The following is a 56,686-nucleotide window of genomic DNA, read 5'->3' as shown; positions in this document are numbered from 1 at the left end:
GGCGTCCTCCCGCAGCTCCTCGGACTCCAGGTCCTCCTGCGACGAGGAGAGCCGGTCGAGCATGCGCCGGAACCGGCCCACCGGCTTGTCGGAACGCGGAACAGCACTCATATCCGAAAGCCTACCGGGGTGCGCCGACAGCGTTTTACCCGCAGTACTAGCGTTCGAACCGATATCCCATACCCGGCTCCGTGACGAAGTGCTTGGGATGCGAGGGGTCCGCCTCCAGCTTCCGTCTCAGCTGGGCCATGTAGACCCGCAGGTAGTTCGCCTCCGTCCCGTAGGACGGCCCCCAGACCTCCTGCAGGAGCTGCTTCTGGCCGACCAGCCGGCCGGTGTTGCGGACCAGCACCTCGAGCAGGTGCCACTCGGTGGGAGTGAGGCGTACGTCTCGGCCGTGCTTCCGGACCTTCTTCGCGGCCAGGTCGACGGTGAACTCGTCGGTCTCCACCAGGACGTCCTCCTCGCCGCCCCCGGTGGGCTCCGCGCGGCGCACGGCGGCCCGGAGGCGGGCCAGCAGCTCGTCCATGCCGAAGGGCTTGGTGACGTAGTCGTCGGCGCCCGCGTCCAGCGCCCCGACCTTCTCGTCGGAGGAGTGCCGGGCGGACAGCACGAGAATCGGCACCCGGGTCCAGCCGCGCAGCTCCTTGATCACCTCGACGCCGTCCATGTCGGGCAGGCCCAGGTCGAGGACGACCACGTCGGGGTGGCGGGTGGCGGCGAGCCGGAGCGCGGTGGCGCCGTCGTGCGCCGCGTCGACCTCGTACTTGCGCGCCTTGAGGTTGATCACGAGGGCGCGCACGATCTGCGGCTCGTCTTCGATGACCAACACTCTGGTCATGTGGCCTGCCTTTCGGGTTCTGCTGCTTCTGCTTCTGCTTCTGCTTCTGCTTCTGCGAAGGGTCTTTCAAGAAGCTCCGCGTGCGCGTCCGCCGCGCGCAGCGTCAGCACCATGGTGAGGCCTCCGCCGGGCGTGTCCTCGGCGTTGAGGGTGCCGTGCATGGCCTCCGCGAAGCCCCGGGCCACCGCGAGCCCGAGTCCCACCCCGGCACCGCGCGGGGCGTCGCCGTAGCGCTGGAAGGGCGCGAAGATGCGCTCCTTGGCCTCGTCCGGGACTCCGGGGCCGCGGTCGACGACCCGTACCTCGACGCGGTCGGCGATGGCGCTGGCGGACACCCGGACGGCATTGCCGGACGGGCTGTACTTGACGGCGTTCTCGACCAGGTTGGCCACCGCCCGCTCCAGGAGCCCCGGATCGACGGCGACCATCGGCAGGGTCTCCGGGACGTCCAGCTCCACGCTTCCGTCGGGCACCCCGCCGAGGGCCATCGGCACCACCTCGTCGACGTCGATCTCCCGGATGATCGCGGTGACCGTGCCGGTCTGGAGGCGGGACATGTCGAGCAGGTTGCCCACGAGATGGTCGAGCCGGTCGGCGCCCTCCTCGATGCCCTCCAGGAGCTCGGCCCGGTCCTCCTCGGACCACGCCACGTCGTCGGACCTGAGCGACGAGACGGCCGCCTTGATGCCGGCCAGGGGCGTCCGCAGATCATGCGATACGGCGGCCAGGAGCGCCGTACGGATGCGATTGCCCTCGGCGAGCGCGCGGGCCCGGTCGGCCTCCTCCTGGAGTCTGCGACGGTCCAGGGCGACGGCGGCCTGGGCGGCGAAGGCGGCCAGCACCCGGCGGTCCTCGGCGGGCAGCACCCGGCCGGTGAGCGCGAGCGCCATGTGGTCCCCCACCGGCATGTCGACGTCGGCGTCCTCGGGCCGCTCCACGGTCGGTCCGAGTCCCGCCCGACCCGCGCAGGTCCACGGCTCGACGTCGCTCACCCGTTCCAGCAGGGCCGCCGACTCCATGCCGAAGGTCTCCCGGACGCGTTCCAGGAGCTCCTCCAGACGGGTCTCGCCGCGCAGCACGTTCCCGGCGAGGAAGGACAGGATCTCCGACTCGGCGCGCAGCCGGGCGGCCTGGTGGGTGCGGCGGGCGGCGAGGTCGACCACGGAGGCCACCGAGATGCCGACGCCCACGAAGATCACGATGGCGACGATGTTCTTCGGGTCGGCGATGGTCCAGCGGTGCAGGGGTGGTGTGTAGAAGTAGTTCAGCAGCAGCGAGCCGACCGCGGCCGAGGCGAGCGCCGGGAACAACCCGCCCAGCAGGGCCGCGGCCACCACGACCGCCAGGAACAGCAGCATGTCGTTGGCGAGGCCCAGGTCGACCGTGGTGAGGAGGATCGTCAGGAACGCCGGGCCCGCCAGGCCGACCAGCCAGCCCCACAGGATCCGGGCCCGCCCGAGCAGCGCGCCCCGCGCGACGGGCAGTCCACGCCCCTTCGCGACCTCGTCGTGGGTGACGATGTGCACGTCCAGGTCGGGCCCGGACTCCCGGGCCACGGTCGCGCCGACACCGGGCCCGAAGACGTACTGCCAGGTCTTGCGGCGCGAGGAGCCGAGGACGACCTGGGTGGCGTTGACGCCTCGCGCGAAGTCGAGCAGCGCGGCCGGTATGTCGTCGCCGACGACATGGTGAAAGGTTCCTCCAAGGTCTTCGACGAGGGTCCTCTGGACGGCGAGTTCCTTGGGCGAGGCGGAGGTCAGCCCGTCGCTGCGGGCTATGCAGACGGCGAGGACCTCGCCGCCGGCGCCCTTCTCGGCCAGCCGCGCGGCCCGCCGGATCAGCGTCCGGCCCTCCGGTCCGCCGGTCAGCCCGACCACGATCCGTTCCCTGGAACCCCAGATCTTCGAGACCCGGTGCTCGCTGCGGTACTGCTTGAGGTACTCGTCGACCCGGTCGGCCACCCACAGCAGCGCGAGCTCCCGCAGGGCGGTGAGGTTGCCGGGCCGGAAGTAGTTCGACAGGGCCGCGTCGACCTTGTCCGGCTGGTAGATGTTGCCGTGTGCCATCCGCCGCCGCAGCGCCTGTGGCGACATATCGACAAGCTCGATCTGTTCGGCGCGCCGCACGAACTCGTCGGGCACCGTCTCCTGCTGCCGCACGCCGGTGATCGCCTCGACGACGTCGCCGAGCGACTCCAGATGCTGGATGTTCACGGTCGAGACCACGTCGATCCCGGCCGCCAGCAGTTCCTCGACGTCCTGCCAGCGCTTGGCGTTGCGCGAGCCCGGAATATTGGTGTGGGCGAGTTCGTCCACCAGGGCGACGGCGGGGGCCCGGCGCAGGACGGCGTCGACGTCCATCTCGGTGAAGACGGCGTCCCGGTACTCCAGCTCCCTGCGCGGGACCTCTTCAACGCCGTGCAGCATCACCTCGGTGCGCGGCCGCCCGTGATGCTCCACGAAGCCCACGGCACAGTCGGTCCCCCGCTCGACCCTGCGGTGCGCCTCGGACAGCATCGCGTACGTCTTGCCGACGCCCGGTGCCGCACCGAGATAGATCCGAAGCCTGCCGCGTCCCATGAGCCCATTGTCTTCCGGTCACTACTGCCTACGCAGCGTCGACCTTACGGCCAACAATCCCGACAAAGGGGGCCGGGCCCGACGCAGGGCCCGCCTTTGACGCAACTCTGACGCGCCCCTCAGGCCAACACCCGGCCGGTACCGGAACCTGCGTCCCTGTCCCTGCCCGTCCGGTAACACCCCCCAAGACCGAGTCCGGCGGTGACCGAGCCACGCGGCCGACACCGGGGGCCGCCATTCACACAACCCCGACGCCACCCTCAGACGAAGGCCCGTACCGGAACCCGCGTCACCGTCCCCGCCCCGTCCAGGAACACCGCCCCAACGCCGCGTCCGGCAGTGACCGAGCCACGCGGCCGACACCGGGGGCCGCCATTCACACAACCCCGACGCCACCCTCAGACGAAGGCCCGTACCGGAACCCGCGTCACCGTCCCTGCCCCGTCCGGGAACACCGCTCCAAGGCCGGGTTCGGTGCGGTGACGAGCCACGAGCGCCCTGGCACAGGCTCACGCCAGCCGCCTGGAGGGCCAGCAGCAGCCAGCTCACCGCCACGGGAGGGTGCGGGAAGGGCAGAACGTGCCGCCAATGCGTCAGCCGGCATCGCGCTCGCCCAGGGCCGCAAGCTCCCGGGCCAGGATGCGCCGCTCGTTCCCGTACAACCGGCGGTGCGTCATGGCAGTCTCGAGCACCCACGGCACCGCGGTGTGGCCCTCGCAGCGCAGGAGCAGTCCCCCCATGCGGGATGGGCCGGCCATAGCTCCTCCACTTGGCGACCGCGTCATCGCCACCCGCCTCGAGAAGCACCCGGGCGGCCGTTCGAGCAGCGCGATCGCCCGGTCGCACGAGGAGAGCAGCGCCCCGGTCGAGACGCCGCATGATCTGCTCGACGCCGTCGGAGCCGACCGCGGCCGGCCAGGTCTCCACGGCGCAACCGGTGCCGTGCACGCCCCTCAGCGCCCCACGATCTGCCCGTCCCCCAGCTCCAGCACCCGGTCCGCCAGGTCCAACAGGGTCGCGTCATGGGTGGCGACCAGCGCGGTGACGTTCTCGCTGCGTACGACGGCTCGCAGCAGCTGCATGACCGCGTGGCCGGTCTCCGCGTCCAGCTGGCCGGTCGGCTCGTCGGCGACGAGGAGCGAGGGGTTGTTGGCGAGGGCGCGGGCGATGGCGACGCGCTGCTGCTGGCCGCCGGAGAGCTCACCGGGGCGCTGCTTCGCGTGCTCCGCGAGGCCGACCAGGGCCAGCAGCAGCTCGACGCGCTCCTCACGCGCGCGTGCGTCCACCCGGCGCAGTCGCATCGGGACGCCGATGTTCTCCGCGGCGGTGAGGATCGGTATGAGCCCGAAGGACTGGAACACGAAGCCGATACGGTCCCGGCGCAGCGCCAGCAGCCCGTCCTCGTCGAGCCCGGCGATGTCGACCCCGTCGAGCTCGACCCGTCCCCGGTCGGGCCGGTCGAGCCCGCCGACGATGTTGAGGAGTGTGGTCTTCCCGGATCCCGAACGGCCCTTGAGGGCGACGAGTTCACCGCGCGGCACCTCGAAGGAGACCCCGCGCAGCGCGTGCACCGCCGCGGCCCCCTCGCCGAACGACCTGTGGATGTCCTCGACCCGCACCATGGTCTCCGTGACGACCTGAGCCATTGCGTTCTCCCCCGTGAAACCGGTAAACCCGCGAACCCCGTGAACTCGTGGAACCGGGCGCCAGTATCACCGTCCGGCGCCCGGCCTTCAACGGTTTCAGCTCGGGTTGTCCCCGTGCGTGAGAGTCTCCCAGGCCACGAAGAGGTTGTTGCTGCCGGCCGGGCGGTTCCGCTCGGTCAGCGCCTGCGTATTAGTCATGCCCATGCCAAGCCTGTTGTGCAGGGCGTTGTACCCCACTTCGGTGACCGGCCCGAGCCCGAGTTTCAGCGACCCGCCGCACAGCCAGCCGGGCACAGCGGTCCCCAGCTCGTACCTGGCCTGGAATCCCAGCGCCTGCCGCAGCCGCTCGCCCACATCCGTGCCGTACAGGTCCTGCCCCTGGATACGGCTCGTCTCGGCGACGTGCGAGATCGCGGAGATGCCGTACCCGGTGTGCGTGAGGTCCCGGCAGGTCTCCTGAGTGAGCCCGGTGACAAAGGTGGACTGCCCCTGCCAGTAATTGACGATCTTGTCCCGGGTGTTCAGGTTCTGGCTGGGCACGGTCTTCGGCAGTTCGCCGTCGGAGTCCAGGTAGACGTAGGCCGCGGCACGGGTGCGGAACTTCGCCATGGCCTTGTCGTACGACGACTTGTCCTCGAGGAAGACGGAGATGCCGACGGCCGCCTCCATCATCGACAGCTCCCAGTTCCCGTTGGAGTTCGAGCCGTTGATGATCTCCGGCAGATAGACGTTGCGGAGCATGGTCGCGAAGCGTCCGGAGTTCGCCCAACTCCCGGTGTACGTGTACTTGATGATCTCGGCCGCCCTGGGCCACGAGGAGCCGGCCCAGCCGGTCTGCAGGGGCGCGTTGCTGTTGGTGTGATCCGTGATCACAGCCGACCAGGCGTCCATGAGCTGGATGGCCTTCTTGGCATACCGCTCGTCCCGGGTGATGTACCAGGCGAGGGCGTCGGTGTAGGCGGCGATCGCGTCCTCGCGCTCGTCGGTGCAGCCATAGTTGGGGTTCGAGTACGACCCGCACTCGACGACCGCCCGCGGCTTGGGCGTGCGGTTCAGATCGGCGTACTTGCTGGCCAGCATCGCGTCGAAGGCACCCTTCCAGGGCTGGGCGCCGGCGCTGACCTTGCTGCGGGCGAAGTCCAACTGCCCTTGGGAGACCGTGACTCCGGGATGGACGAAAGTGGCGGGGGCGGCGTCGGCGGGTCTTGCGAGGACCCCCAGGGCGAACGCGGTGACGACCACCAGCCGTACGGAATGACGCATAGCGGCTCCGTTCTCGTATGTGAACGTTAAGCGCCCCTATGAACATAGGCGTTGGCGGATGACCGTAGGTACAGACCAATACGGCGTCAAGGCCCCGCGCACGGAAAAGGGCCGCACCCCATCACGGGGTACGGCCCTCGACGTCGTACGACTAGCGGACCTCGGTGATCTCCGGTCCGCGCTGCAACTGGCCCATCCCGCCGGAGAAGCGGGAGCCCTCGTCCTGCTGCTGGACACCCTCGGGGACCATCTGGGCGTCGTTCGGCAGCTTCAGGACGATCGGGTCGCGGGGCGCCATCGGGCCCTCGCCGCGGACCACGACCGTGTCCCGGAAGATCTGCTCGAGCAGCCCGGCCGCCTGCGGCTGCACCGCGCCCTGCCCCGAGATCACCCCGCGCAGGAACCAGCGCGGACCGTCCACACCCACGAACCGCACGACCTGGAAGCCGCCCGTGCCGTCCGGCAGCTGCACCGGCACCTGGGCACGCAGCTCCCAGCCCAGCGGACCCTCGACCTCGTCGACGATGCCGCCCTGCTGGGTGATGCCGGAGCCGATCTCCTCGCGCACCTCGCCCCAGATGCCCTCGCGCTTGGGAGCCGCGAAGGCCTGCAGCTGAATAGCGCTGTCGCGCAGTACGACGGTGGCCGCGACGATGGCGTCGCCCGCGACCTCGACCCGCAGCTCCATGCCGTCGACGCCCGGCACGAACAGACCGCCCAGGTCCACGCGACCCTCGGCGGGGTCACGCACCTCGGTGTCGTCCCAGGGCCCGTCGGGGCGCGGCTCCGGCTCCAGCCGTACGCGCTCGCGCTCTACGTCGTCCGCCTCAGTGTCGACGCTGTCGACGACCTGCTCGGCCTCGCCGGCCGCGTCCTCGGCGGCACCCTTCTTCTTGCGACGTCCGAACACGTCACTGTCCTTCCCGGTCGGATACGACCGAAGCGTATCGATTCCCACCCGTTGTGCCGCCCACGGCGGCCTCAGCGCCTGTATCGCCTCCGTCGCCCACGGCGGCGTGACCGCCGGTGGACCCGAAGCCCCCCTCGGCCCGCGCCGAGTCGGGAAGCTCCGCGACCTCCTGGAAGCGGACCCTCTCGACCTGCTGGACGACGAGTTGGGCAATCCGGTCGAAGCGCTCGAACCGCACCGACTCGTGCGGGTCGAGATTCACCACGATCACCTTGATCTCCCCACGGTACCCGGCATCAACCGTCCCCGGGGCATTCACGAGAGCGACACCGCAGCGGGCGGCGAGACCGGATCGAGGGTGCACGAAGGCCGCGTACCCCTCCGGCAGCGCCACAGACACCCCGGTGGGCAGCACGGCCCGTTCTCCTGGCTTCAGTTCACGGCTCTCGGTGGTCCGCAGATCGGCTCCCGCGTCACCGGGGTGCGCGTACGCCGGAAGCGGTACGTCCGGGTCGACACGCCGGATCAGCACGTTCAGGGGGGCACGGCTCACGGGTTCACCTCGAAGGCACGGGCACGCCGGACCTGGTCCGGGTCCTCCATGGCGGCCCGGATCTCCTCCGGGCGGCCGTTGTCGATGAAGTGGTCGACCTTGACCTCGACGAACAGGGCGTCGGCACGGACCGCCACGGGCCCCTCGGGTCCGCCGATCCGGCCGGTCGCGGTCGAGTAGATCTTCCGCCCGGCCACCGCCGTCACCTCGGCCTCCAGATACAGCACCGTGCCCACGGGTACCGGCCGTACGAAGTCGGTCTCCAGACGACCGGTCACGGCGATGGTGCGCAGCAGCCAGTTGAGCGAGCCCAGGGTCTCGTCGAGGGCGGTCGCGAGCACCCCGCCGTGCGCGAGCCCGGGAGCGCCCTGATGGGCGGGGCGCACCGTGAACTCGGCGGTGACCGAGACCCCCTCGCCGGCCCGAGCTTCGAGGTGCAGCCCGTGGGACTGCTCGCCGCCACAGCCGAAACACTGGCCGTAGTGCGCACCGAGCAGCTCACCGGGCGCGGGAGCATCCTGGTGTCGCACAGGTTGCGCCGCGTCGGCGGGAGGCTCGAGAGCCGGGGAAGTACCACTCACAGGCGCAGACCTTACCCGCCCGCCCGTCCCCCACCGCCACCCTGCCTGACGGCGCTTCGCGCCGACTCCCCCTGGCATCGGGCCTGTCAGGACACCGTGCCAAGCTTGGTTCCATGCAGCCCTCCGCCGCCCCGTACGACGAACGTCTCACCGCCCCCCGCTCCTGGTGGCTGATCTCCTTCCTGGTCGGGGTCGCCTTCGCGCTGATCCTGCTTCCCTTCGGGACGCTTCCGCTGCTCGGCGGCCTGGTCGGCGGCACCGCCGTGGCGGCGATCCTCGCGAGCTCCTACGGCTCGCTGCGCATCCGCGTCGTCGGTGACTCCCTCATCGCGGGCGAGGCGAAGATCCCGGTGGCGGCGCTGGGCGAGACGGAGATCCTGGACCCGGAGGAGGCCCGGGCCTGGCGGACCCACAAGGCCGACACCCGCGCCTTCCTGCTGCTGCGCTCCTACATTCCCAGGGCGCTGAAGGTGGAGGTCACCGACCCGGACGACCCGACGCCGTATCTGTATCTGTCGACGCGGGAGCCGGAGCGGCTGGCCGAGGCGCTGAAGGCCGCCCGGACGGCCGCCGCCTAGAACATCCGTGCAGGACTTCACCCCGTCCGTCCGGACGGTGGAGCCGAGCCCGAAGTCTCACGGAAGTCTTACTTCTCCAGCGGAAGCGGATTCGCAGGCGTCTCGAGGGTCGGGAGCTGGGGCAGTTCGTCCCACGGCACCTGCATCTTGCGCAGGTCCTTGCGGATCCGCTCGGCGAGCTTTCTGGTGTCCCTGCGGTTCATGACCGCCCCGACGGCCGCGCCGACCAGGAACGGCATCAGGTTCGGCAGGTCGCGGATCGTCCGCTTCATGATCTGCTGCCGCAGCTGCTGTTTCATCTGGCTGTTGAGCGCGCCGCTCACGGTCGACGGTTTCGTCGCGTCGATTCCGCGCTCCCCCGACCAGGAGTTCAGATACGCGGTGCTGCGCTCCTTGAGGTTCCCGGGCGGCCGTACGCCGTAGACCTCGTGGAGTTCGGCGATCAGCTTCAGCTCGATCGCGGCCACGCCGGTGATCTCGGCGGCCAGTTCGGTCGGCATCGCCGGCGGCACGGGAAGCATCGCCGCCGCTCCGACCCCCGCCCCGACTGTCGCAGTGGCGCTCGCGGCTCCCACGACCAGCTTGTCCGCAAGCTCCTCCGGGCCGAGGCCGGGGAACTGGCGGCGGAGGGTCGCGAGGTCCCGTACGGGGACACGCGGGGCGATCTCGATGATCCGGTCGGCCAGGTACGCCAGGCCCGCCCTGGCCCGGCTGCCGCCCTTGCGGACCCCTTCCCGGGCCCTGTCCCGGACCGCCGCCGCCCGTCGTCTGTCGACGGGCGCGGGCGCCCTGGTCGTATCGGTCGGCGCCGGGAGGCCGGCCCGGTCGGCCACCGGTTCGAGCGAGGCTCCCGTTTCGGAAGAGCCCCGCTCGTCGTCACGCGCGCGGTGAGGGCCGTCGGACGGCCCCTGGTCCGCTCCCCGCCGGAGAGAGCGGCGCTTCCAAGGAGGGGTCGAGCCAGTCATGCCCGACCCGCCCTCAGTCGCAGTCGCGGCAGATCGGCTGGCCGTTCTTCTCCCGGGCCAGCTGGCTGCGGTGGTGCACCAGGAAGCAGCTCATGCAGGTGAACTCGTCCTGCTGCTTGGGCAGTACCCGGACGGCCAGCTCTTCGTTCGAAAGGTCCGCGCCGGGCAGTTCCAGGCCTTCGGCGGCCTCGAACTCGTCGACGTCCACTGCGGAGGTCGACTTGTCGTTCCTACGCGCCTTGAGCTCTTCAAGGCTGTCCGAGTCGACGTCGTCGTCGGTCTTGCGTGGGGTGTCGTAATCCGTAGCCATGTCGCTCTCCCCCTCTGGGTGTCTGCGGTGTCTCCAGCGCACGTAACGCGTGAGAGGCCGGACTTGTGCCCGACCCGAGGCGGAGATTTTGCCTCACATCAAGGTCTGTTACTCAATCGACACCCAACCGGACTCCTCTTGAGTGATCGGGTTGGATGGCGATCGGGACCGTACACGGTCCGAATCCCGCACTTCAAAGGCGTCTCACCGTGTACTTCCCGTGATCAGGACCCCTGAAAACCCGGATTTTCCCGGCTTTCCGACAGGGTGCATGATCACCGAGAGTAGATGGCCGGAAAATCTCCCTTGTGATCGATCACACATGGAGCGGTCCATCAAGTGCCCAGAAAATTCCGCGCAAAGCGAACATCCCTGTGTATCGGTCTCAGTGCGGGGGCCATGGTCTCAGACCGGAAGGGTGACTCGCATCACGAGCCCACCCCCTTCGCGCGGCTGAGCGGTGATGTGGCCGCCGTGCGCCCGCGCCACGGACCGCACGATGGACAGACCGAGCCCGACGCCCTTGTCGCTGCCGGTGCGGTCGGCGCCCCGCAGCCGCTTGAACGGCTCGAAGAGATTGTCGACCTCGTACGCCGGCACGACAGGGCCCGTGTTGGACACCGTGAGCACCGCGTGGCCGTGCTGGACCTCCGTGGTCACCTCGACCCAGCCGTCCTCGGGCACGTTGTAGCGCACGGCGTTCTGCACCAGGTTCAGGGCTATCCGCTCCAGGAGGACGCCGTTGCCCTGGACGACCGCCGTCTTCCGGTCGCCGCGGATCGCCACGCCCTTGGCCTCCGCCTCGCCGTGCACCTGGTCGACCGCCTGCTCGGCGACCTCGGCGAGGTCCACGGGCTTGCGCTCGACGATCTGGTTGTCGCTGCGGGCGAGCAGCAGCAGACCCTCCACAAGCTGTTCACTGCGCTCGTTGGTGGCCAGCAACGTCTTGCCCAGCTGTTGCAGCTCCACAGGTGCCCCCGGATCCGACAGATGCACCTCCAGGAGCGTGCGGTTGATCGCCAACGGGGTTCTCAGCTCGTGCGAGGCGTTGCCGACGAAGCGCTGCTGGGCCGTGAAGGCCCGCTCGAGACGCTCCAGCATGTCGTCGAAGGTGTCGGCCAGTTCCTTGATCTCGTCGTCCGGGCCGTCCAGCTCGATACGGCGGGAGAGGTCCGAGCCCGCCACCGAGCGCGCGGTGCGCAGGATCCGGCCGAGCGGCGACAGGACGCGTCCCGCCATCGCGTAGCCGAAGGCGAAGGCGATGATCGCGAGGCCGAGCAGGGCCAGCAGTGAGCGGCTGAGGAGGTTGTCCAGGGCGTGCTGGCGCTGGTCGTTGACGCACTGGTTCAGCGCGTGGTTGAGCTCGTCCGCGGGCAGCTCACTGCCCGACAGCTTGCAGATGTCGCTGGTCACCCCGCCGGAGACGATCTTGAAGGGCAGGTTGCTTCCCACATTCAACGCGTTCGCGGCGAGCAGGTAGATGATCGACAGCAGCAGAATGCCCGCGATCAGGAACATGCCGCCGTACAGCAGCGTGAGCCTTATGCGGATGGTCGGGCGCAGCCACGGCAGCGGCGGCGCCGGCCGCCTGGGGTCCCAGGTGGGCTTCGGGGGGGCCTGAGGAGGAGCGGGAGTCGAGGCCACGGGTTATCAGATCCGGTAGCCGGAGCCGGGCACGGTGACGATCACTGCGGGTTCACCCAGCTTGCGGCGCAGGGTCATGACGGTCACCCGCACCACATTGGTGAAGGGGTCGGTGTTCTCGTCCCACGCCTTCTCCAGGAGCTGCTCCGCGGAGACGACGGCACCCTCGGAGCGCATCAGCACCTCCAGGACGGCGAACTCCTTGGGGGCGAGCTGGACCTCCTTGCCGTCGCGGAAGACCTCGCGGCGGTTGGGGTCGAGCTTGATCCCGGCGCGCTCCAGGACCGGCGGCAGCGGCACGCTGGTGCGCCGGCCGAGGGCACGCACGCGTGCCGTCAGCTCGCTGAACGCGAACGGCTTGGGCAGATAGTCGTCGGCGCCGATCTCCAGGCCCTCGACACGGTCGCTGACGTCGCCGGACGCCGTGAGCATCAGCACGCGCGTGGGCATGCCGAGTTCGACGATCTTGCGGCAGACGTCGTCGCCGTGGACGAGGGGGAGGTCGCGGTCGAGGACCACCACGTCGTAGTCGTTGACTCCGATGCGTTCCAGGGCGGCCGCACCGTCGTACACGACGTCGACGGCCATGGCCTCCCGGCGCAGTCCGGTGGCCACCGCATCGGCGAGCAGCTGCTCGTCCTCGACGACGAGTACGCGCACGTCGCTTGTCCTTCCTGTGTCCACCCGCGTAGCGCGCTTCGGGCACGCGCGGGCAGGGTGCCGGGTGAGTGTTGGCCTCCATCCTGCCCTTTTCGGCCATAAGTCGGCTGTAAGACGGGTGAGCGGCAACTGAAAGACGGGTGTGAGAGCGGGAATGCGGGATTTTCTCGCGCGGTTGAGGTTTCCGTCGGAAGGAGCGGGGGGAGGACGGCTTTACACCCCGCGATCACGCTCTGCATGTGCCGTACCACCATGCGGCACGCCGCGATCCGCTTCCGCAGAGCGGGCGTGGGTGTCCGGCACCGTCGCCGCCCGGCACGGCAGCGCTGGGCACCTACAGGAGACGTGATCGCCCCTTCCGAACGGCACACCCCCGTGCCACCGACCCACGACCCAGGACGAGGGGGCGCAGCATGGACGCATTCACCGCAGGACTTCTGCAGCGCATAAGGGCGACCGAGACCGATCTGACACGGGCTCGCAACGAGGGCGACGACTTCCTCGTCGAGGTGGAGCAGGGCGAGCTCGACGACCTGCGCCGCCTCGCCGCCGAACACGGTGTGGAGGTCAGCGCCTAGCGTCTGATCGGCTTCGCGGCACGACAGCGGACCCCCGGCGAATCCAGCGCCGGGGGTCCGCTGCGTCGGGGCCCGGACGCGTTCACCTCGTGTTCGTCCGGAGTCGGTCCGTCAGTCGTGCCAGGCGCCGAAGTCCTCCAGGAGCTCCTGGAGGGGCTCGAAGACCCCCGGGGTGCCGGCGACGGTGAGGCCGGGGTTCGGGCGTTCTCCGGGGCGGCCGCCGGTCAGTGCGCCCGCTTCCCGGGCGACGAGGTCGCCCGCCCCGTAGTCCCAGGCGTTCAGGCCTCGCTCGTAGTAGCCGTCCAGGCGGCCTGCGGCGAGGTCGCACAGGTCGACCGCCGCCGAGCCGCCGCGGCGGATGTCGCGGAGCAGGGGGATCAGCTTCCGGGCCACCTCGGCCTGGTGGGTGCGGACCTCGGTGACGTAGTTGAAGCCCGTCGACACCAGGGCCTGGTCCAGGGGCGGCGCCGGGCGGCACGTCAGCCTGCGCTCACCCGCCCACGCTCCCGTGGCCCAGGCGCCCTCGCCTCGGACCGCGTGGTACGTCTCGCCGCGCATCGGCGCCGCGACGACTCCCACGACGGTCTCGCCGTCCTGCTCGGCCGCGATGGAGACGGACCAGGTCGGCAGCCCGTAAAGGTAGTTGACCGTACCGTCGAGGGGGTCGATCACCCAGCGGATCCCGCTCGTGCCCTCGGTGGCGGCGCCCTCCTCACCGAGGAAGCCGTCGTCCGGGCGGTGTTCGGAGATCAGGTCCGTGATCAGCTTCTCCGCCGCGATGTCCATCTCGGTCACCACGTCGATGGGGCTGGACTTGGTCCTGGCGACGGCGAGGTCGGCCGGGCGGCCGTCCCGCAGCAGGGCGCCGGCCCGACGGGCCGCCTCCTGGGCCAGCCGAAGCAGTTCCGCGTGCAGGGGGTCGGTCACGGGGCTCCTCACGCGTACGGGCTGTCGACGCCCGCGGCTGCGGGCTTGGCGGCACGGGCCGGGCAGCAGCCGACCGGACAGACGTTGTGATCGGGCCCGAGCGCACCGACGGCGCAGGGCGCGACCTCCTGCCCGCGCTCCACCTTGGCCCGCTCCAGGACCAGGTCACGGATCGCGGCGGCGAACCGCGGGTCGTCGCCGACGGTCGCCGAGCGGCGCATCGGCAGGCCCAGCTCCTCGGCCTTGGCCTTCGCCTCCGTGTCGAGGTCGTAGAGGACCTCCATGTGGTCGGAGACGAAGCCGATGGGGGCTATCACCATGGCCGGGACGCCGGATCCGTGGCGCTCCTCAAGGTGGTCGCAGATGTCTGGCTCCAGCCACGGGATGTGCGGGGCGCCGGAGCGCGACTGGTAGACGAGCTGCCAGGGGTGGTCGACGCCGGTGCGCTCACGGACGGCGTCCGCGATCAGCCGGGCGACCTCGAGGTGCTGCGCGACGTACGCGCCGCCCTCGCCATGGCCCTCGACCGGGCCGGAGGTGTCCGCGGACGCGTTCGGGATCGAGTGGGTCGAGAAGGCGATGTGGGCACCGTCGCGGACGTCCTCGGGGAGCTCGGCGAGGGACTCGATCACCCCGTCGACCATGGGCTCCAGGAAACCCGGGTGGTTGAAGTAGTGCCGCAGCTTGTCGATCTTCGGCAGCTCCAGGCCCTCGGCCTGAAGAGCCGCCAGCGACTCGGCGACGTTCTCGCGGTACTGGCGGCAGCCCGAGTAGGAGGCGTAGGCACTGGTGGCGAGGACCAGGATGCGGCGGTGGCCGTCGGCGATCATCTCGCGCAGGGTGTCGGTGAGGTAGGGCGCCCAGTTGCGGTTGCCCCAGTAGATCGGCAGGTCCAGGCCGTGGTCCGCGAAGTCCTTGCGCAGGGCGTCCAGCAGGGCACGGTTCTGGTCATTGATGGGGCTGACCCCGCCGAACAGGAAGTAGTGCCGGCCGACTTCCTTCAGGCGTTCCTTGGGGATGCCACGCCCGCGTGTCACGTTCTCCAGGAACGGGACCACGTCGTCGGGGCCCTCGGGGCCTCCGAACGAGAGCAGGAGCAGGGCGTCGTAGGGGGTGGCATCGAGCGCGTCTCGCATGGGTCGATCCTGTCATCCGGTGCTGACAGCCGGGAAACGGCGGGGTGAGCACCCGGGTTCCCGGACCGTCCGACGGGGTGCGTTAGGGTCACCTCACTCGTAAGCTGTATCAGGCATATTCGCGCCTTACCGCTGCCCGAGCCGCTGCTCACCGGCCGACCGGAGAACCCCTGTGTCCAGCCCCTACCGCGCCCTGTTCGCCGCCCCCGGCTCCAAGGGTTTCGCCGCCGCGGGCTTCGTCGGCCGGATGCCGCTGTCGATGATGGGCATCGGCGTGGTCACGATGATCTCCCAGCTCACCGGCAGGTACGGCCTCGCGGGCACGCTGTCGGCCACCATCGCGCTGGCCGCCGCGGCGATCGGCCCGCAGGTCTCCCGGCTGGTGGATCTGCACGGCCAGCGACGGGTGCTGCGCCCGGCGACGCTCGTCGCGCTGGTGGCGTCCGCCGGGATGCTGCTCGCCGCGCACTTCCGCTGGCCGGACTGGGTGCTGTTCATGTGCGCCGTCGGCATCGGCTCGGTGCCGAGTCTCGGCGCGATGATCCGCGCACGGTGGGCGGCCCTGTACCGCGGCACCCCGCAGCTGCACACCGCGTACTCCTTCGAGTCCGTCGTCGACGAGGTCTGCTTCATCTTCGGGCCGATCATCTCCATCGGGCTGTCCACGGCCTGGTTCCCGGAGGCGGGCCCGCTGCTCGCCGCCTGCTTCCTGGCGGTCGGCGTCTTCTGGCTGACCGCGCAGCGGGCCACCGAACCGGCCCCGCACCCACGCGAGCACGACGGTGGCCGTACGGCACTGCGCGCGCCGGGCCTGCAGGTCCTGGTGGCCACCTTCGTGGCGACCGGGGCGATCTTCGGGGCGGTGGACGTGGTCACCGTGGCCTTCGCCGACGAGCAGGGCCACAAGGGCGCCGCGAGCCTCGTGCTCGCCCTCTACGCGGCGGGGTCCTGCGTCGCGGGGCTCGTGTTCGGGCTGCTGCACTTCGGGGGACGGCCCGAACCTCGCTGGCTGCTGGGCATATGCGCCATGGCCGTGAGTATGATCCCCCTCCTACTGGTCGGAAACTTGCCGTTTCTGGCCGTGGCGTTGTTCGTTTCGGGCCTGTCCATCGCTCCCACGATGATCACGACGATGTCCCTGATCGAGCAGCACGTACCACGCGCGCAACTGACCGAGGGGATGACCTGGATCAGTACCGGGCTCGCGGTCGGGGTCGCGCTCGGCTCCTCCGTAGCCGGCTGGGTGATCGACGCGGCCGGTGCGCGCGCCGGGTACGGGGTTCCGGCGGTGTCCGGGGCCGTCGCGGTCGCGGTCGGTTTCCTGGGGTACCGCCGGCTCAGCAGGCCGGCTCCACGTCGGGGAGGCAGCGTTGAGCACGGCAGCGAGCGCGAAGAACGGCACGTGGCGTAACTGGGGCGGCAACGTGGCCGCGCGTCCCACCCGGGAGGTCACGCCCGCCTCGGTCGACGAGCTGGCGGCTGCCGTGCGGAAGGCCGCCGAGGACGGTCTCAAGGTGAAGGCCGTCGGCACCGGCCACTCCTTCACGTCGATCGCCGCGACAGACGGTGTGTTGATCCGCCCTCAACTGTTGACCGGCATCCGCAACATTGACCGGGACGCCATGACCGTCACGGTGGAGGCCGGTACGCCGCTCAAGAGGCTCAACATGGCTCTCGCGCGCGAGGGCCTGTCCCTCACCAACATGGGCGACATCATGGAACAGACGGTCTCCGGGGCCACCAGTACCGGCACCCACGGCACGGGCCGCGAGTCGGGCTCGATCGCCGCCCAGATCAGGGGACTTGAGCTGGTCACGGCCGACGGCTCGGTCCTCAGCTGCTCCGAGAAGGAGAATCCCGAGGTCTTCGCGGCCGCCCGGATCGGCCTGGGCGCGCTCGGCGTCGTCACCGCGATCACGTTCGCCGTCGAACCGGTCTTCCTGCTCACGGCACGCGAGGAGCCCATGAGCTTCGACAAGGTCACCAGCGCCTTCGACGAACTCTGGGCCGAGAACGAACACTTCGAGTTCTACTGGTTCCCGCACACCGGCAACACCAACACCAAGCGCAACAACCGCAGCGCGGGCCCCGAGAAGCCGGTGCCGCAGCTCCAGGGCTGGATCGAGGACGAGTTCCTCTCCAACGGCGTGTTCCAGGTGGCCCAGTGGGTCGGCCGCGCGGTGCCGGGCACGATCCCCTCGATCGCACGGATCTCCAGCAAGGCGTTGTCCGCGCGGACCTACACCGACATCCCGTACAAGGTCTTCACATCGCCCCGCCGGGTGCGGTTCGTGGAGATGGAGTACGCCGTCCCGCGCGAGGCCGTCGTCGGGACACTGCGCGAACTGAGGACGATGATCGAGCGCTCCGGGCTGAAGGTCAGCTTCCCCGTGGAGGTGCGCACCGCGCCCGCCGACGACATCACGCTGTCCACCGCCTCGGGACGCGACAGCGCGTACATCGCGGTCCACATGGTCAAGGGGACGCCGTACCAGGCGTACTTCACGGCCGCCGAGCGGATCTTCACGGCGCACGAGGGGCGTCCGCACTGGGGCAAGGTGCACACGCGCGACGCGGAGTACTTCGCCGGGATCTACCCGCGCTTCGGCGAGTTCACCGCGCTCCGGGACCGGCTCGACCCCGACCGTCGCTTCCAGAACGACTACTTGCGGCGGGTGTTGGGGGCGTAGCGGGACGGTCGGGGGACGTACATGGGAAGCCAATAGTTCCGTTTCGGGTGATTCCGTGAAGTACGCCACGTCCAAGATCCCGACAACCGCCCAACGGACGGCCGGGCGCCGTTTCTTGAACGAAGTTGAGTGGCGCGCCAATCCACGCAGGTGGCCCAAATGGAGTACTGTTGCGAGCCCTGGGTACGGTCTCCCGCCAGGGCGTCCGTGGTCTTCAAGGGGCGCCGGGAGGGGGCTAGTTGCACAGGGTGACGGAGTTGGTCACTCAGCGTTGCGAATAAGTAACCGTGCCATAACGGCGATCCAGGGCCTGTGCCCGACACGCCGGGCAACTCGGCAAGGTTGTGGCAGGCTGCACCCGGGCAGGTCACACTCGACTAGCGGAAGCAGCGACGCACGTGACGTCGGCAGGCACCACCCGGGAGGTCCCCATGCCCGAACTGCGTGTCGTGGCCGTCTCCAATGACGGCACACGGCTGGTGCTGAAGGCTGCCGACTCAACGGAGTACACGCTTCCGATCGACGAGCGGCTGCGCGCAGCGGTGCGCGGCGACCGTCCGCGCCTCGGCCAGATCGAGATCGAGGTCGAAAGCCATCTCCGTCCCCGCGACATCCAGGCGCGTATACGCGCGGGTGCCACCGCGGAAGAGGTAGCCCAGCTCGCAGGTATCCCCGTAGACCGTGTACGGCGCTTCGAGGGCCCTGTGCTCGCCGAGCGCGCCTTCATGGCCGAACGAGCCCGCAAGACTCCGGTCCGCAGGCCCGGCGAGAACGCCGGACCGCAGCTCGGCGAGGCCGTCCAGGAGCGGCTGTTGCTGCGCGGCGCCGAGAAGGACACCGTCCAGTGGGACTCGTGGCGCCGTGACGACGGCACCTGGGAGGTTCTGCTGGTCTACTGCGTCGCGGGCGAACCCCACTCGGCGAGCTGGACCTACGACCCGCCCCGGCGGCTCGTCCAGGCCGTGGACGAGGAGGCACGCTCGCTGATCGGCGAGTCCGAGGACCTCGGCGCGCCGGAGCCCAGCTTTCCGTTCGTGCCGCGTATCGCACGGCTGCCGCGCGACCGGCCGCTGGACCGCGCCCTCGACCGGCCGAGTCTCCCCCCGGCCGAACCCGTCGAGGAGACCGTCGCTGAACGGGACTCGCTGACCAGCCTGTTGGAGGCCGTACCGAGTTTCCGGGGCGACATGGTCGTACCGGAGCGGCCGTCCGAGCCGGCGACCGCCGAGGAAACGCCCGATCCGGAGCCCGAGGTGGAGGAGCCGCCCGCTCCCGCTGCCTCGGCCGGTTCCGCCTACGCGGACGTCCTCATGCCGCGTTCGGTGGCCAGCCACCGCGACCGCCTCATCGGCGCGACCGACCGCCAGGCCGAGGCGGACGGCGTCCGTCCGGGGCGCAGAGCGGCCGTCCCGAGCTGGGACGAGATCGTGTTCGGGACGCGGAGGAAGAAGCAGGAGTAGTCGGTCGTACGAGGAAGAGGGCCGCGCTCACGGAGTGCGGCCCTCTCTCGGTCCGGACAGGGTCGGGTTACTGGGGATCCGGTCCCACGGCGACCGGGCGCTCCGGGTCCGAGGACCACTCCGACCAGGAACCGACGTACAGCGCCGCCGGGATGCCCGCGACCGCCAGGGCCAGGACCTCGTGGGCACCGGAGACGCCCGAGCCGCAGTAGACACCGACCTCGGTGTCGTCGTCGGCACCGAGGGCCTTGAAGCGGGCGTTCAGCTCCTCCGCGGGCAGGAAGCGGCCGTCCGGGCCGACGTTGTCCGTGGTGGGCGCGGACAGGGCGCCGGGGATGTGGCCGCCGACGCGGTCGATCGGCTCCACCTCACCGCGGTACCGCTCCCCCGCGCGCGCGTCCAGCAGCACCCCCGCGCGGGCCAGCGCCGCGGCCGCGTCGGCATCGAGGAGACCGGCCGCCGCGGGCACCGGCTCGAAGTCGCCCTCGGCACGAGCCGGACCCGGCACGGAGGACTGCAGCGGCCCCTGCCAGGACGGCAACCCGCCGTCGAGGACTCGCACGTCCGGGTGACCCGTCCAGCGCAGCAGCCACCACGCGCGGGCGGCCGCCCAGCCCTGTCCGCCGTCGTACACGACCACCGGCGTGCCCGCGGAGACACCCGCCCGGCGCATCGCGGCGCCGAACTCGGCGAGGTCGGGCAGCGGGTGCCGCCCGCCGGTGCCGGCCGGGCCGGCCAACTCCCGGTCCAGGTCAACGTAGACCGCGCCCGGGATGTGCCCGGCCGCGTACTCGGCCCGGCCGTCGAAGGGCGGCTCACCGGCCGCCTTGGCCACGCTCAGCTGCCAGCGGACGTCGAGCAGGACGGGCGGGTTCGGGCCCGCCAGGTCGCTCGCGAGTTCGGATGCGGAGATGATGGCGTTCATGGCCACCATCCTTGCGCACGGGGTGGCCGCGTCGCCCAGGTCCGGCTACTGTGCTCCGCCGGACAGGCCCGGTCACGAGGCGTACGGGACCGGGCACATGCTGTACAGCCGATCGACACGCGTCGGCCACCGCGTGGCAACGGTCAGGCGCCGCGGCAGGCACCCTCCTGGCACTGGAGGCCTCGCGGCGGCGTGCCCGGAGCGCGCGGCACCGCGGGTGGTGCGAGCATCGGCACGGAGGTCCGGACCGCGGACACGACACGGCCACCGCGAGGGGCCGAGGAGAGAGTGACGATGACCGAGGTAAGGGGGTCGGCCGCCCCGCCCGCTCGGCACACGCCCGGTACGCCCTGCTGGGTGAGTCTGATGGTGCACGGGATGGCCGCGACGCGGGAGTTCTACGGATCGCTGTTCGGCTGGGAGTTCGTGCCGGGCCCGCAGCACCTCGGGCCCTATGTCCGGGCCCTCCTGGATGGCCAGGAGGTCGCCGGGATCGGCCAGCTGCCGCCCGACCGCCATCTTCCGGTGGCCTGGACGCCCTACCTCTCCTCGGACGACATCGATCTGACGGCCGAAACGGTACGGCTGTGCGGCGGCACGGTGGGAGTGGGACCGCTGGACGCCGGGGACGCCGGGCGGCTGGTGATCGGCTCCGACCCCGCCGGCGCCGTCTTCGGGGTGTGGCAGGCGGCGGCGCACCTCGGCACGTCCGTCGCGGGCGTACCGGGCACTCCCGCCTGGCACGAGCTGCTCACCTTCGAGACGGTGAGCGTCGCCAAGTTCTACGAGACGGTCTTCGGCTACGAGGAGGAGCCGGTGGTCTCCGCCGACTTCGACTACGTCACCCTCCACGCCGGCGGCCGCCCGGTCGCCGGCCTCCACGGCGTCGGCCACACCCTTCCCCGCGACCGTGGGCCGCACTGGATGACCTACTTCGAGGTGGCCGACGCGACCGCTGCCACCCGCCTCCTCACCGACCTGGGCGGCCACGTCCTGCGCCCACCGCACGACAGCCCGCACGGCCGCGTGGCCTCAGTGGCGGATCCGGAGGGCGCGCGGTTCGCGCTGATCGAGAACCCGCGCTGAGACAGGAGTTGCCGACGGCGGGGCGGGGCGTACGCGCGGTCGTGGAAGCACGGCGCCGAGGCCCCTGTGCTGTGAGGGGTTGCGCAGACCCGCCCCGAGGACGTCAGGTCAGAAGCGCGCGCCGGTCGACGGGACCGGCAGCACGTCCGGGGACAGCGCGGCCGCACGCGCCGTCCCCGCGGTCATACGGCGGCTGTGGTGCCGGCGGCACAGGACCTCGTAACCGATGTCGTCGGCCTGGTTGACGTCCCCGACGACGACCTGGGCACCCTCGACGACCATCTCGCCATTGACCGTACGGGCGTTGTGCGTGGCCCGGGCGCCGCACCAGCACAGGGCCTCCACCTGGAGGACCTCGACCCGGTCGGCCAGCTCCACCAGGCGCTGGGAGCCCGGGAACAGCTTGGAGCGGAAGTCGGTCGTGATGCCGAAGGCGTAGACGTCGAGGTCCAGGTCGTCGACCACGCGGGCCAGTTGGTCGATCTGCTCCGGCGTGAGGAACTGCGCCTCGTCCGCGATCACGTAGTCCGCCCGGCCGCCCTGGGAGAGGTGGCCGACGAGGTAGGCGTAGAGGTCCTGGCCGTCCTCGACCTCGACCGCGTCCGTGACCAGCCCGAGCCGCGAGGACAGCTTGCCCTCGCCGGCCCGGTCGTCCCGGGTGAAGATGATGCCCGTCAGGCCACGCGCCGAACGGTTGTGCTCGATCTGGAGAGCCAGTGTGGACTTCCCGCAGTCCATGGTTCCGGAGAAGAACACCAGCTCGGGCATGGGAGGTCGAGCACCTTTCGGTTTCTGCGGTGGATACGGCCGGGTCGGTTTCAGGAGCGTACTTCGAGCAGCGGGACGAGCTGCTCGGCGGGGGTCATCGAACCGTGGTTCCCGACCATCGACGACTCCTTCGGCTCCCGCTCGGAGGCGATGAGGAGCACGTCGTCGCGGGCGGCGGCGACCACGTCGCCGATCCGGTCGTACACCCGCTCGTCGCAGTGGTCCGGCGGCCCGAACCAGCCCGCGGCGATCGCCTCGTCGCGGGAGGCGACCCAGAACTGCTCGCCGAGGACCTCACGCCAGCAGGTCAGGACGTCACCCGCGGCGCCCGGCACCGCGTAGACATGGCGGGCGCGGCCCTCGCCGCCCAACAGGGCGACCCCCGCGCGCAGTTCCCAGTCCTCGTCGAAGTCGATGCGGTGCTGCTCGTCGAAGGGGATGTCGATCATGCCGTGGTCGGCGGTGACGTACAGCGCGCTGTTCGGGGGCAGTTGCTCCGCGAGACGCTGGACCAGACGGTCGACGTACATCAACTGGCCGCGCCAGGTGTCGGAGTCGACGCCGAAGCGGTGGCCCGCGCCGTCGACCTCGGAGTAGTACGTATAGATCAACGAGCGGTCGCCGACGGCGAGTTGCTCGGCCGCGAGGTCCATGCGGTCCTCGCCGGACAGCCGCCCGTGGAACGTGCCGCCGCTGAGCGCGACCTTGGTCAGCGGAGTGTTCTGGAAGGTGGGCGAGGTGACCTGGGCCGCGTGCACCCCGGCCTGCTCGGCGAGTTGGAAGACGGTGGGGTACGGCTGCCAGACCTGCGGCTTGGTCCACGGCTGCCAGCGCAGCTGGTTCATCAGCTCGCCGGTGGCCGGGTTGCGCACGGTGTAGCCGGGCAGGCCGTGGGCCCCCGGCGGGCGGCCGGTGCCGACGGAGGCGAGGGAGGTCGCGGTGGTCGCCGGGTAGCCGGCGGTCAGGGGGCGGCCGGTGCCGCCGCGCGAGCTGGCCAGCAGGGAGGTCATGAAGGGCGCCTCGTCCGGGTGCGCCTTCAGCTGCTCCCAGCCGAGGCCGTCGATCAGGAACACGCAGTTCCGGTCGGCGGGGGTGAGCTCGGAAATAGCGGCGGTCGTGCCCGGTACGTCCATGCCGGCGGCGAGGGTGGGCAGCAGGTCGGCTAGGGAGCCGGTGCCGTACTCGGGGACGGGCGCGGTGTCGAGGGCGAGGGGTTCCGGGTGGTCCCAGGCGGCGGAGTCAGGGGGTGCCGGCGCGGAGCGCCCTCGATCATGGGCGGCGGGGGGAGACGGGTGGGCCATCAGCGGGTGACGTCCGCGGTCGCCTCGGAGATGGCCTGGGCGAAGGCGAGCGCCTGACGCACGGTGTCCGGGCCGTCCCCCGCCTCGCTGACGCGCAGGCTGAGGTCGTCCGCCGTGGAACTGCCGGTGTAGCCGTGGTCCGCCTCGCAGTTGGGGTCGCCGCAGGCGGCGGGCTCCAGGTCGATGCGGGAGACGGCGCCCCAGCCGATGGTCAGCACGACCTCGCGGGGCAGGGTGCCCGGCTGGTACTGCTCCGGGTTGGCGACGACCCGGCTGACCACGACCGACGAGATCCGGCCGAGCTTCACGGACTCCGTGGAGGTGGTGGCGTACGGCGTCGGGGACGTGCTGTCCGCGGCCTGCTCGTCGGTGTGGCTGACGATGAAGCGGTTGCCGGTGAGGACGAGCACGGTCACGTGCCGACGCACCTCGTTCTGGTCGAACGTCGTCTCCTGGTGGACCAGGTACGACCGGATGGGCTCGCCGCCCAGCGCGGACTCCACCGCCTCGGCCACGAGGGCCGGGTAGTAGCCGCTGCGCTCGATCGCCGCTCGCAGCCCCTGGGTCGTCGTACTGGTCTTGGCCATGACGTCCATCCTACGGGGGCGCACTGACTGCGAGGCACCGCTCGCCGCTGCTCAGTACGCGGGAAGTGTCCGCGGGCCGAGGTCGTCGCGGGCGGGCGGCGGCGCGAGCCGCACGGAGGCGCCGAGAACGCTCAGGCCGCGCGGGGCGACGACGACCGGCTCCAGGGTGACCGCGACGACCTCGGGATGGTCGTCGACCAGCCGGGACACCCGCAGCAGGAGTTCCTCCAGTGCCGGTGTGTCGACGGGGGTGGAACCCCGCCAGCCGAAGAGGAGCGGTGCGGTCCGGATCGCGCGGACGAGGGTCGCCGCCTCCCGGTCGGTGACCGGAATCAGCCGGTGCGCGGTGTCGCCGAGCAGCTGCGAGGCGGCCCCTGCGAGTCCGAAGGACAGCACGGCGCCGGCGGCGGGGTCGATGACGGCCCGGATCACCGTGTCCACCCCGCGCGGGGCCATCCCCTGCACCACGGGCCGCAGTTCGTCAGGGGTGCCGAACATCTCGGTCAGCTCGGCGTACGCCCGCCGCAGCTGCTCCTCGTCCGCGAGATCGAGGCGTACGCCGCCGAGGTCGGCGCGGTGGCGCAGGTGCGGGGCGGTGGCCTTGAGGGCGACCGGGTATCCGAGGGTGACAGCGGCCTGGACGGCCGCGTCGGCGGTGCCGGCGGGCAGGGCGCGGTGGACCTGGATGCCGTACATGCCGAGCAGCTCGCAGGTCTCCTCGCTGCCGAGGGTGAGGCCCTGCCCGCGGGTGAGCAGTCCGTCGATCAGGGCGGCGGCGCCCTTCTCGTCGATGGCCGCGTCGATGGACTCGGGCACCTTGCCGGGTTCGGCGGCCTCCCGGCGCCACTGGGCGTACTGCACGGCGTCGGCGAGGGCCCGCACCGCGCGCTCGGCGGCGGGGTAGGCGGGGATGAGGCGCTCGCGGGTCTCGGCGGCGGGCGGCTGCACGGGAGCCGGCGTGGCGCGCAGCCGGTCCAGGGCGCGGAAAGGGTGGTCGGCGCGGATCGTCGGCGGGCCCGAGGCAGCCTGGGGCGCGGTGCTGGCCGCCGCGGACAGGGCCTCCGCGAGGCCGCCGAGCTCGACATGGACCACGAGAACCGGCTTGCCGGGGACCTGCTCCGCCGCGGACCTGAGCGCCTCGGCGAGCGCGGCGTCGCCGGCGGATCCCTCGCCGACCGCCGGGATGGCCGTCACGATCACCGCGTCGTACGCGTCGTCCGCCAACGCGCGCGCGAGAGCCGCGTGGAAGTCCTCCGGCGCGGCCGCCGTGGTGAGGTCCAGCGGGGTCGACGGCTGGAGCCCTTCGGCCACGCACGCGTCGTAGGTGAGCAGGCCGAGCGACTCGGAGTTGCCGAGGATCGCGACCTTGGGGCCGGTGGGCAGCGGCTGGCGGGCGAGCAGCAGGCCGGTGTCCACCAGTTCGGTGATGGTGTCGACCCGGATCACGCCGGCCTGCCTCAGCAGCGCGGAGACCGTGGCGTGCGGCAGGCGCGTCGCGCGGACGGCGTGGCCCTGCGGGGCGGTGCCCGCGCCCTGCACCACGACCAGGGGCTTCGCGGCCGCCGTACGCCTGGCGAGGCGGGTGAACTTGCGAGGGTTGCCGATGGACTCCAGGTACATGAGGACGACGTCGGTGTGCGGGTCGTCGTACCAGTACTGCAGGACGTCGTTGCCGGACACGTCCGCGCGGTTGCCGGAGGAGACGAACGTGGAGACGCCGGTCACGCCGGTGACCCCGGCGCCGCGCCGGTGCAGCCGGGAGAGCAGGGCGATGCCGATGGCGCCGGACTGGGCGAACAGGCCGATCCGGCCGGGGCGGGGCGCCTCGGGGGCCAGCGAGGCGTTCAGCCGGACCTCCGGAGAGGTGTTGATGATCCCGAACGCGTTCGGGCCGATGATCCGCATGCCGTACGCGCGCGCGTGCCGCACGAGTTCACGCTGGCGCTCGCGCCCGTCGGGGCCGCTTTCGGCGTACCCGGCGGAGAGCACCACGAGACCCTGCACGCCGTGTGCCCCGCACTCGGCGACGACCTCGGGGACATGCTCGGCCGGCACCGCGACGACGGCGAGGTCGACGGGGCCGTCGATGTCGCGCACCGAGCGGTGCGCGGGGATGCCGTCGAGCTCCTTCTGCTCGTCGGGGAACGCCTTGTTCACGGCGTACAGGCGGCCGTTGAACCCGTAGTCCCGGATGTTGCCGAGCACGCTGCGGCCCACCCCGCCGGGGGTGCGGCCGACACCGACGACGGCGACCGAGCCGGGGGTGAGCAGCCGCTGCACGGACCGCGACTCCGCGCGCTGCTCGCGCGCGTACTGCACGGCGAGCGAGCGGTCGGTGGGCTCCAGGTCGAACTCCAGGCGTACGACGCCGTCCTCGAAGCTGCGCTTCTGGGTGTACCCGGCGTCGGTGAACACCTTGATCATCTTGACGTTGGCGGGCAGCACCTCGGCGGCGAAGCGCCGGATGCCGCGCTCGCGCGCGACGGCCCCGATGTGTTCGAGGAGGGCGGAGGCCACGCCGCGCCCCTGGTGGGCGTCCTGGACCAGGAAGGCGACCTCGGCCTCGTCCGCGGGGGCGGAGGCGGGCATGCCGTCGGCACCGATGCGGTCGTAGCGTACGGTGGCGATGAACTCGCCGCCGACCGTGGCGGCGAGCCCCACCCGGTCCACAAAGTCGTGGTGAGTGAAGCGGTGGACGTCCTTGGCGGACAGGCGAGGGTAGGGCGCGAAGAAGCGGTAGTACTTCGACTCGTCCGAGACCTGCTCGTAGAAGCTGACCAGGCGATCGGCGTCGTCGACGGTGATGGGCCTGATGCGCGCGGTGCCGCCGTCGCGCAGCACCACGTCGGCCTCCCAGTGGGCGGGGTACTCGTGCCGGTCCGACGCGCTCTGCATGGGCCCCAGAGTACGGCTCGCGTACGACAACGGCGCGAGGCAGTCTGTGGAGAACGCGCGAGAACGCACAAGGATGCACGTCGGGCCGAGGCCGCGGTCCGACCGCTCCCCCCGGAGGGACATCAGGTCCTGTCCGGGGGCGCTTCACGTGTGGGAAACTGGTCTAGACAACCCTGAACACCGAAGGGCAGCATCACATGGCTGAGCGCCGCGTCAACGTCGGCTGGGCCGAGGGCCTTCACGCCCGCCCCGCTTCCATCTTCGTCCGGGCCGCCACGGCCGCAGGTATCCCGGTGACGATCGCCAAGGCCGACGGCAACCCCGTCAACGCGGCCTCCATGCTGGCCGTCCTCGGCCTGGGTGCGCAGGGCGGCGAGGAGATCGTCCTCGCCTCCGACGCCGAGGGCGCGGACGCGGCCCTCGACCGCCTCGCGAAGCTGGTCGCCGAGGGGCTCGAGGAGCTTCCCGAGACCGTCTGAGGGAAGGTGCCTTAAAAAGCATCGAGGGGCTCGTCCGAATTACCGGGCGGGCCCTTCGCATTTCCCTTTCGCGGGCAGCAGAAATACTCCCCCTCGAATTACCCTCTCTTTGTATACGGCGCCCGTGTTAATGCCGCAGACCTGTCACGTTTACAGGATGTTGCGAGGTCCTCACACGGTCCGCGCGATCCTGCCCGGAGGTGAACCGCAGCCGGTGCACCGCGCCGGAGCGCTCGGTGTGCAGCGCCGTGATCGCCCGCGCGCGCTCACCGTCCCCGCGCGCCACCGCGTCCACGATCGCGCCGTGCTCGGCCCAGGACTCCGCGGGGTTGGCCGGCGCGTCCACGACGTACATCCAGGCGATCTTGTGTCGCAGCTGGGTCAGCATCGAGGTCAGCGCGGGACTGCCAGAGGCCTGGGCGAGCGTCTCGTGGAACCAGCCGCCCAGAGAGCGCAGATCCTCGCTGTTGCCCCGCCTGGCCCGCTCCTGGCCCAGCCTGACCAGGCCGCGCAGCACCTTCAGATGGGCCTCGGTGCGGCGCTGGGCGGCCCGGGAGGCGCCGAGCGGCTCGAGGAGCATCCGCATCTCCAGCAGGTCGGCGCCCTCCTGCTCGGTCGGTTCGGCCACGCACGCGCCCGCGTGCCGCCGCGTCACGACGAAGCCCTCGGCCTCCAGCGTGCGCAGGGCCTCCCGGACCGGGACACGGGAGACGCCGTAGCGGCGGGCGAGCAGTTCCTCGGTGAGCCGGCTGCCGCGCTCGTAGACACCGGCGACGATGTCGTCCCGGATCGCCGTGCATACCGAGTGCGCCGGAATACGCATGTCCGACCTCCGTCTTAATCCCCGTGAAACGTCGCCGATTGACGTGTGTTCAGTGACTCTATTGCAATGAGCGGGAATTTCCGACGGCGGACCGGAATCCGGGGATATTTTTTGGACAGCGGGGCCGCGGAAACGACGAAACCCCGGCTCGGGGGAGCCGGGGCCTCGCGGAGATCGCGCGGTGGTTCGTCAGACGTTCACGCCGTGCGAGCGCAGGTACGCGACGGGGTCGATGTCCGAGCCGTACTCGGCGCTGGTGCGCGCCTCGAAGTGCAGGTGCGGGCCGGTGACGTTGCCGGTCGCGCCGGACAGTCCGATCTGCTGGCCCGGGGTGACCGACTGGCCGACCGAGACGCCGATGGACGACAGGTGGCCGTACTGGGTGTACGTGCCGTCAGCCATCCTGATCACGATCTCGTTGCCGTACGACCCGCCCCAGCCGGCCTCCACGACGGTGCCGCGGCCGACCGCGTGCACGGAGGTGCCGCTAGCGGCGTGGAAGTCGACACCGGTGTGGCTGCCGGACGACCACAGGGAGCCGCCGGTCTTGTAGCCGGTCGAGATGTAGGAGCCGGAGATCGGGACGACGAAGCTGTTGAGGCGCTTGCGCTCGGCCGCACGGGCGGCGCGCTCCTTGGCCTCGCGCTCCTCCTTGGCCCGGGCCTCGGCCTTCCTCTTGGCCTCCGCCGCCGCCTTCTTCTGCGCGGCGGCCTGCGCCTGGGCGGCGGCCTGGGCGTCGAGTTGGTCGGCGAGGGAGTCACCGGCGCTGACGACGGGCATGAGGCCGCTCTGCTCGACGGAGTTGTCGGCGGCGAGTGCGGGGGCGGCGATGGTGCCGATGACGCCGGTGGTGGCGAGGGCCGCGACGCCCGCCGCGCGGGCGGTGGTGCGCTTCATGCGGCTGGGACGACGGTGCTTCCCGGTGGCGCAGGTGAACGCCATGTGGTGGCTGGTCCTTTCCTTCCTTCTCGCCTACCGGGTTAGCTGACGGGTTCGGAGCAGGAAGGTCTCCTACGGACTCCCTCGCGGCTCGCGCGGGCGTCCGATTCACCCCAGGGACGTGTGGTGTGGGTCCCCGGCTCCCCTGGCTCGCGCCATGCGGGGACTCGGCGATGACTGTCCGGTGCCGCGGGCGCGGCGCAGTGCCTGACGGACAGCCCAGAGGACGCTAAGCGGGGGCACTTTCAATCCCCAAACGGATCACGGCTTTTGTAGCGCATCCCACAGGGCAGACAGGCAACCTCCTGCCCAATTCGGACATCTGAGGGCCCTGGTGGCGCTTGCGTCACCAGGGCCCCCGAGGTCGGGTTCCTCTACTCGGCCGTCACGACCTTGACTTCGCCGATACCGAGGGCCTCGACGGGCTCCTTGATGGCGGCCGCGTCGCCGACCAGGACCGTCACCAGCCGGTCCACCGGGAAGGCGTTCACGACGGCGGCGGTGGCCTCGACGGTGCCGGTCGCGGCGAGCTGCCGGTACAGGGTCGCCTGGTAGTCGTCCGGCAGGTGTTGCTCGACCTGGTCGGCCAGCGTGCTCGCCACGGCCGCCGCGGTCTCGTACTTGAGCGGCGCCACACCGACGAGGTTCTGTACGGCGACATCGCGCTCGGCGTCGGTGAGGCCGCCTTCGGCAAGCGTGCGCAGCACCTTCCACAGGTCGTCCAGAGCGGGACCGGTGTTCGGGGTGTCGACGGAACCGCTGATGGCGAGCATCGCGGCGCCCGAACCGTCCGGAGCGGACCTGAGGACCTGACCGAACGAGCGCACACCGTAGGTGTAGCCCTTCTCCTCGCGCAGGACGCGGTCCAGGCGGGAGGTGAGGGTGCCGCCGAGGCAGTACGTGCCGAGCACCTGCGCGGGCCACACGCGTGCGTGGCGGTCGGCACCGATGCGGCCGATCAGCAGCTGCGTCTGGACGGCGCCGGGGCGGTCCACGATGACGACCCGGCCGGTGTCGTCGGCGGTCACCGGCGGCACCGGCCGCGGCCGGCCCGTGGAGCCGGTCCAGGAACCGAGGGTGTCGCCGAGCAGGGCGTCCAGGTCGATGCCGGTGAGGTCGCCGACCACCACTGCGGTCGCGGTGGCGGGGCGCACGTGCTTCTCGTAGAAGCCGCGCACGGCCGCGGAGTCGATGTTCTCGACCGTCTCCTCGGTGCCCTGGCGCGGGCGCGACATGCGCGAGTCGGCCGGGAACAGCTCCCTGGAGAGCTCCTTGGCGGCGCGGCGGGACGGGTTGGCCAGCTCGTGCGGGATCTCGTCCAGGCGGTTGCGGACGAGCCGCTCGACCTCGCTGTCCGCGAACGCGGGCGCCCTGAGGGCGTCGGCCAGCAGACCGAGCGCCTTGGCGAGGCGTGAGGCAGGCACTTCGAGGCTGAGGCGGACGCCCGGGTGGTCGGCGTGCGCGTCGAGGGTGGCGCCGCAGCGCTCCAGCTCGGCGGCGAACTCCTCGGCGGAATGCTTGTCCGTGCCCTCGGAGAAGGCGCGCGCCATGATCGTGGCGACGCCGTCCAGGCCGGCAGGCTCGGCGTCCAGGGGTGCGTCCAGGAGCACCTCGACGGCGACGACCTGCTGGCCGGGGCGGTGGCAGCGCAGAAGGGTGAGGCCGTTGTCGAGCGTCCCGCGCTCGGGGGCGGGGAAGGCCCAGACCTTGGGCTCGCCCGCCTGCGGCTGCGGGTGGAATTCCATCGCGGCGAGCTCGGTCACTTGGCCGCCTCCTCGTTCTCGTCGGTGGCTTCCACGGTGGCCGCGGACTCCGGGTCTTCGGCGCCCTCGGCGTCCTCGGCGCTCTGGGCGATCTCGGCCGGGGCGGTGGGCTCGTAGACGAGCACCGCGCGGTTGTCGGGGCGCAGCTTGGCCTTGGCGACCGCCTGGACCTCCTCGGCGCTCACCTCCAGGACGCGCTGTACGGCGGTCAGGGCGAGCTGCGGGTCGCCGAACAGGACGGCGTAGCGGCACAGTTCGTCGGCGCGTCCCGCGACGGTGCCGAGCCGGTCCAGCCACTCGCGCTCCAACTGGGCCTGGGCGCGCTCCATTTCCTCGGCCGTGGGGCCCTCTTCGGCGAACCGGGCGAGCTCCTCGTCGATGGCGGCCTCGATGACCGGTACCTCGACGTCACCGGAGGTCTTCACATCGAGCCAGCCCAGGGAGGGAGCACCGGCCAGGCGCAGCAGGCCGAAGCCGGCCGCGACGGCCGTACGGTCGCGCCGTACGAGCCGGTTGTAGAGGCGGGAGGAGTCGCCGCCGCCCAGGACGGTGAGGGCGAGGTCGGCCGCGTCGCACGCGCGTGTGCCGTCGTGCGGAAGCCGGTAGGCCGCCATCAGCGCGCGTGCCGGGACCTCTTCCTCGACGACCTCGCGCAGCTGCTCGCCGATCGTCTCGGGCAGGGAGCCGTCGCGGGGCGCGGGCTTGCCGTCGTGCGACGGGATGGAGCCGAAGTACTTCTCGATCCAGGCGAGCGTCTGCTCCGGGTCGATGTCGCCGACGACCGACAGAACCGCGTTGCCCGGCGCGTAGTACGTGCGGAAGAACGCACGCGCGTCCTCCAGCGTGGCCGCGTCCAGGTCGGCCATCGAGCCGATCGGGGTGTGGTGGTAGGGGTGGCCCTCCGGGTAGGCGAGGGCGGTGAGCTTCTCGAAGGCCGTGCCGTACGGGACGTTGTCGTAGCGCTGTCGTCGCTCGTTCTTGACGACGTCCCGCTGGTTCTCCATGGACTCGTCGTCGAGGGCGGCGAGCAGGGAGCCCATGCGGTCGGCCTCCAGCCAGAGGGCGAGCTCCAGCTGGTGGGTGGGCATGGTCTCGAAGTAGTTGGTGCGCTCGAAGCTGGTGGTGCCGTTGAGCGAGCCGCCGGCGCCCTGGACGAGCTCGAAGTGACCGTTGCCCTGCACCTGCTTCGAGCCCTGGAACATCAAGTGCTCGAAGAGGTGAGCCAGGCCGGTACGTCCCTTGACCTCATGGCGTGAGCCGACGTCGTACCAGAGGCAGACCGCCGCGACCGGGGTCAGGTGGTCCTCGGAGAGCACCACGCGCAGGCCGTTGGCCAGGCGGTGCTCGGTCGCTGTCAGGCCCCCGGTGCCTGCCTGGTCTGTGGCCGTGTGACCCATGGGCATGTACGTCCCTTCGATCGCGGTCGCGGTCGTGGAAACCGCGGTTGTCCTGCCGGTCCTGCCACTGTATGCAAGCGTGCGGACCCTCGGCGAAGTTCCCGGGGCGCGTACGCCCACAGCGGATCGCGTAGCCTGCGGGCAATCGTGAGGGAGGCGCTGTGCCGGCGCCGGGCCGGGCGCCTGAGCCGGGTCCTGGCCCGGACTGTCAGTGCCGCGGTCCACAATGGTCCGCGTCAGATCCCGTTCACGCTTCAGCAAGAGTGAGCCAAAGGGCCGTGAGCGACCCGTAGGCGAGCGACCAGAAAAGAGGAGCCGGCAGCGATGGCCCGCCGCAGCACGAAGACCCCGCCGCCCGACGACTCGTACGAGGAGCGGATCCTCGACATCGACGTCGTGGACGAGATGAAGGGCTCGTACCTCGAGTACGCGTACTCGGTCATCTACTCCCGCGCGCTCCCCGACGCCCGCGACGGCCTCAAGCCGGTGCACCGGCGCATCGTCTACCAGATGAACGAGATGGGCCTGCGCCCCGACCGCGGCTATGTGAAGTGTGCCCGCGTGGTCGGCGAGGTCATGGGTAAGTTGCACCCGCACGGCGACGCGTCGATCTACGACGCCCTCGTGCGCATGGCCCAGCCCTTCTCGATGAGCGTCCCGCTGGTCGACGGCCACGGCAACTTCGGTTCCCTGGGCAATGACGACCCGCCGGCCGCCATGCGGTACACCGAGTGCCGCGCCGCCGAGGCCGCGAGCCTGATGACGGAGTCCATCGACGAGGACACGGTCGACTTCGCGCCCAACTACGACGGCCAGGAGCAGGAGCCGGGCGCGCTGCCCGCCGCCTTCCCGAACCTGCTGGTGAACGGCTCCTCGGGCATCGCGGTCGGCATGGCCACCAACATGGCGCCGCACAACCTCGCCGAGGTCATCGCGGCGGCCCGCCACCTGATCCGCTACCCCAACGCGGACCTGGACGCCCTGATGCGACACGTCCCGGGCCCCGACCTGCCCACCGGCGGCCGGATCGTGGGGCTCTCCGGCATCCGGGACGCCTACGAGACGGGCCGCGGCACCTTCAAGATCCGCGCGACGGTGTCGGTGGAGACGGTCACGGCCCGCCGCAAGGGCCTCGTCGTCACCGAGCTGCCCTTCACGGTCGGCCCGGAGAAGGTGATCGCCAAGATCAAGGACCTGGTCGGCTCGAAGAAGCTCCAGGGCATCGCCGACGTCAAGGACCTCACCGACCGCGCGCACGGCCTGCGTCTGGTCATCGAGATCAAGAACGGCTTCGTGCCGGAGGCGGTCCTTGAGCAGCTCTACAAGCTGACGCCGATGGAGGAGTCCTTCGGCGTCAACAACGTCGCGCTGGTGGACGGCCAGCCCCTCACGCTCGGCCTCAAGGAGCTCCTTGAGGTCTATCTCGACCACCGCTTCGAAGTGGTGCGCCGCCGCAGCGAGTTCCGGCGCACCAAGCGCCGCGACCGGCTGCACCTGGTCGAGGGCCTGCTCACCGCCCTGGTCGACATCGACGAGGTCATCCGCATCATCCGCTCCAGCGACAACTCCGCGCAGGCGAAGGAGCGCCTGATCGAGCGCTTCTCGCTGAGCGAGATCCAGACGCAGTACATCCTGGACACGCCCCTGCGGCGCCTGACGAGGTTCGACCGCATCGAGCTGGAGTCGGAGAAGGACCGGCTCAACGCCGAGATCGCGGAGCTGACCCGGATCCTGGAGTCGGACGCCGAGCTGCGCAAGCTGGTCTCCGCCGAGCTGGCCGCGGTCGCCAAGAAGTACGGCACCGAGCGGCGTACGGTCCTGCTGGAGGCCGGAGCGACGGCCCCCGTGACCGCCGTACCGCTCCAGGTGGCGGACGACCCGTGCCGGGTACTGCTGTCCTCGACGGGCCTGCTGGCCCGTACGTCGAACGGCGAGCCGTTCCCGCAGGACGCCGACGCCAGGCGCAGCAAGCACGACGTGATCGTCTCGGCGGTACCGGCCACCGCGCGCGGCGAGATCGGCGCGGTCACGTCGTCCGGCCGCCTGCTGCGGCTGAACGTGATCGACCTTCCGCAGCTCCCGGACACCGCGGCGGCCCCCAACCTCGCGGGCGGGGCCCCGCTGTCGGAGTTCCTCTCGCTGGAGGACGACGAGACGCTGGTCTGCCTGACCACGCTCGACGAGTCCTCCCCCGGTCTGGCGCTCGGCACCGAACAGGGCGTCGTCAAGCGCGTGGTCCCCGACTACCCGTCCAACAAGGGCGAGTTGGAGGTCATCACCCTCAAGGAGGGCGACCGGATCGTCGGCGCGATCGAACTGCGCACCGGCGAGGAGGACCTCGTGTTCATCACCGACGACGCCCAGCTCCTCCGCTATCAGGCCTCACAGGTCCGTCCGCAGGGCCGTCCGGCGGGCGGTATGACGGGCATCAAGCTCACCGAGGGCGCGAAGGTCATCTCCTTCACCGCGGTGGATCCGGCGGTGGACGCGGTCGTCTTCACGGTCGCGGGCTCGCGCGGCACGCTCGACGACTCGGTCCAGACGACGGCCAAGCTGACTCCGTTCGACCAGTACCCGCGCAAGGGCCGGGCCACGGGCGGTGTGCGCTGCCAGCGGTTCCTGAAGGGTGAGGACTGCCTGTCCCTGGCCTGGGCGGGCGCCGTCCCGGCCCGCGCCGCGCAGAAGAACGGCACACCGGCCGACCTCCCGGAGATCGACCCGCGCCGCGACGGCTCGGGCGTGTCGCTGGCGAAGACGGTGTCGGTGGTGGCGGGACCGGTCTAGAAGTCGGGGTCCTGCCCGTCGGGATCCTGTACGTAGCGAAGGACGCCCCACATGCCGGCCTCGTCGGCGTGCGGGGCGTCCGCGTCTGCCCTGCACGCCTCCAGCTCCTTGCGCAGGGCGGGAGTGTCGATGCCGGAGCCGATGAGGACGAGCTGGGTGAGGCGGGCGTCACCGGGCGCCCAGGCCTCCGGGTAGAAGCGCAGGAAGCGCCCCACGGCATGGACGGCGTAACGGTTGCGGACGTCGTACGGCCCGAAGTCGACGTAGCCCTTGATCCGGTAGAGGCCCTCGGGCCTGCTGTCGAGGAACGCCATCAGTCGGCGGGGATCGAGGGGTTCGTCGGAGGCGAAGGAGAGGCTGTCGTAGCCGGAGTGCAGATGTCCGGCGTGATCGTCAACGTGGTCGTGGTCGTCATGCAGGTCGTCGAAGGAGAGCTGTCCGATGCGTTCCTCGGCGGGCCGGCAGTCGAAGAGGAACTCGGGGTCGATGCGACCGTAGGTGGCGGGAACGACAGCCGCACGGTCGACAAGTCGACGCACCAGAGCGAGGACGTGTTCGGCGTCGGCCGCCCGGTCGAGCTTGTTGACGACGACGAGGTCGGCGAGAGCGAGATGCCGGTCGATCTCGGGATGCCGGGCGCGAGTGTCGTCGAACTCGGCGGCGTCGACGACCTCGACGAGGCCGCCGTAGACGATTCCGGGTTGCTCGCTGGCGAGCACCATGCGGACGAGTTCCTGCGGCTCGGCGAGTCCGCTGGCCTCCACGACGATCACATCGATGCCGGTGTCGGGATGGGCGAGCCGGGACAGGTACTGGTCGAGTTCGCCGACGTCGACGGCGCAGCACAGGCAGCCGTTCCCGAGGGAGACGGTGGAGTCCCCGAGCGCGCCGGCCACAGCCATGGCGTCGATCTCGATGGCACCGAAGTCGTTGACGATGGCTCCGATACGGCTGCCGCCGCTGCGGTGGAGGAGATGATTGAGGAGGGTGGTCTTGCCGGAACCCAGGAATCCGGCAAGGACGACGACCGGGATCTGCCGGTGGCTCCCGCTCGGCTGACTCAACGTGCGACCTCTTTCGCGCTGCCGCGTGCACCGGACCGCGGACCCGGCGCACGTACGAGGTTTGAATGCCGGACCAGGATACGAGCCGGAATAATCACCGCGAAGTGAACGATTGTTAGCAGCACTTGCGGGGCAGACGTTGGGGAAGGCGCCGGTTCGTGCGACCCTCACTTCCCTCCGTGCGCCTCCTCTCCGCCTCCCCCGCCGATCAGAGCCGCTCGGCACCCTGGGAGACGGCAAGCGCCGCCCACCGCTCGCCGGTCCCCATCAGTCGACCCGCACCCCGACGACCGGCGGACGGCCGCCTGAATCGGGGGTTGACATGGTCACACAGAGCTTTTGGACGCGAGGCCTGCGCACGGCCGCTGCGGTCGGCGTCGGCGCTGTGGCGGGTGCCGCCGCCTCCCTCGCCGCGCAGCAACACACGATGCGATCGCTCCATGCGCGTCTGGACCAACTGGAAGAGGTTGCCCGTTCCCATCAGCACGCCGACCTGGCAAGCCAACAGCACCAGCACTGGGAACTGCTCAGCAAGGCCATAGACGATCCCGAGTTGGCCGAGGTCCTGGATCTCTACGAGGCGCCGGTGTCCGCCAAGCAGCGCCGCCAGTACCTGTTCGCCAACGCCTTGTACACGAACCTGCTCTTCTACTACCGCATCGGCAACCTGTCCAAGGAGGAGTTCTTCAAGCACGTCCGCGGCATCTTCCAGAACCGATCGTCAGGGAGTACTGGTATGCCACCCAGCAGCAGCGGGCGAGCCTTGCGGACACCGACGAGGCGGAACTGGGCAAGCTCGTGGACGATCTGCTCCAGCAACTAGAGGATTCGGACACAGAGGAGTGGTGGGTGGTCGGCGAGCCGCCTGGCGCATAGCGAATCTCTTGAGCCACCCGTCTGTGGAAATCACACCTCCGGCCCATAACGAACAGGTCAAGTATCCCGTTGTCCCAGGCGCCGCTGAGGTTGACTCAGCCGCCGGGGTTGACTCATACGTGATCGCGTACAGCAGCCCCACACCACCGTCGCCCACGTCGCCAGATGACGCGTGCACCCCACAGGGCCGCCTCGCCTCGTACCGCCGTGCGCGTGCTCGTCATTCGTGAGACCAGAGGGAAACCAACAGTGAGTCAGATCATTCGCCGCCTCGGCGCATCGCCACGCGAACGAGGCAGCACCTCCGGCGCGACGTGCCCGGACATCTTCGAGTTGGCCGATGGGAACTTCGCCGTCATCGGCACGGACGCGACCGGCTCTCTGGACTCCCAGCTTCCCGCAGACGCGGCACGGGCCGACTACGAACGCATCGTGGTCATCACGCGCGAGACACTCGTGCGGGCCAAGGCCGACATTCCCGACGCCTAGGCGATGTCATGGCCCAAATCGAGCAGATAACCGCACGTGTCGGTTCGGTTGCCGCCTCGTCACCGCTGCCAGACGGTTGGTGACCGCGATCAGGTCCCACCCCGTCAGGCAAACTCCGGTACCAGTGCGCTGCCGCCACCGCACAGGTCGGCTCCGGAAGGACGACCTGCGACTCACCGTCCTGGGCCGCCGTCCCGGATCCTGCGACGGCATCGGTAGGACCGGCAGCCCACGCTGACCGGTAGCCCGCCAGGTCCGGCACCACTCCCGGTGCCGGACCGTCGCGTTCCTCAGGCCCCCTGTGGCACCGCCACCGGCGCCCCCGGCCCCACATAACGCGCCACCGGCCTGATGATCTTCGAGTCCGCCGCCTGCTCCAGGATGTTGGCGCTCCACCCCACCACCCGCGCCGCTGCGAACGTCGGCGTGAACATCTCGCGGGGCAGGCCGCACAGTTCCATGACCACGCCCGCGTAGAACTCGACGTTGGTGTGCAGCTCCCGCCCCGGCTTGAGCTCGGCCAGGATCGCCTCGACATGGCGTTCCACCTCGACGGCGAAGTCCACACGTGGACCGCCGAACCGCTGGGCGACCTCCCGGAGCATCCGGGAACGCGGATCCTCCGTGCGGTAGATCGCGTGGCCGAAGCCCATGATGCGCTCACCGGAGAGCACACGCTCACGGATCCAGGAGTCGATGCGGTCGGGCGTGCCGATCGCGTCCAGGGTGTCCAGCGCCCGACTGGGCGCACCCCCGTGCAGCGGCCCGGACAACGCCCCTACGGCCCCCACGAGGCACGCGGCCGCATCCGCTCCCGTCGACGCGATGACCCGCGCCGTGAAGGTTGATGCGTTGAAGCCGTGATCAATGGTTGAGATCAAGTACTGCTCGACCGCCCGCGCCCGTTGAGGCTCCGGCTCCGAACCCGTCAACATGTACAGGTAGTTCGCCGCGTACGAGAGATCCTCACGCGGCTCCACCGGCTCCAGCCCCCTGCCCAGCCGGTGCAACGCGGTGAGCAGCGTCGGCACGGCCGCAGCGGCCACGAGGGTGTCCCGCCGCCGCTCGTCCGGGTCGATGTCGTACACCGGCCGGAACCCTTTCGCCGCTCCGAACAGCGACAACGCCGTGCGCATCCCGGCCAGCGGCCCGGACCGCCCACTCGCCGCCGCGATCGCCGGCAGCGCCGCCCGCACCTCGTCGGGCAGTCGCCGCAGTGCCGCGGTCTCGGCGCGGAAGGCCAGGGCTTGTTCGGCGTCCGGCAGTTCGCCGTGGACCAGGAGATGCCAGACGTCCTCGAAGCCGCGGGTCTGCGCGAGTTCGACAGCGGAGTACTGGCGGTAGTGATAGAAGCCCTCGCGTCCCCGGACATCTCCGACCTCGGTGTCGGTGACGACGACTCCGGCGAGTCCTCGCGGTACGTCGACGAGCGTGGTTGACCTGTTGACCGACATGATTCCTCCCTGGACTTGATTCGACTGTCCATGGTTGACTCATTTGCTGTCAATATTGATTGAATCAATACACACCAATCAACCCACCGGGTTGCGGATACGGTGACCTCTTATGCGCGATCAAGACCCCCTCCCCGGCCCCGCCGAACGCCGGCTCAGCACCAAGGAAGCCGCCGAACTGCTGGGCGTGAAGCCCGAGACCGTCTACGCCTACGTGAGCCGAGGCCAGCTCAGCAGCCGACGCGTTCCCGGCGGCCGGGGCAGCACCTTCGACGCCAAGGAGGTGGAGACCCTCTCCCGGCGCAACCGCCGGGAGAGCGGCGCGAGTCCGGGCTCCGGCGGCGAACTGTCCGTGCGCACCCGTATCACCTTCATCGACCGGGACCGCTACTACTTCCGGGGCGTCGACGCCACCGAACTCGCCGCGCGCCACTCCTACGAAGAGATCGCGGAATGGCTGTGGACCGGCCATCTGCGCCCCGGAGTCACCTTCACCGCGCCCGACGCCGCCGTCGAGGTGGCCCGCCGCGCGGTCGACGCGCTGCCCGAACACACAGGCCCCACCGACCGGTTGCGGGTGGCGGCGATCGCCGCCGCGGTCTCGGATCCACTCCGTTTCGACCTGTCCGAAGAAGCCGTGCTCGGCACCGCACGGACCCTCATCCCGACCCTCGTCGCCGCCCTCCCGCCCGTGCTGCGTGACCGCCGCCGCGACGACGGCCCGCTGGCCCACCGGCTGTGGACGCGCCTCAGCGGACGCAAGCCCGACGAGGCGTCCCTGCGCGCCCTGGACACCGCACTGGGTCTGCTCGTCGACCACGACCTCGCCGCCTCGACCCTCGCGGTACGCGTCGCCGCATCGGCCCACGCGCACGCCTACGCGGCCGTCTCCGCCGGACTCGGTGTCCTGGAGGGCCCCTTGCACGGCGCTGCCAGCGGGCTCGCCCACAAGCTGCTGCTCGATGTGCTCGACCGGGGCGACGCGGCCCCCGTCATCGCGGAGGAACTGCGGGCCGGCCGCCGGATCCCGGGCCTCGGTCACCGGCTCTACCCCGGCGAAGACCCACGCGCGCGTGCCCTGTTCGCCCTCCTGGAGGAGATCCCGCGCGCAGAACCCGCACTCCTCGCGGCCCGCGACATCGTGGCCACCACCGCCCGCCACACCCCCCTGCACGCCAACGTGGACCTGGCCCTCGCCGCGCTCACCGCCTCCTCCGGGATGCCCTCCACGGCGGGCGAGACGATCTTCGCCGTCGCCCGCACGGCGGGCTGGATCGCCCACGCACTGGAGGAGTACGGGGAACGCCCCCTGCGCATGCGCCCGAGCGGCACTTATGTGGGCCCGAAGCCGCCCCAACCCCTGCCGGAGCGCTGACAGCGGCACGGCCGGAAGTCGTCACGCATCAAGTCAGGTTAGGCTCACCTCTGTGAGTACCTGCTCAACGGTCTCGCACGACCTCGACGAGCCCGTTTCCGGAACCGCGGCCACCGCGCGGACCTGGCTGCTGTTGGAACAATCCGGTCCCTGGGGCGCCAAGGCGCTCACTTCGAGCCACCTGGACCCCGCGTTGGGGCGTGCCCTGGAGGCCGCGGCGAAGGACACGGGCCTGCGCATCGCGCTCATCCGCCGCCCCGGACGGCACGCCGACAGCGGAACACCCACCACCCGGCAGGTGTACGCCGCCCACACCGTGCCCGGCAACGTGTGGCTGCACAGTGCGACGACCCGCGAGCCGAGGGACCTGCTCGACCTGGACCTCGCCGCGCTCGGCAGGGGCGAGCACGCCACCTTCGACTCCGTGCTCGGTGGGCGGCCCCACACCGGCGATCCCCTCGCGCTTGTCTGCACCAACGGCAAGCGGGACCGCTGCTGCGCGCTCCTCGGCCGCCCGCTGGCCGCGGAACTGGCCGCCTCGGGTGTCGAGGGCGCCTGGGAGGTCACCCATCTGGGTGGTCACCGGTTCTCCCCGACGCTGCTCGTCCTGCCGTACGGCTATGCCTACGGCCGCGCAGAGGCCCATGCCGTCAAGGAAGTCCTCCACAGCGTCCAGGAGGGGCGCATCGTGGTCGAGGGGTGCCGCGGCAGCTCGGCCTGGGAGCGTCCCGGCCAGGCGGCCGAGCTGGCTGTACGCACGGCGGTGCGCGAATACGCGGCGGAGGCGCTGACAGTCGTACGAACGGACGGCGCTGCCCCGCACTGGGAGGTGACCGTCGCACACGCCGACGGCCGCCACTGGCGCGTCCTCGTGACCCAGACCGCGTCCCTGCCGCCCCGGCCGGAGAGCTGCGGTGCGTCGGCGCTCGGCTCACCTGCGCGGATGGACGTCGTGGCGGTGCACGAGCTGAGGACATCGGCAGCGCTGGCGAGCTGACCGGACCAGCGGGCCCGTCCACGCATTGATCAAGAAATCCATGTCCACCCCCTGCGGTGGATGGGACACCTCCACGTACCGTCTTGGGTATGAGCCGCACTCCCCCCGCCCGCCGCCTGCGCCTCGGGCTGCCCCGCCGGGCGTTCTCGCAGGTGCTCCTGATGCAGCTGGCGATCGCCGCGGGAGTCGCGGTGCTCGCGACCGGTCTGTTCCTCGCGCCTCTGAGCAACCAACTCGACGACCAGGCGATGCGCCGGGCGCTCGCCATCGCCCAGACCACGGCCGCCGAGTCGCAGATCGCCGAGCAGGTCACGGACACGCCCCCGCTGCCCACCGGCCCCGTCCAGCGGGAGGCCGAGAGGATCCGCAGGGCGACCGGGGCCGAGTACGTCGTGGTGATGGACTGGCGGGGCGTCCGCTGGTCGCACCCCACTCGCAGCGAGGTCGGCAGGATCGTCTCGACCGACCCGGGCCAGGCCCTGGCGGGCAAGGAGATCATGCAGATCGACAGTGGCACCCTGGGCCGCACCGCCCGCGGCAAGGTGCCCCTGTACGACAGCGAACACAAGATCGTCGGGGCGGTCTCCGTCGGCATCGCCTACGACAGCGTGCGTGCCCGGCTGATCCATGCGATCCCGGGGCTTTTCGCCTACGCCGGCGGGGCCCTCGCCGTCGGCGCGCTGGCGGCCTGGCTGATCTCCCGGAGGGTCCAGCGACAGACTCGTGACCTGGCCTTCTCCGATATCTCCGCCCTCCTCGCCGAGCGCGAGGCCATGCTGCACGGCATCCGGGAAGGCGTCGTCGCCCTGGATCGGACCGGGCGCATCCGCCTGCTCAACGACGAGGCCCGCCGCCTGCTGAGCATCGGGGACGAGGCCGTCGGCCGGCCCCCGGACGAGGCCCTGGGCGGCGGCCGGACCGCCGACGTCCTGGCCGGACGGGTGACGGGCACCGATCTGATCACCGTCCGCGGCCAGCGAGTGCTGGTCGCCAACCGCATGCCCACCGACGACGGCGGTGCCGTCGCCACCCTGCGCGACCGCACCGAACTGGAGCAGCTCGGCCGGGAGCTCGACTCGACCCACGGTCTGATCGACGCCCTGCGCGCCCAGGACCACGAGCACGCCAACCGGATGCACACGCTCCTGGGACTGCTGGAGCTGGAGATGTACGACGACGCCGTGGAGTTCGTCGGAGAGGTCGTCGGCGACCACCGGGCTACCGCGGAGCAGGTCACCGAGAAGATCGAGGATCCGCTGCTCGCGGCACTGCTGGTGGGCAAGGCGACCGTCGCGGCCGAGCGCGGTGTCGCCCTGTGGGTCTCCGACCGGACCCGGCTGCCGGACCGGTTGGTCGATCCGAGCGGGCTGGTCACGATCGTCGGCAACCTCGTGGACAACGCCCTGGACGCCGTCGCCGGGGCTCCCCACGCGCGCGTGGAGGTCGAACTGCGCACAGAGGGCCGTACCGCCGTCCTCAGAGTGCGGGACACCGGGCCCGGAATCCCGGTGGAACAACGGGAACTGGTCTTCACCGAGGGCTGGTCGACCAAGGAGCCCCCGGCGCACCGGGGGCGCGGCCTCGGGCTCTCCCTCGTACGCAAGCTCGCCGAGCGTCAGGGCGGCAGCGCGGCCGTCGCAGAGGCCGACGGCGGAGGCGCGGAGTTCACCGTCGTACTGCCCGAGGCACTGGCCGAGCCGCAACCGGCGCTCACCGCGCCGCCCGCCCAGCAGACCGCCACCGAGGAGGAGTCGTGATGATCGAGGTCCTGGTCGTGGACGACGACACCCGCGTGGCACGCGTCAACGCCGCCTACGTCGAGAAGGTGCCCGGCTTCCACGTGGCCGGCGAGGCGCACAGCGCGGCGGACGCGCTGCGGCAGCTGGAGGCGCTGCCCCACGTCGACCTGGTCCTCATGGACCACTACCTGCCGGACGAGACGGGTCTGGCGGTCGTCCAGGAGATGCGCCGACGCGGCCACCAGACCGACGTGATCATGGTGACAGCGGCGCGGGACGTGACGACCGTGCAGGCGGCGATGCGGCACGGCGCGCTGCAGTACCTGGTCAAGCCGTTCGCCTTCGCGGGTCTCAGGGCCAGGCTGGAGGCGTACGCCGAGCTGCGCCGCACCCTGGACGGCGGAGGCGAGGCGGAACAGGCGGAGGTCGACCGCATCTTCGGCGCGCTGTCCACGCCCGGAGAGCCCGAGCTGCCCAAAGGACATTCCCCCACCACGGTGGAACTCGTCCGCAGATCCCTGATGACCGCCGAGGGGCCGCTGTCGGCCCAGGAGATCGCCGACCGGACGGGGGTGAGCCGGCAGACCGCCCAGCGCTATCTGAAGCTCCTGGAGCGCACGGGACGGGCCAGGCTCACCCTCAAGTACGGGGACGCGGGCCGCCCCGAACACCGTTACGTGTGGGCGACCCGCGCGTGAGGGGGCTCAGCCGGCGTTCTGCGCGGCCTTCTCGACGAACTCCGTCGTGTACGTCTTGTCGAGGTCGACGTCGGCGTTCTGGATGTTGGGGTTGAACGCCTTGAGGACCTTCTCGACGGTCTCGGGACCGTTCTCGGGCATCACGCCGTCCTTGGTGAACATCGGCAGCGTGTTCTTGATTGCCATCGCATACAGCAGTTTGTTGCCCTGCGAGTAGTCGGCGGGCATCTTGTCGGCGATCTGGGTCGCGCTGTGGGTGGACATCCACGTGAGCGTCTTGACGAATGCATTGGCCAACTTCTGGACGGTCTCCTTGTGACCGTTGACCCAGTCCGTCTGCATGTACAGGCTTGACGACGGATACGGTCCGCCGAGTGCCTCGTCCGAGCCCTGGGGCGTGCGCATGTCGAGAAGGATCTTTCCGGCCTTCTTGTCCAGGATCGTCGCGACGGTCGGGTCGGTCGTCATGCCTGCGTCGATCGAGCCCTGCTGGAGCGCCGAGATGAAGGTGGGTCCCGCGCCGACGGCGACGGGCGTGAACTCGCTGACCTTCACGCCGTTCTTGACGGCGAGGTACTTGGTGAGGAAGTCGGTCGAGGAGCCGAGGCCCGTGACGCCGAGCTTCTTGCCCTTGAAGTCCTTGGCCGAGGTGATGTCGCCCGCCGCCTTGTTGGAGACGATCTCCACCTCACCGGGCGCGTGTGAGAACTGCACGACCGACTCCACGTCCTTGCCCTTGACCTGCAGGTCGAGCGTGTGGTCGTAGAAGCCGACGGCCCCCTGGACCTGGCCGGAGACGAGCGCGGTCTCGGCCTGGACGCCGGCGGGCTCGCTCAGCAGCTCCACGTCGAGTCCCTCGGAGTCGAAGTAGCCGAGCCGCTGGGTGAGCATCGCGGGCAGGTAGATGACCTTGTCGAGGCCACCAACCATGATCTTGACCTTGGTCCCCTTGCCGTCGCCCTTGCTGCCGGAGTCGGCCGAGGCCGTGCTGGCGGCGTCGTTCGCACAGGCGGTGAGTGAGGAGAGGGCGAGCAGGCCGGCGGCGGCCAGGGAGGTGTATCTGGCGGTCTTGCGCATGGGGTTCACGTCCTTGTGAGGGGCGGTGCGGGGAAGGGCTGAGCCGGGGATGGGCCGAGCTGAGGATGGGGAGGCTCGCGTGGAAGGCCTCAGCTGTCGGAACTCGCCGGCTTCCAGCGGAAGATGCGGCGCTCGGCGAAGGTGAGCAGACCTTCGGCGAGAAGGGCGACGACGGCGAGGATGACCATCGCGGCGTACACACCGGCCGCGTTGAAGGTGCCCTGGGACTGCGCGACGAGCAGGCCGATGCCCTTGGTCGCGCCGATGTATTCGCCGACGATCGCGCCGATGAGGGCGAAGCCGAAGCTGACGTGCAGACTGGTGAAGATCCACGAGGTCGCGGACGGGATGACGACCTGAAGGGTCACTCTGCGGTCGCTCGCTCCGAGGATGCGGGCGTTGGCGACCAGGTTGCGGTCGACCTCGCGGGCACCCTGGAAGGCGTTGAAGAAGACCGGGAAGAAGACCAGGACGACGGCCGAGGCCACCTTGGAGGCCGGTCCGAGTCCGAACCAGATCACGAAGATGGGTGCAAGGACAATCCGCGGTATTGAGTTGAGCACCTTGATGTATGGACCAAGCATATCGGCAAGCAAGGTGATCCGCCCCAACGCAATACCGAAGACCACACCGGCCACCACGCCGACGACCCAGCCCAGCAGCGCCTCGTACAGCGTGTACCAGATCTGTTCACCCAACGAACCGAGCGCGGTCCCGTGCGTCACCCAGGTCCAGATCTGGTCCCAGATCTTCGAGGGCATGGAGAAGTTGAAGGGATCAATGACCTCGGCCCGGGAGAGCAACTCCCACAGACCGAGAACAGCCACCAGGAGCAGCACACGGGACACGCCGACAACGATCCGGCGTCTGCGGACGGCACGCGCGCGTGAGTGTGCGCGGTCCGTCTTGTTGCCGGGCTCGGTCATGGTCGGCGCGACCTGGGCCTCGGGCATGACGTCAGGCGACATGGGCGGCGCCCCTCTCCCGAGTGATGCGGACCTCGTCGCCGAGGGACTCCCAGATCTCGCGGTAGATCTCGATGAACCGCGGCTCCAGGCGCACCGACTCGACCTTGCGCGGCCGTGGCAGGTCGATGTCGAAGATCTGCTTGACGGTGGCGGGCCCGGCCGTCATCACGACGACCTTGTCGGCCAGGGCGATGGACTCCTCCAGGTCGTGGGTGACGAAGACGACGGAGGCGCCCGTGCCCTCCCACAGTTCGAGGAGTTCGTCGGACATCAGAGCCCGCGTCTGCACGTCGAGCGCGGAGAACGGCTCGTCCATGAGCAGGATCTCGGGGTCGTTGACGAAGGTCGCGGCGAGCGCCACGCGCTTGCGCTGGCCGCCGGAGAGCTGATGCGGGTAGCGGTCCTCGAAGGCCGCGAGCCCGACCCGGGCCAGCCACTCCCGGGCATTCCGCTTGGCCTCCGCCTTGGGCACACCGCGGAAACGGGGGCCTGCCATGACATTGGCCAGGACCGTGCGCCAGGGGAAGGTGGCGTCCTGCTGGAAGACGAAACCGACCTTGTCCCCGACGCCGCGGACCGGCTCCCCGACGACCAGTACCTCGCCCTCGGAGGGCTCCTCCAACCCGCTGACCAGCGTCAACGTGGTCGACTTGCCGCAGCCCGTAGGCCCGACCACCGCCACGAACTCCCCCCGCCCCACGGTGAGATCAAGTCCCCTGACGGCCGTGTGCAGACCCCCCGACGGGGTCCGGAATGTCTTGCTCGCGCCCCGCAGCTCGATGGCGGGGCTGGTGTCTGCGCTCATGGCCGGGGACGGTAGATGTGGCGTGCGCCACGGCAGCAGTCTTCTGGGCACATGCCGTTCTTTTGCTTGCAACGGCCTGTTGTGCTCGTTTTGCGCGCGCTACAACAGCGAAGCCGAAACACGGGCGTGACGCCCGCCAGGCCTTGAGGGAAAGAGGCCCGATGATTGACGTCCTGGTCGTGGACGACGACTTCCGTGTCGCCGAGATCAACGCCAAGTACGTGGGAAAGGTGCCCGGCTTCCGGGTGGCCGCCCGCGCCCACAGCGCTGCCCAGGCGCTGGCCAGCGTGCAGCGCGGGACCATCGATCTCATCCTGCTCGACCACTACCTGCCCGACCAGACCGGCCTCGAACTCGTCCACCGCATGCGGGAACAGGGCCACGGCACCGACGTCATCATGATCACGGCAGCCGGGGACGTGACAACCGTCCAGGCGGCGATGCGCCTTGGCGCCCTCCACTACCTGGTCAAACCTTTCACCTTCGCGGCCCTGCGCACCCGGCTGGACTCGTACGCGGCCCTGCGCCGCACCGTCGACCGGGTCGGCGGCCGCGGCATCGCCGGTCAGGAACAGGTCGACAGGATCTTCAGCGCCCTGCGCACCACCCCGGCTCCGCCGTCCCCGGGCCTGCCCAGCGGCCACTCGGAGCCGACGACGGATCTCATCTGCCGCGTCCTGCACCACGCCGACCACCCACTGTCGGCCCACGAGGTCGCCGCCGAGACGGGCCTGAGCCGCTCCACCGCCCAGCGCTACCTCCGCCATCTCGAACAGGCCGGCCGCCTCCGCCTGACCCTCAGATACGGCGACACGGGGCGGCCGGAGCACCGCTACGCGTGGGTGGCGCCATAGCCGTACGCCACGAAAGGCCTCGACGGCAGAAGTCGTACGAAGACCGATGCCGTACGACGACGAGGGCGCCGCCCGATCACGGGCGCCGCGCCTACACGGCCCCCGCTCCCGTGAGCGACCGCACCTCGGTCTCCGCGTGCTTGGCCTCGTCGGCGACCTCCGCAGAGGTGACCGTGCCGAGCCAGCCCGCGACGAAGCCCAGCGGGATGGAGACCAGACCGGGGTTCTGCAGCGGGAAGTACTGGAAGTCCACGCCGGGGAAGAGCGATTCGGGGCTGCCGGACACCACGGGCGACAGCAGCACCAGGGCCGTGGCCGGCAGGAGTCCGCCGTAGACGGACCACACGGCGCCCCGGGTGGTGAACCCGCGCCAGAACAGCGAGTAGAGCAGCACCGGCAGGTTCGCGGACGCCGCGACGGCGAAGGCGAGGCCCACCAGGAAGGCGACGTTGAGGTCGCGGGCCAGCAGGCCGAGAGCGATCGCGATCACGCCGATCCCGACGGCGGCGGTCCTGGCCACGGCCACCTCGCTGCGCGGCTTGACCCGCCGGCGCCGCAGTGAGGCGTACAGGTCATGGGCGACGGAGGCCGAGGAGGCGAGCGTGATGCCGGCGACGACGGCGAGGATCGTGGCGAAGGCGACGGCGGCGACGATCGCGAACAGAACCGTTCCTCCCGTGGAGCCGGCGCCGCCGCCCAGGTCGAGGGCCAGGAGGGGAACCGCGGTGTTCCCCGCGGCGTTCGATCCCCGTACCGCCTCGGGCCCCACGATCGCCGCGGCACCGAACCCGAGGACGATCGTCATCAGGTAGAAGCCGCCGATGAGCCCGATCGACCAGACCACCGAGCGCCGCGCAGCGCGTGCCGTGGGCACGGTGTAGAAGCGGGACAGGATGTGCGGCAGACCGGCCGTACCGAGCACGAGGGCGAGTCCCAGGCTGATGAAGTCGAGGCGGGCGGTCCAGTCCCCGCCGTACTTCAGACCGGGTGCCAGGAACGACTGACCGTGACCACTGCGCTCCGCCGCCGTGAGCAGGAGCCGGTCGAAGTCGCCGTGGAACCGCACCAGCACGAGCACGGTCAGCGCGATGGTCCCGCACAGCAGCAGGACCGCCTTGACGATCTGGATCCAGGTGGTCGCTCGCATCCCTCCCAGGGACACGTAGATCACCATGAGCGCCCCGACGGCGATGACGGTCCAGGACTGGGCCGCCTCGCTGGTGCCCCCGAGCAGCAGCGCGACCAGGCTGCCCGCGCCCACCATCTGCGCCACCAGGTACAGAACGGACACGGTGACCGAGGAAGTTCCCGCCGCGATCCGCACCGGCCGCTCGCTCATCCGCGCGGCGACCACGTCGGCGAGCGTGAACCGCCCGCAGTTGCGCACCAGTTCGGCAACGAGGAACAGCACCACCAGCCAGGCCACGAGGAAGCCCACCGAATAGAGCATCCCGTCGTACCCGAAGAGTGCGATGAGCCCGGAGATACCGAGGAAGGACGCGGCCGACATGTAGTCGCCCGCGATGGCAAAACCATTCTCCATCGGCGAGAACAACCGCCCACCCGCGTAGAACTCCTCCGCCGAACCGTGCCGGTGGCGGCTCACCCACGTCGTGATTCCGAGCGTGACCGCGACGAACGCGCTGAACAGCAGCAGCGCCAGGGTCTGGTGTTCCCCCGTCACGACGACGCACCGCCCCGTGCCGTGCGCGTCAGTTCCTGGGTGTCCCACCGCAGTTCGAGCGCGGCCCGGTCCCGGCGCAGCCTCGCATGCCGGGCGTAGGCCCAGGTCAGCAGGAAGGTGGTGAGGAACTGCCCGAGTCCCGCGAGCATCGCCACGTTCACCGCACCGGCGACCGGCCGCGCCATCAGTCCCGGCGCGCTTGTCGCTGTCACGACATAGGCCACGTACCACGCGAAGAACCCGATGCCCGCGGGCACCACGAACCTCCGGTACCGGCTGCGCACTTCCTGAAAGGCCGCACTGCGCTGCACTTCGAGGTAGACGTCGGCCGCCGCGGCGTCCCGGCCCTCGCGCTCCGCGCGTGCCGTCGCAACCTGGCCCACGGATGTACCGTCACCGCCCGTCTCGCCCCAGCCGGATGCGAGCGCGTCATACCAGGGATCGTCGTACCGCACCCCGGCGGACGCCTCCGCGCGGGCCACATCGTGGCTGTCGTGGTTCTCGGCCGAACTCTCGGCATCGCCCCCGCTTCCGCGGGGACGAGCGTTGCTTGACTGCATGCCCAAGGATGGACAGAACGGGAAGATCCCTGACTCTTCTTCCCCGCCCTCTTCACCCCATCAGGTGATTCATCCCATCGGTGGCCGTACAAGCCCCTTCGCATAGGCGTAACGCACCGCCTGCGCACGGTCCTTGATCCCGGTCTTGGCGAAGAGGTTGTTGATGTGGGTCTTCACCGTGGCCGTGGAGACATGCAGCTTCCGGGCGATCTCCTGGTTGCTCAGTCCCTCTGCGATCAGCGCCAGCACTTCGACCTCCCGGGCGGTGAGCCCGTCGGGCGCCTCCGCGGCCACCGGCTGGGGCGGCTCGGGGTCCGACAGCCGCTCCAGCAGCCGACGCTGGATGCTCGGCGACAGTCCGGCGTCCCCGGAGAGCACGCTCCGCACGGCCCGCACGATCTCGTCACCTCCCGCATCCTTGGTGAGATAACCGCGCGCCCCCGCCTTGAGCGCGGGAAACAGCGACTCGTCGTCCGCGAAGGTCGTCAGCACCACGACCTGCGTCCCGGGGTGCTCGGCGCGGATTCTCCGGGTTGCCTCCACCCCGTCACAGCGAGGCATGCGCAGGTCCATCAGCACCACGTCCGGGGCGAGTTCCGCGACGAGTTCCACCGCCTGCTCGCCGTCCCCGGCCGCGCCCACCACTTCGATCCCGGGCAGCAGGCCGAGCAGCATGACGATGCCTTCGCGCACCACGGTCTGATCGTCCGCGACCACCACCCGCGCGGGCTTCAGCTCCGCCACCTGCGTCATACCGGCACCTTCAACGTCACCATGAACCCTTCGTCGTCCGGCCCGGCGTCCAGCGAACCGCCCAGCAGTTCGGCGCGCTCCCGCATCCCCAGCAGACCGTACCCGCCTCCGGTGGCGGTGAGTTCACCCGGCGAACCGCCCGAGTCCCGCACGACCAGCGTCACCTGGTCCTCGCCGTACTCCAGCCACACCCGGATCTTGGCTCCCGGCGCGTGCTTGCGGACATTGGTCAGGGCCTCCTGCGCGACCCTGCGCACGGCCTGCGACGCCTCGGCCGGCAACGGTCTGCGCTCACCCGAAATGGTGGCCTCGGCTCCGTCGGCCGTCCCGACGAGCTGGGTCAGGAATTCCTCCAGCGGAGTCATGTCACCTCGCAGAGCCGACAGCGCCTGCCGGGTCTCCGCGAGACCGTCGCGGGCCATGCCCCGGGCCGCCACCACCCTTTCGAGGATCTGGTCCCGGGCCGCGCCGCCCTCGATCAGCAGCCGGGCCGCCTCCAGGTGCACGAGCTGGGCCGAGAGACTGTGGGCCAGCACGTCGTGGATCTCCCGAGCGATACGGGCCCGCTCCGCGAGTGCCGCCGACTCCGCCTCGGCCGCCCGCGCGGCGCGCTCCTGGTTGAGCAGCCGCTGCGCGTTGCCGCGGGCCTCGGCGTCCAACCGCAGGACGTAGCCGGCCAGGGCGAGCCCCGCTGTCGTGGCCAGGGTGGTCAGCCACACGTCGTCGTTGACGGCGGCGTAGAGGGCGAGAGCGACCACGGTCACCGGCAGGGCGGCCGCGATGGGCAGGCGTTCCAGAGCGGTGATGGCGCAGCCGCACCACAGGACGAGGGCGACGACCCTGAAGTCGGCGGCCTGGGCCGCGACCGCGATCGTCAGGAGGACGCCGTAGAGCGCCAGAGAGGGCCAGAGCCGGTGCTCCAGGGTGGTGCGGAAGAGCGCCCAGGCGACGACCGCGGACAGGAGGATTCCCGCCACTGCCCCGAACACGCCCCAGCCCTGTACATGGCTGCTGTTGAAAGCTCCCCAGAGGAGCATGGCGAGTACCAGCGACCGCGTGACCCAGCCGAGCAGGCGCCGAGGACGCGTGGTCGACTCACGCCCGAGCGCCTCCCGGGAGGGCCAGCGGGTCCAGGCGTCGTCCGTCACACGCGTTCCTTCCCCGTGGACCGGAACATGCGCTCACCGTACGCCGGGGCGGGTGCGGCGACAGGGCGCAGGAAGTGCGCACGCCTGACGAGGATCCCGGAGCGCACGAGCAGGGTCGCCGCCAGCGCGAGCAGCAGTGCGGAAGAGTCCTGGTGGACACCGAGCACCGCGCCGAGCGCGAAGAGGCCGACGCGCAGTCCGATACCGACGGCCCAGACGGCCCCGCTCGCCTTGGTGCTCCTGCTCCACACCGTGCCGTCCGGCTCCGTCCATATCCGGCTCGTCCAGGCCCAGCCGGCCCCGATGGCGAGGCCGGTGAACAGCTCGGCGGTGAGCAGGGCGACCGATGCCGTGCGCTGATGGGTGTCCACCAGCCCCGGCTCGCGAAGTGCCACGACGGCGAGGACGGCGGGCAACAGCCACCAGCGCTGCCCGGTGTCGATCCGGCTCGCCCGGAACTGCCGGGCGATCACCACGACCACCGCGACCACGATCAGCAACGCGTCGACGAGCCCGGACATCACAGCCTCCGTGAGCGAGGAAGAGTCTGCCGGCAGCGGACGCCGCCGACACCTTCGAAGCTACGGAAATCCGCAGGTCGGGAGATCGGAGCAGGGGTGGATCACAGGTGGATACCCGCCACCGGGAGCGTCCACCCACGGGTGGAGAGTCCAGGCCACAGCCCTGAGCGCAACCCCCGACCCCACCACCGACCCGAGGATGCCGTGCCGACAGCGGCAGCCTGAAGCATCCGGCGGCGGGACCATTCCACGAGAGTCGCCGATTACTCCACCGCGAAAGCCGCTGGGTGCAGCCGGGGCCGGTTGCAAACCCGGCCCCGGCCCCCAGTCCCAGCCCCGCGACTACGCGTCGATCCGCGACCGATCAAGGGTCGCCGCCGACCCGGAGATGAACTCCTTCCGCGGCGCCACGTCATTGCCCATCAGCAGATCGAAGACCTGCTCCGCGGCCTCCAGGTCGGCGAGGTTGATCCGCCGCAGCGTCCGGTGCCGCGGATCCATCGTCGTCTCGGCCAGCTGGTCGGCGTCCATCTCACCCAGACCCTTGTACCGCTGGATGGAGTCCTTGTACCGGACTCCCTTGCTCTGGAACTCCAGCAGCTTCTCGCGCAGCTCACGGTCCGAGTACGTGTAGACGTACTTGTCCTGCCCCTTTTTCGGCTGGACGAGCTCGATGCGGTGCAGCGGCGGCACCGCGGCGAACACCCGGCCTGCCTCGACCATGGGCCGCATGTAACGCTGGAACAGCGTCAGCAGCAGGCACCGGATGTGAGAGCCGTCGACGTCGGCGTCGGTCATCATGATGATCTTGCCGTAGCGGGCGGCGTCGATGTCGAAGGTCCGGCCCGAGCCTGCTCCTATGACCTGGATGATGGCACCGCACTCCACGTTCTTGAGCATGTCCGTGACGGACGACTTCTGGACGTTGAGGATCTTGCCGCGGATGGGCAGCAGCGCCTGGAACTCGGAGTTCCGGGCCAGCTTCGCCGTGCCGAGGGCGGAGTCACCCTCGACGATGAACAGTTCACTGCGGTCGACGTCGTCGCTTCGGCAGTCGGCAAGCTTGGCGGGCAGCGAGGAGGATTCCAGGGCCGTCTTCCGGCGCTGTGCGTCCTTGTGCTGACGGGCCGCGATACGTGTGCGCGCGGCAGCGACCGCCTTCTCCATGACGACCCGGGCCTGGGCCGCGGCGTCCCGCTTCGTGGACGTCAGGAACGCCTTGAGCTCCTTGGAGATCACGGTGCTCACGATGCGGCGGGCCGCAGACGTGCCGAGGACCTCCTTGGTCTGGCCCTCGAACTGCGGCTCGGCGAGGCGGACGGTGACGACCGCCGTCAGTCCCTCGAGGGCGTCGTCCTTGACGATGTCGTCCTCGGCGACGCGCAGCAGCTTCTTGGCGCGCAGCACCTCGTTCATCGTCTTGGCGACGGCCTGTTCGAAGCCGGCGACATGGGTGCCGCCCTTTGGCGTGGCGATGATGTTGACGAACGACCTCAGGGTCGTGTCGTAGCCGGTCCCCCAACGCATCGCGACATCCACACCGAGCTCTCGGGTGACCTCGGTGGGCGTCATCTGGCCGTGGTCGTCGAGGACCGGGACGGTCTCCTTGAAGGTGCCCTGGCCGGAGAAGCGGAGGACATCGTTGACCGGCTTGTCGGTGGCCAGGTACTCGCAGAACTCGCTGATACCGCCGTCGAAGCGGAAGGACTCCTCGCCCTTGCTGCCGCCCTCACCGAGGCCGTACTCGTCGCGGACGACGATGGTCAGGCCCGGCACCAGGAACGCGGTCTGACGAGCGCGCTGGTGGAGGTTCTCCAGGGAGAGCTTGGCGTCCTTGAGGAAGATCTGCCGGTCGGCCCAGTACCGCACGCGCGTGCCGGTCCGGGTCTTTGGGATCCTCTTGGTCTTGCGCAGGCCGCTCGCGGCCTCGAACTTGGCCTCGGCGCCGTTCGCCGCGAAGGCACCTGGCACACCCCGTCGGAAGCTGATCGCGTGGGTGTGGCCACCACGGTCCACCTCGACGTCCAGCCGCGCGGACAGGGCGTTCACCACGGAGGCGCCCACTCCGTGCAGACCGCCGGAGGCGGCGTACGAACCGCCGCCGAACTTGCCGCCGGCGTGCAGCTTGGTCATGACGACCTCTACACCGGACAAGCCCGTCTTGGGCTCGACGTCGACAGGGATGCCCCGGCCGTTGTCCCGGACCTCCACAGAGGCGTCGTCGTGGAGGATCACCTCGATGTGGTCGCAGTACCCGCCCAGGGCTTCGTCGACGGAGTTGTCGATGATCTCCCACAGACAGTGCATCAGGCCACGACTGTCGGTCGAGCCGATGTACATACCTGGGCGCTTGCGTACGGCCTCGAGCCCCTCGAGGACGAGCAGGTGCCGCGCGGTGTAGTTGGAACCGTCCCGGTCTGCTCCTGCCAGCAGAGCTGTGGACGGCACGGACGTTTCGGCGGTCACGCGGTTCGCTCCTCGCTGAATTTCAGTTGGGGCCCTTCTGGGTAAGGGCGCGGCATCGGTCGCCGCCATGAGAGTACCGAGGCCTGGTAGAGCCGTTGTAACGCCACCCTCGTGTGGAAACACAGAGTAGTCCAGGATCGCATACCTGTTCGATCCCTCGATGGGGTGAAGTACATATCACGTTCCCTTACAGGCATGAACCATTTAGGCTCCGGGCACGTCCTCATGAACAACCGGCAACCCAGCCGGGGGGACCGACCTTGACCGACAGCGCGAAACCGTAAGACACACAGACACGCAATACGGCACATTCGCCGCCAAACCGGCAGCAGCCGGCCGCCCGGAAAATTTCTCTCTGGGTGAAGCCCCGAGCGGGAACGTTTTGGGGCTGGTTGGATGTTGACCCTGGTACGACAGCTCGTCGAGCTAGAGAAGAGGCGACGTGACTACTGTTCTGACCCCCGCGAGCCCGCTGACGGCCGCTGACCGCTGCGACCGCTGCGGCGCCCAGGCGTACGTGCGCGTCGTCCTGCTCAGCGGCGGAGAACTGCTCTTCTGCGCCCACCACGGTCGCAAGTTCGAGCCGGAACTCAAGAAGATCGCCGCTGAGATACAGGACGAGACGGAGCGACTCACGTCTGTTCCAGCATCGGTCTCAGAAGAAGAGCGCTGACACTTCGCGTCGACGACGAGCCAGCTCCGGCACAGGCCGGCATGAGGGCGGCTGCCCCTGTTCCCAGGGACAGCCGCCCTTGCTCATGATTCTGCGGGGGCGCTCAGTGCCCCCAAGGCATTGTCACGCGGTGCCGTGACGTCCGTCGGCCGCGTTGCGACCGTCCCGGTCCAGCGTCCGCATGACTTCGGACACACGGGTATAGACACCGGGCTGGCCCGCTCGCCCACAGCCGCTGCCCCAGGAGACCAGCCCGACCAGCTTGCCCAGGGCGACCAGCGGTCCCCCGCTGTCCCCCTGGCAGGCGTCATGACCACCGCGCTCCTCCCCGGCACACAGCATGCTGTCGGCGAGGTAGGTGCCGTCGCCACCACCCGGATACGCCTCCTCACAGCGCGCGTCAGGCATCAGATGCACGTGTGCCGCCCGCAGACGGCGGGCGTAGTCACCCCCGCCCGTGATGTCGCCCCAGCCATAGACCGTGGCACTGGTTCCCGGCTCGTACGCTGGATCGCCGGCGGCCGACATGGCGATGACCGCGTCCTGCGGCAGCGGCTCGGCGAGTGTGAGGACGGCGAAGTCTCCCGCGTTGCTCTGCGGGTCGTAGCCCGGGTTCACCCAGACCTCGCGTATGGCGATCTCCACCCCCTGGTCCGAGAGCAGGTCCGTACGGCCCGCGATGACCCGGAAGTCACTCACCTGCTCCGGCGGCGCCCCCAGGACGTCCTCGCCCATGCAGTGGGCCGCCGTGAGCACCGTGGTCGGGCCGACGGCGACACCGGCGCAGAACTGCCCGGCGCGCGTACCTCCGAACCGGTCACGGCTGGACAGGGCAACCGTCCAGGGCGCCTTGGACACATCAACCGGGAATCCCCCGACGACGATGCTGTCGGCGGCCACGGGGGCGGCCGACGCCAGCGGTATGGCCGCCGCCACAGCCGCCAGAATCAGCGGCCGGGCCAACGCCCGGGCAATGGGGTGACGCATGCATGCTCCTCACTCCGGGGTGGTGATCGGAAACCCAGAGTCATGCAGTGCGCCTGCGCGTGCAGCACGAAGACCCGGCCCCTGACGAGGGACCGGGCCTTCGGTGTCGTACGACTGCGACCTAGTCGAGGTAGTCGCGCAGCACCTGCGAACGCGACGGGTGACGCAGCTTCGACATGGTCTTCGACTCGATCTGGCGGATGCGCTCGCGCGTGACGCCGTACACCTTGCCGATCTCGTCGAGGGTCTTCGGCTGACCGTCGGTGAGACCGAAGCGCATCGAGACGACACCCGCCTCACGCTCGGACAGGGTGTCGAGGACCGAGTGCAGCTGCTCCTGGAGGAGCGTGAAGCTGACCGCGTCAGCCGGGACGACGGCCTCGGAGTCCTCGATGAGGTCACCGAACTCGCTGTCTCCGTCCTCGCCGAG

Annotated in this window: 52 protein-coding genes, 1 pseudogene and 1 riboswitch (2 of these 54 only partly in view); of the genes and pseudogenes, 16 read left to right on the top strand and 37 right to left on the bottom strand. The window is 70.4% G+C overall.

Translation table 11 applies throughout. The features are described 5' to 3' along the window. The 9 genes from QF027_RS35655 to QF027_RS35615 all read right to left on the bottom strand — a co-directional run. Positions 1–111, bottom strand: partial view of an OB-fold nucleic acid binding domain-containing protein gene (locus QF027_RS35655; protein ID WP_306975357.1) — the start only. It extends 288 nt beyond the left edge of the window; only the first 111 of its 399 coding nucleotides appear in the window; its start codon is at positions 109–111; its stop codon lies beyond the left edge, outside the window. Between the two features lie 46 nt (positions 112–157). After that, a complete protein-coding gene (locus tag QF027_RS35650) occupies positions 158–841 on the bottom strand; it encodes a response regulator (RefSeq protein WP_307079238.1) in 684 nt (227 codons plus the stop codon). Beyond that, positions 838–3,420, bottom strand: a complete 2,583-nt coding sequence (locus QF027_RS35645; RefSeq protein ID WP_307079236.1) for a sensor histidine kinase — start codon at positions 3,418–3,420, stop codon at positions 838–840. Before QF027_RS35645 ends, QF027_RS35650 begins: the two co-directional genes overlap by 4 nt. A 593-nt stretch (positions 3,421–4,013) precedes the next feature. Then, positions 4,014–4,178, bottom strand: a complete 165-nt coding sequence (locus tag QF027_RS35640) for a hypothetical protein (RefSeq protein ID WP_307079234.1) — start codon at positions 4,176–4,178, stop codon at positions 4,014–4,016. Positions 4,179–4,373: 195 nt separating this feature from the next. Further along, the gene (locus tag QF027_RS35635; protein ID WP_306975364.1) at positions 4,374–5,066 is read right to left on the bottom strand and encodes an ABC transporter ATP-binding protein; all 693 of its coding nucleotides are present in this window, start codon (positions 5,064–5,066) and stop codon (positions 4,374–4,376) included. Positions 5,067–5,162: 96 nt separating this feature from the next. Beyond that, on the bottom strand, positions 5,163–6,329 hold the full coding sequence (locus QF027_RS35630; RefSeq protein WP_306975366.1) for an alginate lyase family protein: 1,167 nt from the start codon (positions 6,327–6,329) through the stop codon (positions 5,163–5,165). A gap of 151 nt (positions 6,330–6,480) precedes the next feature. Then, the gene (locus tag QF027_RS35625) at positions 6,481–7,239 is read right to left on the bottom strand and encodes a DUF3710 domain-containing protein (protein ID WP_057611270.1); all 759 of its coding nucleotides are present in this window, start codon (positions 7,237–7,239) and stop codon (positions 6,481–6,483) included. A gap of 1 nt (position 7,240) precedes the next feature. Next, positions 7,241–7,792, bottom strand: a complete 552-nt coding sequence (gene dut / locus QF027_RS35620; protein WP_306975368.1) for a dUTP diphosphatase — start codon at positions 7,790–7,792, stop codon at positions 7,241–7,243. After that, the gene (locus tag QF027_RS35615) at positions 7,789–8,373 is read right to left on the bottom strand and encodes a PaaI family thioesterase (protein WP_306975370.1); all 585 of its coding nucleotides are present in this window, start codon (positions 8,371–8,373) and stop codon (positions 7,789–7,791) included. The genes dut and QF027_RS35615 overlap by 4 nt, the downstream gene beginning before the upstream one ends. Positions 8,374–8,486: 113 nt before the next feature. On the opposite strand from QF027_RS35615, the gene QF027_RS35610 reads away from it, so the two are divergent. Beyond that, positions 8,487–8,951, top strand: coding sequence for a DUF3093 domain-containing protein (locus tag QF027_RS35610; RefSeq protein ID WP_266508948.1), 465 nt, complete (start codon positions 8,487–8,489; stop codon positions 8,949–8,951). A gap of 68 nt (positions 8,952–9,019) precedes the next feature. On the opposite strand, the gene QF027_RS35605 is transcribed toward QF027_RS35610, so the two are convergent. The 4 genes from QF027_RS35605 to QF027_RS35590 form a co-directional block, all read right to left on the bottom strand. After that, a complete protein-coding gene (locus QF027_RS35605; RefSeq protein ID WP_307079232.1) occupies positions 9,020–9,916 on the bottom strand; it encodes a hypothetical protein in 897 nt (298 codons plus the stop codon). A gap of 13 nt (positions 9,917–9,929) precedes the next feature. Then, positions 9,930–10,226 carry a DUF4193 domain-containing protein gene (locus QF027_RS35600; protein WP_005481602.1) on the bottom strand — a complete coding sequence of 99 codons (297 nt, stop codon included), beginning with the start codon at positions 10,224–10,226 and terminating at the stop codon, positions 9,930–9,932. A gap of 405 nt (positions 10,227–10,631) precedes the next feature. After that, on the bottom strand, positions 10,632–11,870 hold the full coding sequence (locus QF027_RS35595; protein ID WP_306975374.1) for a sensor histidine kinase: 1,239 nt from the start codon (positions 11,868–11,870) through the stop codon (positions 10,632–10,634). A gap of 6 nt (positions 11,871–11,876) precedes the next feature. Further along, positions 11,877–12,530: a response regulator transcription factor gene (locus QF027_RS35590; protein ID WP_030605557.1), complete on the bottom strand. Its 654-nt coding sequence runs from the start codon at positions 12,528–12,530 to the stop codon at positions 11,877–11,879. 413 nt (positions 12,531–12,943) lie between these two features. On the opposite strand from QF027_RS35590, the gene QF027_RS35585 reads away from it, so the two are divergent. Beyond that, on the top strand, positions 12,944–13,108 hold the full coding sequence (locus QF027_RS35585) for a hypothetical protein (RefSeq protein ID WP_020121920.1): 165 nt from the start codon (positions 12,944–12,946) through the stop codon (positions 13,106–13,108). A 111-nt stretch (positions 13,109–13,219) separates the two neighbouring features. On the opposite strand, the gene QF027_RS35580 is transcribed toward QF027_RS35585, so the two are convergent. Together QF027_RS35580 and QF027_RS35575 are read right to left on the bottom strand one after the other, a co-directional pair. Continuing rightward, positions 13,220–14,035, bottom strand: coding sequence for an inositol monophosphatase family protein (locus QF027_RS35580; protein WP_307079230.1), 816 nt, complete (start codon positions 14,033–14,035; stop codon positions 13,220–13,222). Positions 14,036–14,043: 8 nt separating this feature from the next. After that, entirely contained in the window at positions 14,044–15,171 is a 1,128-nt protein-coding gene (locus QF027_RS35575) for a ferrochelatase (protein WP_307079228.1), read from the bottom strand. 172 nt (positions 15,172–15,343) lie between these two features. On the opposite strand from QF027_RS35575, the gene QF027_RS35570 reads away from it, so the two are divergent. The 3 genes from QF027_RS35570 to sepH all read left to right on the top strand — a co-directional run bounded on the left by QF027_RS35570 (position 15,344) and on the right by sepH (position 19,321). Beyond that, positions 15,344–16,582, top strand: coding sequence for an MFS transporter (locus tag QF027_RS35570; protein ID WP_307079225.1), 1,239 nt, complete (start codon positions 15,344–15,346; stop codon positions 16,580–16,582). Beyond that, the gene (locus QF027_RS35565; RefSeq protein WP_307079223.1) at positions 16,542–17,861 is read left to right on the top strand and encodes a D-arabinono-1,4-lactone oxidase; all 1,320 of its coding nucleotides are present in this window, start codon (positions 16,542–16,544) and stop codon (positions 17,859–17,861) included. The genes QF027_RS35570 and QF027_RS35565 overlap by 41 nt, the downstream gene beginning before the upstream one ends. Before the next feature lie 431 nt (positions 17,862–18,292). Then, complete coding sequence (gene sepH, locus QF027_RS35560; protein WP_306975386.1) at positions 18,293–19,321, top strand: septation protein SepH; 1,029 nt, start codon at positions 18,293–18,295, stop codon at positions 19,319–19,321. 67 nt (positions 19,322–19,388) lie between these two features. Here the strand turns inward: sepH and QF027_RS35555 are convergent, their stop codons facing one another. Then, complete coding sequence (locus QF027_RS35555; RefSeq protein WP_306975388.1) at positions 19,389–20,246, bottom strand: sulfurtransferase; 858 nt, start codon at positions 20,244–20,246, stop codon at positions 19,389–19,391. Positions 20,247–20,540: 294 nt separating this feature from the next. On the opposite strand from QF027_RS35555, the gene QF027_RS35550 reads away from it, so the two are divergent. Next, positions 20,541–21,332 (top strand): VOC family protein, encoded by a 792-nt coding sequence (locus QF027_RS35550; protein ID WP_307079222.1) that lies wholly within the window; start codon positions 20,541–20,543, stop codon positions 21,330–21,332. A gap of 108 nt (positions 21,333–21,440) precedes the next feature. On the opposite strand, the gene QF027_RS35545 is transcribed toward QF027_RS35550, so the two are convergent. Genes QF027_RS35545 through QF027_RS35530 form a run of 4 tightly spaced genes read right to left on the bottom strand, consistent with a single transcriptional unit; the run spans position 21,441 to position 26,883 of the window. After that, entirely contained in the window at positions 21,441–22,100 is a 660-nt protein-coding gene (locus QF027_RS35545; RefSeq protein WP_306975392.1) for a thymidine kinase, read from the bottom strand. Between the two features lie 50 nt (positions 22,101–22,150). After that, positions 22,151–23,401, bottom strand: coding sequence for an alkaline phosphatase family protein (locus QF027_RS35540; protein WP_306975394.1), 1,251 nt, complete (start codon positions 23,399–23,401; stop codon positions 22,151–22,153). Beyond that, complete coding sequence (locus QF027_RS35535) at positions 23,401–23,997, bottom strand: DUF5998 family protein (protein ID WP_266529629.1); 597 nt, start codon at positions 23,995–23,997, stop codon at positions 23,401–23,403. The genes QF027_RS35540 and QF027_RS35535 overlap by 1 nt, the downstream gene beginning before the upstream one ends. A 42-nt stretch (positions 23,998–24,039) precedes the next feature. Continuing rightward, positions 24,040–26,883 (bottom strand): bifunctional acetate--CoA ligase family protein/GNAT family N-acetyltransferase, encoded by a 2,844-nt coding sequence (locus tag QF027_RS35530; protein ID WP_307079220.1) that lies wholly within the window; start codon positions 26,881–26,883, stop codon positions 24,040–24,042. 197 nt (positions 26,884–27,080) lie between these two features. On the opposite strand from QF027_RS35530, the gene QF027_RS35525 reads away from it, so the two are divergent. Beyond that, entirely contained in the window at positions 27,081–27,362 is a 282-nt protein-coding gene (locus tag QF027_RS35525; RefSeq protein ID WP_007385204.1) for an HPr family phosphocarrier protein, read from the top strand. Positions 27,363–27,489: 127 nt separating this feature from the next. On the opposite strand, the gene QF027_RS35520 is transcribed toward QF027_RS35525, so the two are convergent. The 4 genes from QF027_RS35520 to QF027_RS35505 all read right to left on the bottom strand — a co-directional run bounded on the left by QF027_RS35520 (position 27,490) and on the right by QF027_RS35505 (position 32,284). Next, positions 27,490–28,185 carry a GntR family transcriptional regulator gene (locus QF027_RS35520; RefSeq protein WP_306975401.1) on the bottom strand — a complete coding sequence of 232 codons (696 nt, stop codon included), beginning with the start codon at positions 28,183–28,185 and terminating at the stop codon, positions 27,490–27,492. 189 nt (positions 28,186–28,374) lie between these two features. Continuing rightward, the gene (locus QF027_RS35515; RefSeq protein WP_306975402.1) at positions 28,375–29,127 is read right to left on the bottom strand and encodes a M23 family metallopeptidase; all 753 of its coding nucleotides are present in this window, start codon (positions 29,125–29,127) and stop codon (positions 28,375–28,377) included. Between the two features lie 13 nt (positions 29,128–29,140). After that, a riboswitch (cyclic di-AMP (ydaO/yuaA leader) is annotated at positions 29,141–29,307 on the bottom strand. A gap of 191 nt (positions 29,308–29,498) precedes the next feature. Beyond that, complete coding sequence (locus QF027_RS35510; protein WP_306975404.1) at positions 29,499–30,887, bottom strand: M16 family metallopeptidase; 1,389 nt, start codon at positions 30,885–30,887, stop codon at positions 29,499–29,501. After that, a complete protein-coding gene (locus tag QF027_RS35505) occupies positions 30,884–32,284 on the bottom strand; it encodes a M16 family metallopeptidase (RefSeq protein ID WP_306975406.1) in 1,401 nt (466 codons plus the stop codon). Before QF027_RS35505 ends, QF027_RS35510 begins: the two co-directional genes overlap by 4 nt. A gap of 324 nt (positions 32,285–32,608) precedes the next feature. On the opposite strand from QF027_RS35505, the gene QF027_RS35500 reads away from it, so the two are divergent. After that, positions 32,609–35,068 carry a DNA gyrase/topoisomerase IV subunit A gene (locus tag QF027_RS35500; protein ID WP_280862167.1) on the top strand — a complete coding sequence of 820 codons (2,460 nt, stop codon included), beginning with the start codon at positions 32,609–32,611 and terminating at the stop codon, positions 35,066–35,068. On the opposite strand, the gene QF027_RS35495 is transcribed toward QF027_RS35500, so the two are convergent. After that, a complete protein-coding gene (locus tag QF027_RS35495; protein WP_307079218.1) occupies positions 35,065–36,132 on the bottom strand; it encodes a CobW family GTP-binding protein in 1,068 nt (355 codons plus the stop codon). The two genes, QF027_RS35500 and QF027_RS35495, sit on opposite strands and share 4 nt — an antisense overlap. 322 nt (positions 36,133–36,454) lie before the next feature. Between QF027_RS35495 and QF027_RS49745 the strand changes: the two are divergent. Together QF027_RS49745 and QF027_RS35480 are read left to right on the top strand one after the other, a co-directional pair. Next, positions 36,455–37,008 (top strand): annotated as a pseudogene (locus QF027_RS49745) (DUF6082 family protein). A 249-nt stretch (positions 37,009–37,257) separates the two neighbouring features. Then, positions 37,258–37,497 (top strand): hypothetical protein, encoded by a 240-nt coding sequence (locus QF027_RS35480; protein ID WP_059207217.1) that lies wholly within the window; start codon positions 37,258–37,260, stop codon positions 37,495–37,497. Between the two features lie 290 nt (positions 37,498–37,787). Here QF027_RS35480 and QF027_RS35475 read toward each other — a convergent pair whose 3' ends face one another. After that, positions 37,788–38,951 carry a citrate synthase/methylcitrate synthase gene (locus tag QF027_RS35475; RefSeq protein WP_307079216.1) on the bottom strand — a complete coding sequence of 388 codons (1,164 nt, stop codon included), beginning with the start codon at positions 38,949–38,951 and terminating at the stop codon, positions 37,788–37,790. Between the two features lie 112 nt (positions 38,952–39,063). Here QF027_RS35475 and QF027_RS35470 point away from each other — a divergent pair, with 112 nt between their 5' ends. The 4 genes from QF027_RS35470 (at position 39,064) to QF027_RS35455 (ending at position 43,760) form a co-directional block, all read left to right on the top strand. Further along, on the top strand, positions 39,064–40,326 hold the full coding sequence (locus QF027_RS35470) for a citrate synthase family protein (RefSeq protein ID WP_306975416.1): 1,263 nt from the start codon (positions 39,064–39,066) through the stop codon (positions 40,324–40,326). A 52-nt stretch (positions 40,327–40,378) separates the two neighbouring features. Beyond that, positions 40,379–41,323 carry a sucrase ferredoxin gene (locus tag QF027_RS35465; protein ID WP_307079215.1) on the top strand — a complete coding sequence of 315 codons (945 nt, stop codon included), beginning with the start codon at positions 40,379–40,381 and terminating at the stop codon, positions 41,321–41,323. Between the two features lie 89 nt (positions 41,324–41,412). Then, positions 41,413–43,080: a sensor histidine kinase gene (locus tag QF027_RS35460; protein WP_307079212.1), complete on the top strand. Its 1,668-nt coding sequence runs from the start codon at positions 41,413–41,415 to the stop codon at positions 43,078–43,080. Then, the gene (locus tag QF027_RS35455; protein ID WP_306975422.1) at positions 43,080–43,760 is read left to right on the top strand and encodes a response regulator; all 681 of its coding nucleotides are present in this window, start codon (positions 43,080–43,082) and stop codon (positions 43,758–43,760) included. The genes QF027_RS35460 and QF027_RS35455 overlap by 1 nt, the downstream gene beginning before the upstream one ends. 6 nt (positions 43,761–43,766) lie before the next feature. Here QF027_RS35455 and QF027_RS35450 read toward each other — a convergent pair whose 3' ends face one another. The 3 genes from QF027_RS35450 to QF027_RS35440 form a co-directional block, all read right to left on the bottom strand. Beyond that, entirely contained in the window at positions 43,767–44,837 is a 1,071-nt protein-coding gene (locus tag QF027_RS35450) for an ABC transporter substrate-binding protein (protein WP_306975425.1), read from the bottom strand. Between the two features lie 89 nt (positions 44,838–44,926). Further along, positions 44,927–45,805, bottom strand: a complete 879-nt coding sequence (locus QF027_RS35445) for an ABC transporter permease (RefSeq protein WP_307079210.1) — start codon at positions 45,803–45,805, stop codon at positions 44,927–44,929. Next, on the bottom strand, positions 45,795–46,610 hold the full coding sequence (locus tag QF027_RS35440) for an ABC transporter ATP-binding protein (RefSeq protein ID WP_307079208.1): 816 nt from the start codon (positions 46,608–46,610) through the stop codon (positions 45,795–45,797). Before QF027_RS35440 ends, QF027_RS35445 begins: the two co-directional genes overlap by 11 nt. A 161-nt stretch (positions 46,611–46,771) precedes the next feature. Between QF027_RS35440 and QF027_RS35435 the strand changes: the two genes are divergently transcribed. Next, positions 46,772–47,464: a response regulator gene (locus QF027_RS35435; RefSeq protein ID WP_057611304.1), complete on the top strand. Its 693-nt coding sequence runs from the start codon at positions 46,772–46,774 to the stop codon at positions 47,462–47,464. Between the two features lie 91 nt (positions 47,465–47,555). On the opposite strand, the gene QF027_RS35430 is transcribed toward QF027_RS35435, so the two are convergent. The 6 genes from QF027_RS35430 to QF027_RS35405 form a co-directional block, all read right to left on the bottom strand. After that, positions 47,556–49,148, bottom strand: a complete 1,593-nt coding sequence (locus tag QF027_RS35430) for a solute symporter family protein (protein WP_307079206.1) — start codon at positions 49,146–49,148, stop codon at positions 47,556–47,558. After that, positions 49,145–49,708: a DUF485 domain-containing protein gene (locus QF027_RS35425; protein ID WP_306975433.1), complete on the bottom strand. Its 564-nt coding sequence runs from the start codon at positions 49,706–49,708 to the stop codon at positions 49,145–49,147. The genes QF027_RS35430 and QF027_RS35425 overlap by 4 nt, the downstream gene beginning before the upstream one ends. A 69-nt stretch (positions 49,709–49,777) precedes the next feature. Next, complete coding sequence (locus QF027_RS35420) at positions 49,778–50,461, bottom strand: response regulator transcription factor (RefSeq protein WP_307079204.1); 684 nt, start codon at positions 50,459–50,461, stop codon at positions 49,778–49,780. Further along, positions 50,458–51,609 carry a sensor histidine kinase gene (locus QF027_RS35415; protein WP_307079201.1) on the bottom strand — a complete coding sequence of 384 codons (1,152 nt, stop codon included), beginning with the start codon at positions 51,607–51,609 and terminating at the stop codon, positions 50,458–50,460. Before QF027_RS35415 ends, QF027_RS35420 begins: the two co-directional genes overlap by 4 nt. After that, complete coding sequence (locus QF027_RS35410) at positions 51,606–52,130, bottom strand: DUF1453 domain-containing protein (RefSeq protein WP_307079199.1); 525 nt, start codon at positions 52,128–52,130, stop codon at positions 51,606–51,608. Before QF027_RS35410 ends, QF027_RS35415 begins: the two co-directional genes overlap by 4 nt. Positions 52,131–52,472: 342 nt before the next feature. Further along, positions 52,473–54,596 carry a DNA gyrase/topoisomerase IV subunit B gene (locus QF027_RS35405; RefSeq protein ID WP_306975442.1) on the bottom strand — a complete coding sequence of 708 codons (2,124 nt, stop codon included), beginning with the start codon at positions 54,594–54,596 and terminating at the stop codon, positions 52,473–52,475. 442 nt (positions 54,597–55,038) lie between these two features. Between QF027_RS35405 and QF027_RS35400 the strand changes: the two genes are divergently transcribed. After that, on the top strand, positions 55,039–55,269 hold the full coding sequence (locus QF027_RS35400) for a DUF7455 domain-containing protein (RefSeq protein WP_057611313.1): 231 nt from the start codon (positions 55,039–55,041) through the stop codon (positions 55,267–55,269). Positions 55,270–55,392: 123 nt separating this feature from the next. Here QF027_RS35400 and QF027_RS35395 read toward each other — a convergent pair whose 3' ends face one another. Continuing rightward, positions 55,393–56,256 (bottom strand): serine protease, encoded by an 864-nt coding sequence (locus QF027_RS35395; RefSeq protein WP_307079197.1) that lies wholly within the window; start codon positions 56,254–56,256, stop codon positions 55,393–55,395. A gap of 121 nt (positions 56,257–56,377) precedes the next feature. Further along, a protein-coding gene (locus QF027_RS35390) for an RNA polymerase sigma factor (protein WP_307079195.1) crosses the window boundary here: on the bottom strand, positions 56,378–56,686 show its final stretch. The gene runs 1,239 nt beyond the window's last position; the window shows 309 of its 1,548 coding nt (coding positions 1,240–1,548); the start codon falls outside the window, past its right edge; it ends in the stop codon at positions 56,378–56,380.

The organism is Streptomyces canus (assembly GCF_030816965.1).
Taxonomy (GTDB): Bacteria; Actinomycetota; Actinomycetes; order Streptomycetales; family Streptomycetaceae; genus Streptomyces; species Streptomyces canus_E.
This window is presented reverse-complemented; position numbering and strand designations above follow the sequence as displayed.

Excerpts from the sequence above, each read along its gene's own strand:
- QF027_RS35650 (WP_307079238.1), bottom strand. The coding sequence starts at position 841 with ATGACCAGAGTGTTGGTCATCGAAGACGAGCCGCAGATCGTGCGCGCC.
- QF027_RS35645 (WP_307079236.1), bottom strand. The coding sequence starts at position 3,420 with ATGGGACGCGGCAGGCTTCGGATCTATCTCGGTGCGGCACCGGGCGTC.
- QF027_RS35640 (WP_307079234.1), bottom strand. The coding sequence starts at position 4,178 with ATGGCCGGCCCATCCCGCATGGGGGGACTGCTCCTGCGCTGCGAGGGC.
- QF027_RS35635 (WP_306975364.1), bottom strand. The coding sequence starts at position 5,066 with ATGGCTCAGGTCGTCACGGAGACCATGGTGCGGGTCGAGGACATCCAC.
- QF027_RS35630 (WP_306975366.1), bottom strand. The coding sequence starts at position 6,329 with ATGCGTCATTCCGTACGGCTGGTGGTCGTCACCGCGTTCGCCCTGGGG.
- QF027_RS35610 (WP_266508948.1), top strand. The coding sequence starts at position 8,487 with ATGCAGCCCTCCGCCGCCCCGTACGACGAACGTCTCACCGCCCCCCGC.
- QF027_RS35605 (WP_307079232.1), bottom strand. The coding sequence starts at position 9,916 with ATGACTGGCTCGACCCCTCCTTGGAAGCGCCGCTCTCTCCGGCGGGGA.
- QF027_RS35600 (WP_005481602.1), bottom strand. The coding sequence starts at position 10,226 with ATGGCTACGGATTACGACACCCCACGCAAGACCGACGACGACGTCGAC.
- QF027_RS35585 (WP_020121920.1), top strand. The coding sequence starts at position 12,944 with ATGGACGCATTCACCGCAGGACTTCTGCAGCGCATAAGGGCGACCGAG.
- QF027_RS35575 (WP_307079228.1), bottom strand. The coding sequence starts at position 15,171 with ATGCGAGACGCGCTCGATGCCACCCCCTACGACGCCCTGCTCCTGCTC.
- sepH (WP_306975386.1), top strand. The coding sequence starts at position 18,293 with ATGCCCGAACTGCGTGTCGTGGCCGTCTCCAATGACGGCACACGGCTG.
- QF027_RS35555 (WP_306975388.1), bottom strand. The coding sequence starts at position 20,246 with ATGAACGCCATCATCTCCGCATCCGAACTCGCGAGCGACCTGGCGGGC.
- QF027_RS35550 (WP_307079222.1), top strand. The coding sequence starts at position 20,541 with ATGACCGAGGTAAGGGGGTCGGCCGCCCCGCCCGCTCGGCACACGCCC.
- QF027_RS35545 (WP_306975392.1), bottom strand. The coding sequence starts at position 22,100 with ATGCCCGAGCTGGTGTTCTTCTCCGGAACCATGGACTGCGGGAAGTCC.
- QF027_RS35540 (WP_306975394.1), bottom strand. The coding sequence starts at position 23,401 with ATGGCCCACCCGTCTCCCCCCGCCGCCCATGATCGAGGGCGCTCCGCG.
- QF027_RS35535 (WP_266529629.1), bottom strand. The coding sequence starts at position 23,997 with ATGGACGTCATGGCCAAGACCAGTACGACGACCCAGGGGCTGCGAGCG.
- QF027_RS35530 (WP_307079220.1), bottom strand. The coding sequence starts at position 26,883 with ATGCAGAGCGCGTCGGACCGGCACGAGTACCCCGCCCACTGGGAGGCC.
- QF027_RS35525 (WP_007385204.1), top strand. The coding sequence starts at position 27,081 with ATGGCTGAGCGCCGCGTCAACGTCGGCTGGGCCGAGGGCCTTCACGCC.
- QF027_RS35520 (WP_306975401.1), bottom strand. The coding sequence starts at position 28,185 with ATGCGTATTCCGGCGCACTCGGTATGCACGGCGATCCGGGACGACATC.
- QF027_RS35515 (WP_306975402.1), bottom strand. The coding sequence starts at position 29,127 with ATGGCGTTCACCTGCGCCACCGGGAAGCACCGTCGTCCCAGCCGCATG.
- QF027_RS35505 (WP_306975406.1), bottom strand. The coding sequence starts at position 32,284 with ATGGGTCACACGGCCACAGACCAGGCAGGCACCGGGGGCCTGACAGCG.
- QF027_RS35500 (WP_280862167.1), top strand. The coding sequence starts at position 32,609 with ATGGCCCGCCGCAGCACGAAGACCCCGCCGCCCGACGACTCGTACGAG.
- QF027_RS35475 (WP_307079216.1), bottom strand. The coding sequence starts at position 38,951 with ATGTCGGTCAACAGGTCAACCACGCTCGTCGACGTACCGCGAGGACTC.
- QF027_RS35470 (WP_306975416.1), top strand. The coding sequence starts at position 39,064 with ATGCGCGATCAAGACCCCCTCCCCGGCCCCGCCGAACGCCGGCTCAGC.
- QF027_RS35460 (WP_307079212.1), top strand. The coding sequence starts at position 41,413 with ATGAGCCGCACTCCCCCCGCCCGCCGCCTGCGCCTCGGGCTGCCCCGC.
- QF027_RS35455 (WP_306975422.1), top strand. The coding sequence starts at position 43,080 with ATGATCGAGGTCCTGGTCGTGGACGACGACACCCGCGTGGCACGCGTC.
- QF027_RS35450 (WP_306975425.1), bottom strand. The coding sequence starts at position 44,837 with ATGCGCAAGACCGCCAGATACACCTCCCTGGCCGCCGCCGGCCTGCTC.
- QF027_RS35445 (WP_307079210.1), bottom strand. The coding sequence starts at position 45,805 with ATGTCGCCTGACGTCATGCCCGAGGCCCAGGTCGCGCCGACCATGACC.
- QF027_RS35440 (WP_307079208.1), bottom strand. The coding sequence starts at position 46,610 with ATGAGCGCAGACACCAGCCCCGCCATCGAGCTGCGGGGCGCGAGCAAG.
- QF027_RS35435 (WP_057611304.1), top strand. The coding sequence starts at position 46,772 with ATGATTGACGTCCTGGTCGTGGACGACGACTTCCGTGTCGCCGAGATC.
- QF027_RS35425 (WP_306975433.1), bottom strand. The coding sequence starts at position 49,708 with ATGCAGTCAAGCAACGCTCGTCCCCGCGGAAGCGGGGGCGATGCCGAG.
- QF027_RS35420 (WP_307079204.1), bottom strand. The coding sequence starts at position 50,461 with ATGACGCAGGTGGCGGAGCTGAAGCCCGCGCGGGTGGTGGTCGCGGAC.
- QF027_RS35410 (WP_307079199.1), bottom strand. The coding sequence starts at position 52,130 with ATGTCCGGGCTCGTCGACGCGTTGCTGATCGTGGTCGCGGTGGTCGTG.
- QF027_RS35395 (WP_307079197.1), bottom strand. The coding sequence starts at position 56,256 with ATGCGTCACCCCATTGCCCGGGCGTTGGCCCGGCCGCTGATTCTGGCG.